Source organism: Amycolatopsis sp. NPDC051903 (assembly GCF_044452505.1).
Lineage (GTDB): Bacteria > Actinomycetota > Actinomycetes > Mycobacteriales > Pseudonocardiaceae > Amycolatopsis.
In genome coordinates this window covers 120,898-175,162 of sequence record NZ_JBITBT010000016.1, presented here as the reverse complement: position 1 = coordinate 175,162, position 54,265 = coordinate 120,898, and the positions used below count along the sequence as shown (strand labels likewise).

63 protein-coding genes and 2 tRNA genes (2 of these 65 running past the window's edge) are annotated in these 54,265 nt (G+C 69.9%); 30 read left to right on the top strand and 35 right to left on the bottom strand.

Annotated elements, in window-relative coordinates; translation table 11 throughout:
• The 7 genes from gnd to ACIA77_RS29450 all read left to right on the top strand — a co-directional run.
• Positions 1–740: the 3' portion of a phosphogluconate dehydrogenase (NAD(+)-dependent, decarboxylating) gene (gene gnd, locus ACIA77_RS29480; RefSeq protein WP_395889246.1), read on the top strand. Its footprint begins 151 nt before the window's first position; 740 of the gene's 891 nt are visible here — the last part of the coding sequence; its start codon lies off the left edge, out of view; it ends in the stop codon at positions 738–740.
• A gap of 11 nt (positions 741–751) precedes the next feature.
• Positions 752–1,906: a DNA replication/repair protein RecF gene (recF, locus tag ACIA77_RS29475; RefSeq protein ID WP_395889245.1), complete on the top strand. Its 1,155-nt coding sequence runs from the start codon at positions 752–754 to the stop codon at positions 1,904–1,906.
• A gap of 208 nt (positions 1,907–2,114) precedes the next feature.
• Positions 2,115–2,648 carry a DciA family protein gene (locus ACIA77_RS29470; RefSeq protein ID WP_395889244.1) on the top strand — a complete coding sequence of 178 codons (534 nt, stop codon included), beginning with the start codon at positions 2,115–2,117 and terminating at the stop codon, positions 2,646–2,648.
• A 197-nt stretch (positions 2,649–2,845) separates the two neighbouring features.
• Positions 2,846–4,813 (top strand): DNA topoisomerase (ATP-hydrolyzing) subunit B, encoded by a 1,968-nt coding sequence (gyrB, locus tag ACIA77_RS29465; RefSeq protein ID WP_395889243.1) that lies wholly within the window; start codon positions 2,846–2,848, stop codon positions 4,811–4,813.
• Positions 4,814–4,860: 47 nt separating this feature from the next.
• Complete coding sequence (gyrA, locus tag ACIA77_RS29460) at positions 4,861–7,443, top strand: DNA gyrase subunit A (protein ID WP_395889242.1); 2,583 nt, start codon at positions 4,861–4,863, stop codon at positions 7,441–7,443.
• Between the two features lie 35 nt (positions 7,444–7,478).
• Positions 7,479–8,147: a DUF3566 domain-containing protein gene (locus ACIA77_RS29455; RefSeq protein ID WP_395889241.1), complete on the top strand. Its 669-nt coding sequence runs from the start codon at positions 7,479–7,481 to the stop codon at positions 8,145–8,147.
• A gap of 50 nt (positions 8,148–8,197) precedes the next feature.
• A tRNA-Ile gene (locus tag ACIA77_RS29450) sits at positions 8,198–8,271 on the top strand.
• A 70-nt stretch (positions 8,272–8,341) separates the two neighbouring features.
• Here ACIA77_RS29450 and ACIA77_RS29445 read toward each other — a convergent pair.
• The 16 genes from ACIA77_RS29445 to ACIA77_RS29370 form a co-directional block, all read right to left on the bottom strand.
• Positions 8,342–9,502, bottom strand: coding sequence for a tyrosine-type recombinase/integrase (locus ACIA77_RS29445; RefSeq protein ID WP_395889240.1), 1,161 nt, complete (start codon positions 9,500–9,502; stop codon positions 8,342–8,344).
• Positions 9,486–9,719 (bottom strand): helix-turn-helix domain-containing protein, encoded by a 234-nt coding sequence (locus ACIA77_RS29440; RefSeq protein WP_395889239.1) that lies wholly within the window; start codon positions 9,717–9,719, stop codon positions 9,486–9,488. Before ACIA77_RS29440 ends, ACIA77_RS29445 begins: the two co-directional genes overlap by 17 nt.
• Before the next feature lie 252 nt (positions 9,720–9,971).
• Positions 9,972–11,003: an AAA family ATPase gene (locus ACIA77_RS29435; protein ID WP_395889238.1), complete on the bottom strand. Its 1,032-nt coding sequence runs from the start codon at positions 11,001–11,003 to the stop codon at positions 9,972–9,974.
• A gap of 24 nt (positions 11,004–11,027) precedes the next feature.
• Positions 11,028–11,966, bottom strand: coding sequence for a bifunctional DNA primase/polymerase (locus tag ACIA77_RS29430; protein ID WP_395889237.1), 939 nt, complete (start codon positions 11,964–11,966; stop codon positions 11,028–11,030).
• Positions 11,963–12,328: a hypothetical protein gene (locus ACIA77_RS29425; protein WP_395889236.1), complete on the bottom strand. Its 366-nt coding sequence runs from the start codon at positions 12,326–12,328 to the stop codon at positions 11,963–11,965. Before ACIA77_RS29425 ends, ACIA77_RS29430 begins: the two co-directional genes overlap by 4 nt.
• Positions 12,325–12,489, bottom strand: a complete 165-nt coding sequence (locus ACIA77_RS29420; protein ID WP_395889235.1) for a hypothetical protein — start codon at positions 12,487–12,489, stop codon at positions 12,325–12,327. The genes ACIA77_RS29425 and ACIA77_RS29420 overlap by 4 nt, the downstream gene beginning before the upstream one ends.
• A complete protein-coding gene (locus ACIA77_RS29415; protein ID WP_395889234.1) occupies positions 12,486–12,962 on the bottom strand; it encodes an NUDIX domain-containing protein in 477 nt (158 codons plus the stop codon). Before ACIA77_RS29415 ends, ACIA77_RS29420 begins: the two co-directional genes overlap by 4 nt.
• 282 nt (positions 12,963–13,244) lie before the next feature.
• Positions 13,245–15,440, bottom strand: a complete 2,196-nt coding sequence (locus tag ACIA77_RS29410) for a cell division protein FtsK (RefSeq protein WP_395889233.1) — start codon at positions 15,438–15,440, stop codon at positions 13,245–13,247.
• 17 nt (positions 15,441–15,457) lie between these two features.
• Positions 15,458–16,564, bottom strand: coding sequence for a hypothetical protein (locus ACIA77_RS29405; RefSeq protein ID WP_395889232.1), 1,107 nt, complete (start codon positions 16,562–16,564; stop codon positions 15,458–15,460).
• Positions 16,564–16,866, bottom strand: coding sequence for a hypothetical protein (locus tag ACIA77_RS29400; protein ID WP_395889231.1), 303 nt, complete (start codon positions 16,864–16,866; stop codon positions 16,564–16,566). Before ACIA77_RS29400 ends, ACIA77_RS29405 begins: the two co-directional genes overlap by 1 nt.
• Positions 16,859–17,101: a hypothetical protein gene (locus tag ACIA77_RS29395; protein ID WP_395889230.1), complete on the bottom strand. Its 243-nt coding sequence runs from the start codon at positions 17,099–17,101 to the stop codon at positions 16,859–16,861. The genes ACIA77_RS29400 and ACIA77_RS29395 overlap by 8 nt, the downstream gene beginning before the upstream one ends.
• The gene (locus ACIA77_RS29390) at positions 17,098–17,352 is read right to left on the bottom strand and encodes a hypothetical protein (protein WP_395889229.1); all 255 of its coding nucleotides are present in this window, start codon (positions 17,350–17,352) and stop codon (positions 17,098–17,100) included. Before ACIA77_RS29390 ends, ACIA77_RS29395 begins: the two co-directional genes overlap by 4 nt.
• Positions 17,353–17,443: 91 nt before the next feature.
• Positions 17,444–17,872, bottom strand: coding sequence for an RRQRL motif-containing zinc-binding protein (locus ACIA77_RS29385; RefSeq protein ID WP_395889228.1), 429 nt, complete (start codon positions 17,870–17,872; stop codon positions 17,444–17,446).
• Positions 17,869–18,273 carry a hypothetical protein gene (locus ACIA77_RS29380; RefSeq protein WP_395889227.1) on the bottom strand — a complete coding sequence of 135 codons (405 nt, stop codon included), beginning with the start codon at positions 18,271–18,273 and terminating at the stop codon, positions 17,869–17,871. Before ACIA77_RS29380 ends, ACIA77_RS29385 begins: the two co-directional genes overlap by 4 nt.
• Positions 18,270–18,758, bottom strand: a complete 489-nt coding sequence (locus ACIA77_RS29375) for an ATPase (RefSeq protein ID WP_395889226.1) — start codon at positions 18,756–18,758, stop codon at positions 18,270–18,272. The genes ACIA77_RS29380 and ACIA77_RS29375 overlap by 4 nt, the downstream gene beginning before the upstream one ends.
• A complete protein-coding gene (locus ACIA77_RS29370; RefSeq protein WP_395889225.1) occupies positions 18,758–19,081 on the bottom strand; it encodes a hypothetical protein in 324 nt (107 codons plus the stop codon). Before ACIA77_RS29370 ends, ACIA77_RS29375 begins: the two co-directional genes overlap by 1 nt.
• A 115-nt stretch (positions 19,082–19,196) precedes the next feature.
• Here ACIA77_RS29370 and ACIA77_RS29365 point away from each other — a divergent pair, with 115 nt between their 5' ends.
• Positions 19,197–19,595 carry a winged helix-turn-helix domain-containing protein gene (locus ACIA77_RS29365; RefSeq protein WP_395889224.1) on the top strand — a complete coding sequence of 133 codons (399 nt, stop codon included), beginning with the start codon at positions 19,197–19,199 and terminating at the stop codon, positions 19,593–19,595.
• On the opposite strand, the gene ACIA77_RS29360 is transcribed toward ACIA77_RS29365, so the two are convergent.
• Positions 19,512–19,715, bottom strand: coding sequence for a hypothetical protein (locus tag ACIA77_RS29360; protein ID WP_395889223.1), 204 nt, complete (start codon positions 19,713–19,715; stop codon positions 19,512–19,514). The two genes, ACIA77_RS29365 and ACIA77_RS29360, sit on opposite strands and share 84 nt — an antisense overlap.
• Positions 19,716–19,914: 199 nt before the next feature.
• Between ACIA77_RS29360 and ACIA77_RS29355 the strand changes: the two genes are divergently transcribed.
• From ACIA77_RS29355 to ACIA77_RS29335, 5 genes are all read left to right on the top strand, one after another.
• On the top strand, positions 19,915–20,697 hold the full coding sequence (locus ACIA77_RS29355; protein WP_395889222.1) for an aminotransferase class IV family protein: 783 nt from the start codon (positions 19,915–19,917) through the stop codon (positions 20,695–20,697).
• 30 nt (positions 20,698–20,727) lie between these two features.
• Positions 20,728–21,696, top strand: coding sequence for an SUMF1/EgtB/PvdO family nonheme iron enzyme (locus ACIA77_RS29350; RefSeq protein WP_395889221.1), 969 nt, complete (start codon positions 20,728–20,730; stop codon positions 21,694–21,696).
• A 345-nt stretch (positions 21,697–22,041) separates the two neighbouring features.
• Entirely contained in the window at positions 22,042–22,578 is a 537-nt protein-coding gene (locus ACIA77_RS29345; RefSeq protein WP_395889220.1) for a GNAT family N-acetyltransferase, read from the top strand.
• A 1,234-nt stretch (positions 22,579–23,812) separates the two neighbouring features.
• Entirely contained in the window at positions 23,813–23,986 is a 174-nt protein-coding gene (locus ACIA77_RS29340; protein WP_395889219.1) for a DLW-39 family protein, read from the top strand.
• 33 nt (positions 23,987–24,019) lie between these two features.
• Positions 24,020–24,092 (top strand) — tRNA-Ala (locus ACIA77_RS29335).
• Positions 24,093–24,187: 95 nt separating this feature from the next.
• On the opposite strand, the gene ACIA77_RS29330 is transcribed toward ACIA77_RS29335, so the two are convergent.
• Positions 24,188–24,421, bottom strand: a complete 234-nt coding sequence (locus ACIA77_RS29330) for a DUF2180 family protein (protein WP_395889218.1) — start codon at positions 24,419–24,421, stop codon at positions 24,188–24,190.
• Between the two features lie 189 nt (positions 24,422–24,610).
• Positions 24,611–25,600: a methyltransferase gene (locus ACIA77_RS29325; RefSeq protein WP_395889217.1), complete on the bottom strand. Its 990-nt coding sequence runs from the start codon at positions 25,598–25,600 to the stop codon at positions 24,611–24,613.
• Positions 25,601–25,647: 47 nt separating this feature from the next.
• Between ACIA77_RS29325 and ACIA77_RS29320 the strand changes: the two genes are divergently transcribed.
• Positions 25,648–26,319, top strand: a complete 672-nt coding sequence (locus ACIA77_RS29320; RefSeq protein ID WP_395889216.1) for a RibD family protein — start codon at positions 25,648–25,650, stop codon at positions 26,317–26,319.
• On the opposite strand, the gene ACIA77_RS29315 is transcribed toward ACIA77_RS29320, so the two are convergent.
• Positions 26,298–27,695: an FAD-dependent oxidoreductase gene (locus ACIA77_RS29315; RefSeq protein ID WP_395889215.1), complete on the bottom strand. Its 1,398-nt coding sequence runs from the start codon at positions 27,693–27,695 to the stop codon at positions 26,298–26,300. The genes ACIA77_RS29320 and ACIA77_RS29315 overlap by 22 nt on opposite strands.
• Before the next feature lie 73 nt (positions 27,696–27,768).
• On the opposite strand from ACIA77_RS29315, the gene ACIA77_RS29310 reads away from it, so the two are divergent.
• Positions 27,769–28,404: a TetR family transcriptional regulator gene (locus tag ACIA77_RS29310; RefSeq protein WP_395889214.1), complete on the top strand. Its 636-nt coding sequence runs from the start codon at positions 27,769–27,771 to the stop codon at positions 28,402–28,404.
• 677 nt (positions 28,405–29,081) lie between these two features.
• Here the strand turns inward: ACIA77_RS29310 and ACIA77_RS29305 are convergent.
• Complete coding sequence (locus ACIA77_RS29305; RefSeq protein WP_395889213.1) at positions 29,082–29,897, bottom strand: aminoglycoside phosphotransferase family protein; 816 nt, start codon at positions 29,895–29,897, stop codon at positions 29,082–29,084.
• 66 nt (positions 29,898–29,963) lie between these two features.
• On the opposite strand from ACIA77_RS29305, the gene ACIA77_RS29300 reads away from it, so the two are divergent.
• Both ACIA77_RS29300 and ACIA77_RS29295 read left to right on the top strand, forming a co-directional pair.
• Entirely contained in the window at positions 29,964–30,842 is an 879-nt protein-coding gene (locus tag ACIA77_RS29300) for a hypothetical protein (protein ID WP_395889212.1), read from the top strand.
• Positions 30,843–30,852: 10 nt separating this feature from the next.
• Positions 30,853–31,572, top strand: a complete 720-nt coding sequence (locus ACIA77_RS29295; RefSeq protein WP_395889211.1) for a PHP domain-containing protein — start codon at positions 30,853–30,855, stop codon at positions 31,570–31,572.
• Positions 31,573–31,980: 408 nt separating this feature from the next.
• Here the strand turns inward: ACIA77_RS29295 and ACIA77_RS29290 are convergent, their stop codons facing one another.
• The 3 genes from ACIA77_RS29290 to ACIA77_RS29280 form a co-directional block, all read right to left on the bottom strand.
• Complete coding sequence (locus ACIA77_RS29290; protein ID WP_395889210.1) at positions 31,981–32,619, bottom strand: pyridoxal 5'-phosphate synthase; 639 nt, start codon at positions 32,617–32,619, stop codon at positions 31,981–31,983.
• Between the two features lies 1 nt (position 32,620).
• Positions 32,621–33,337: a hypothetical protein gene (locus ACIA77_RS29285; RefSeq protein WP_395889209.1), complete on the bottom strand. Its 717-nt coding sequence runs from the start codon at positions 33,335–33,337 to the stop codon at positions 32,621–32,623.
• A gap of 64 nt (positions 33,338–33,401) precedes the next feature.
• Positions 33,402–33,803, bottom strand: a complete 402-nt coding sequence (locus ACIA77_RS29280; RefSeq protein ID WP_395889208.1) for a DoxX family protein — start codon at positions 33,801–33,803, stop codon at positions 33,402–33,404.
• Positions 33,804–33,960: 157 nt separating this feature from the next.
• On the opposite strand from ACIA77_RS29280, the gene ACIA77_RS29275 reads away from it, so the two are divergent.
• Positions 33,961–34,497 carry a DUF2020 domain-containing protein gene (locus ACIA77_RS29275; protein WP_395889207.1) on the top strand — a complete coding sequence of 179 codons (537 nt, stop codon included), beginning with the start codon at positions 33,961–33,963 and terminating at the stop codon, positions 34,495–34,497.
• 138 nt (positions 34,498–34,635) lie between these two features.
• Positions 34,636–35,088 carry a DUF6918 family protein gene (locus ACIA77_RS29270; RefSeq protein WP_395889206.1) on the top strand — a complete coding sequence of 151 codons (453 nt, stop codon included), beginning with the start codon at positions 34,636–34,638 and terminating at the stop codon, positions 35,086–35,088.
• Positions 35,089–35,149: 61 nt separating this feature from the next.
• Here ACIA77_RS29270 and ACIA77_RS29265 read toward each other — a convergent pair whose 3' ends face one another.
• On the bottom strand, positions 35,150–35,773 hold the full coding sequence (locus ACIA77_RS29265; RefSeq protein ID WP_395889205.1) for a hypothetical protein: 624 nt from the start codon (positions 35,771–35,773) through the stop codon (positions 35,150–35,152).
• A 206-nt stretch (positions 35,774–35,979) separates the two neighbouring features.
• Between ACIA77_RS29265 and ACIA77_RS29260 the strand changes: the two genes are divergently transcribed.
• The gene (locus ACIA77_RS29260) at positions 35,980–36,504 is read left to right on the top strand and encodes a peptidylprolyl isomerase (protein WP_395889204.1); all 525 of its coding nucleotides are present in this window, start codon (positions 35,980–35,982) and stop codon (positions 36,502–36,504) included.
• Between the two features lie 37 nt (positions 36,505–36,541).
• Positions 36,542–37,510, top strand: a complete 969-nt coding sequence (locus tag ACIA77_RS29255) for a rhomboid family intramembrane serine protease (RefSeq protein WP_395889203.1) — start codon at positions 36,542–36,544, stop codon at positions 37,508–37,510.
• On the opposite strand, the gene ACIA77_RS29250 is transcribed toward ACIA77_RS29255, so the two are convergent.
• The 3 genes from ACIA77_RS29250 to ACIA77_RS29240 all read right to left on the bottom strand — a co-directional run bounded on the left by ACIA77_RS29250 (position 37,507) and on the right by ACIA77_RS29240 (position 38,878).
• On the bottom strand, positions 37,507–37,884 hold the full coding sequence (locus ACIA77_RS29250) for a PH domain-containing protein (RefSeq protein WP_395889202.1): 378 nt from the start codon (positions 37,882–37,884) through the stop codon (positions 37,507–37,509). The two genes, ACIA77_RS29255 and ACIA77_RS29250, sit on opposite strands and share 4 nt — an antisense overlap.
• Positions 37,885–37,996: 112 nt before the next feature.
• Complete coding sequence (gene crgA / locus ACIA77_RS29245) at positions 37,997–38,257, bottom strand: cell division protein CrgA (RefSeq protein WP_204092310.1); 261 nt, start codon at positions 38,255–38,257, stop codon at positions 37,997–37,999.
• A gap of 399 nt (positions 38,258–38,656) precedes the next feature.
• The gene (locus tag ACIA77_RS29240) at positions 38,657–38,878 is read right to left on the bottom strand and encodes a hypothetical protein (RefSeq protein ID WP_395889201.1); all 222 of its coding nucleotides are present in this window, start codon (positions 38,876–38,878) and stop codon (positions 38,657–38,659) included.
• Positions 38,879–38,899: 21 nt separating this feature from the next.
• Here ACIA77_RS29240 and ACIA77_RS29235 point away from each other — a divergent pair, with 21 nt between their 5' ends.
• The 3 genes from ACIA77_RS29235 to ACIA77_RS29225 all read left to right on the top strand — a co-directional run bounded on the left by ACIA77_RS29235 (position 38,900) and on the right by ACIA77_RS29225 (position 40,952).
• Entirely contained in the window at positions 38,900–39,811 is a 912-nt protein-coding gene (locus ACIA77_RS29235) for a class E sortase (RefSeq protein WP_395889200.1), read from the top strand.
• Entirely contained in the window at positions 39,811–39,969 is a 159-nt protein-coding gene (locus ACIA77_RS29230; protein ID WP_395889199.1) for a hypothetical protein, read from the top strand. Before ACIA77_RS29235 ends, ACIA77_RS29230 begins: the two co-directional genes overlap by 1 nt.
• A gap of 62 nt (positions 39,970–40,031) precedes the next feature.
• Positions 40,032–40,952: an LLM class flavin-dependent oxidoreductase gene (locus ACIA77_RS29225; protein ID WP_395889198.1), complete on the top strand. Its 921-nt coding sequence runs from the start codon at positions 40,032–40,034 to the stop codon at positions 40,950–40,952.
• A gap of 6 nt (positions 40,953–40,958) precedes the next feature.
• On the opposite strand, the gene ACIA77_RS29220 is transcribed toward ACIA77_RS29225, so the two are convergent.
• From ACIA77_RS29220 to ACIA77_RS29210, 3 genes are all read right to left on the bottom strand, one after another.
• Complete coding sequence (locus ACIA77_RS29220; protein ID WP_395889197.1) at positions 40,959–41,351, bottom strand: SCO5389 family protein; 393 nt, start codon at positions 41,349–41,351, stop codon at positions 40,959–40,961.
• A 93-nt stretch (positions 41,352–41,444) separates the two neighbouring features.
• A complete protein-coding gene (locus tag ACIA77_RS29215) occupies positions 41,445–42,179 on the bottom strand; it encodes an ABC transporter permease (protein WP_395889267.1) in 735 nt (244 codons plus the stop codon).
• A 5-nt stretch (positions 42,180–42,184) separates the two neighbouring features.
• Positions 42,185–42,895 carry an ABC transporter ATP-binding protein gene (locus tag ACIA77_RS29210; RefSeq protein WP_395889196.1) on the bottom strand — a complete coding sequence of 237 codons (711 nt, stop codon included), beginning with the start codon at positions 42,893–42,895 and terminating at the stop codon, positions 42,185–42,187.
• Positions 42,896–43,070: 175 nt separating this feature from the next.
• Here ACIA77_RS29210 and ACIA77_RS29205 point away from each other — a divergent pair, with 175 nt between their 5' ends.
• Together ACIA77_RS29205 and ACIA77_RS29200 are read left to right on the top strand one after the other, a co-directional pair.
• Complete coding sequence (locus ACIA77_RS29205) at positions 43,071–44,897, top strand: histidine kinase (protein WP_395889195.1); 1,827 nt, start codon at positions 43,071–43,073, stop codon at positions 44,895–44,897.
• The gene (locus ACIA77_RS29200; RefSeq protein WP_395889266.1) at positions 44,894–45,496 is read left to right on the top strand and encodes a LuxR C-terminal-related transcriptional regulator; all 603 of its coding nucleotides are present in this window, start codon (positions 44,894–44,896) and stop codon (positions 45,494–45,496) included. The genes ACIA77_RS29205 and ACIA77_RS29200 overlap by 4 nt, the downstream gene beginning before the upstream one ends.
• Positions 45,497–45,516: 20 nt before the next feature.
• On the opposite strand, the gene ACIA77_RS29195 is transcribed toward ACIA77_RS29200, so the two are convergent.
• The gene (locus ACIA77_RS29195; RefSeq protein WP_395889265.1) at positions 45,517–46,836 is read right to left on the bottom strand and encodes an FAD-dependent oxidoreductase; all 1,320 of its coding nucleotides are present in this window, start codon (positions 46,834–46,836) and stop codon (positions 45,517–45,519) included.
• 215 nt (positions 46,837–47,051) lie between these two features.
• Here ACIA77_RS29195 and ACIA77_RS29190 point away from each other — a divergent pair, with 215 nt between their 5' ends.
• The 4 genes from ACIA77_RS29190 to ACIA77_RS29175 all read left to right on the top strand — a co-directional run bounded on the left by ACIA77_RS29190 (position 47,052) and on the right by ACIA77_RS29175 (position 49,876).
• Positions 47,052–47,696 (top strand): aminodeoxychorismate/anthranilate synthase component II, encoded by a 645-nt coding sequence (locus ACIA77_RS29190; protein ID WP_395889194.1) that lies wholly within the window; start codon positions 47,052–47,054, stop codon positions 47,694–47,696.
• Entirely contained in the window at positions 47,693–48,517 is an 825-nt protein-coding gene (locus tag ACIA77_RS29185) for an ATP-binding cassette domain-containing protein (RefSeq protein WP_395889193.1), read from the top strand. Before ACIA77_RS29190 ends, ACIA77_RS29185 begins: the two co-directional genes overlap by 4 nt.
• The gene (locus ACIA77_RS29180; RefSeq protein ID WP_395889192.1) at positions 48,505–49,149 is read left to right on the top strand and encodes a hypothetical protein; all 645 of its coding nucleotides are present in this window, start codon (positions 48,505–48,507) and stop codon (positions 49,147–49,149) included. The genes ACIA77_RS29185 and ACIA77_RS29180 overlap by 13 nt, the downstream gene beginning before the upstream one ends.
• Positions 49,150–49,537: 388 nt before the next feature.
• Positions 49,538–49,876, top strand: coding sequence for a hypothetical protein (locus ACIA77_RS29175; RefSeq protein ID WP_395889191.1), 339 nt, complete (start codon positions 49,538–49,540; stop codon positions 49,874–49,876).
• A gap of 61 nt (positions 49,877–49,937) precedes the next feature.
• Here the strand turns inward: ACIA77_RS29175 and pknB are convergent, their stop codons facing one another.
• The 3 genes in view from pknB to ACIA77_RS29160 are tightly spaced (at most 3 nt apart) and all read right to left on the bottom strand, a layout consistent with a single transcriptional unit that may run on beyond the window.
• Positions 49,938–51,950, bottom strand: a complete 2,013-nt coding sequence (gene pknB, locus ACIA77_RS29170) for a Stk1 family PASTA domain-containing Ser/Thr kinase (RefSeq protein ID WP_395889190.1) — start codon at positions 51,948–51,950, stop codon at positions 49,938–49,940.
• Entirely contained in the window at positions 51,947–53,245 is a 1,299-nt protein-coding gene (locus ACIA77_RS29165; RefSeq protein WP_395889189.1) for a serine/threonine-protein kinase, read from the bottom strand. The genes pknB and ACIA77_RS29165 overlap by 4 nt, the downstream gene beginning before the upstream one ends.
• Positions 53,246–53,248: 3 nt before the next feature.
• Positions 53,249–54,265, bottom strand: partial view of a peptidoglycan D,D-transpeptidase FtsI family protein gene (locus ACIA77_RS29160; protein WP_395889188.1) — the 3' portion only. It continues 447 nt past the right edge of the window; only the last 1,017 of its 1,464 coding nucleotides appear in the window; its start codon lies beyond the right edge, outside the window — the gene reads right to left on this strand; the stop codon is at positions 53,249–53,251.

Sequence of the window (54,265 nt, the reverse complement as noted above, 5' to 3'; positions counted from 1 at the left end):
CGCCCCGCATCGTGTGGATCATGGTCCCCGCGGGTGACCCGACGCGGAAGACCGTGGTGGAACTGAGCCAGTCGCTGACCGAGGGCGACCTGGTGATCGACGGCGGCAACTCGAAGTTCACCGACGACAAGCTGAACGCCGATCTCCTCGCGGCCAAGGGCATCGGCTACCTGGACTGCGGTGTGTCCGGCGGGGTCTGGGGCAAGGACAACGGTTACGGCCTCATGGTCGGCGGCGTGGAGTCCGACGTCGCCCGCGCGATGCCGATCTTCGACGCCCTGCGGCCGGAGGGCCCGCGCGAGGAAGGCTTCTCGCACGCCGGCGAGGTCGGTGCCGGCCACTACGCGAAGATGATCCACAACGGCATCGAGTACGGGATCATGCAGGCCTACGCCGAGGGCTTCGAGCTGCTCGAGGCCGCGCACGTCGTGAAGAACGTGCCCGAGGTGATCAAGGGCTGGCAGCGCGGCACCGTCGTCCGCTCGTGGCTGCTCGACCTGCTGGTGCGCGCGCTCGAGGAGGACCCGGAGCTCGACGACCTCGAGGGTTACGTCGAGGACTCCGGTGAGGGCCGCTGGACGCTGGAGGAAGCCGTGAACAACGCGGTGCCGGCGCCCGTGCTGTCGGCGGCGCTGTTCGCGCGGTTCTCCTCGCGGCAGAAGGACTCGGCCGCGATGCGCGCCGTCGCCGCGCTGCGCAACCAGTTCGGGGGCCACGCCGTGAAGAAGGCCGGGAGCTAGCCTCCCCGCTCGTGTACCTGCGACATCTCCAGGTCACCGACTTCCGGTCCTGGCCACAAGCCGACCTGGCCCTCGAACCGGGCCCGGCCGTGCTCGTCGGACAGAACGGCCGGGGGAAGACGAACCTGCTCGAAGCGATCGGCTACGTCGCGACCCTGGGTTCCCACCGGGTCGCGACGGACGCCCCGCTGATCCGGCACGGCTGTGAGCGCGCGCTCGTGCGCGTCGCGGTGGTCAACGACGACCGCGAGCTGACGGTTGAGCTCGAGATCACGGCCGGCCGGGCCAACCGCGCCCGTGTGAACCGGGGCGCGGTCGGCAAGCCGCGTGACGTGCTCGGGATCCTGCGCACGGTGCTGTTCTCCCCGGAGGACCTGGCGCTCGTGCGCGGTGACCCGAGCGAGCGACGCCGGTTCATGGACGAGCTGCTCGTGCTGCGCGCCCCGCGGTACGCCGGCGTCCGCGCCGACTACGAGAAGGTGCTGAAGCAGCGCAACGCGCTCCTCAAGACCGCCGGCAAACGCCGCACCGGCCGGGAGGATCCGTACGCGCTGTCCACGCTCGACGTCTGGGACGACCACCTGTCCGTGGCCGGGGCCCAGCTGCTCGCGGCGCGGCTGAACCTCATCGCGGACCTCGGCCCGCACACGGCGGAGGCGTACCTGGGCGTCGCCCCGGACTCGCGCCCGGCGAAGATCGCGTACCGGTCGTCGCTCGGCGAGGCGCTGCCGCCGGGGTACGGCGAGGCCGGCGGGGAGCGGGCGGATCCGGAGGTGCTGCGCGAGCTGCTGCTCAAGGCGCTGGCCGACGTCCGGCGCAACGAGCTCGAACGCGGCATCAGCCTGGTCGGGCCGCACCGGGACGAGCTGGAGCTGATCCTGGGCGAGACGCCGGCCAAGGGCTACGCGAGCCACGGCGAGTCGTGGTCGTTCGCGCTGGCGCTGCGGCTCGGGAGTTACGAGCTCCTGCGCGGCGAAGCGGGCGAACCGGTCTTGCTGCTGGATGATGTGTTCGCCGAGCTCGACCGCAAGCGCCGGGCCCGGCTCGCGGAGGTCGCCGCGGGCGCCGAACAGGTGCTCATCACGGCGGCGGTGGACGAGGACGTGCCGTCCGAGCTGGCCGGAACCCGGTTCGTGGTGGCGAACGGCGAGGTCACGCGTGCCTGAACCCCGTTCACCAAGATCAACCCGACCACTGCGGGTGACCGCGGTCACAGAAGTTACCCACCGATCTGGGGACAAACCTGTGGACAGTGTGGATAAACCAGGGAAGGCGTTATCGCCGCGGGTGACGAAACGGCCTGATGAGGGCCTTGACATCCCTCTTACAGGCAATCACCCAGGTGGTGCGCCCGATGTCGGCACCGAGAGTGACGTGTCCGCTGGGCCGAACGGGCAGCCCTCCGGACGGGACCTCGCGCACGCCGCGCTCGAAGCCGCCAAGGCGAAGGCCAAGGAACGCGGCGCGCCGCCCAACCTGCGCCGCGGCCGGATCACGGGCGGCGGGGGCCAGAACCCGCGCCGGCGCCGGTGGTCGGGCGCGGGTGCCGACGCCCGGGACCCGCAGCCGCTGGGCCGGCTCGTCTCGCGGCTGGTCGCCGACAGCGGCTGGCAGGACACGATGACGAACGCGCGCGTGTTCGGGCAGTGGGCCCGGCTCGTGGGTGAGGACGTAGCCGAACACGCCCAGCCGGTGAGCCTCAAGGACGGTGAGCTCACCGTCCGGGCGAGCTCGACGGCGTGGGCCACGCAGCTGCGGCTGCTGCAGGGGAAGCTGCTCGCGAAGATCGCCGCGGGGGTCGGCCACGGCGTCGTGAAGCGCATGCGGATCCAGGGTCCGACGGCGCCGAGCTGGCGGAAAGGTCCGCTCCACGTGCGGGGTCGCGGACCCCGTGACACGTACGGCTGACTCGGGTTGCGCGTGGGCGGGTGAGTTCCCCGAGAACCGCTTGACAGCGTGCGAGCCACGAGATGACTCGCCTTCGAGCTTTTTCGCGCCTCTGTGACGCAGTGAGGGGTGTCCTTGCCGCATGTGAGCGCGCGCGGGCAAGTACACTGGAGGAGTAGCGAGCGTCCGCTCGGGCGAGACGAGGAGAAACAACGCCGGTGACCGAGAACAAGAGCGAGTACAACGCGTCGTCCATCACCGTGCTCGAAGGCCTCGAAGCGGTCCGCAAGCGCCCCGGCATGTACATCGGTTCCACCGGTGAGCGCGGTCTCCACCACCTGGTCCAAGAAGTGGTGGACAACTCCGTGGACGAGGCGATGGCCGGGTTCGCCACCAAGGTCGAGGTTACTCTCCTCGCCGACGGTGGTGTGCGGGTCGTGGACGACGGCCGCGGCATCCCCGTGGACATCCACCCCAAGGAGCAGAAGCCGACCCTCGAGGTCGTGCTCACCGTGCTGCACGCGGGCGGCAAGTTCGACAGCGACTCCTACGCGGTGTCCGGCGGCCTGCACGGCGTCGGCGTCTCCGTGGTGAACGCGCTGTCGACGAAGCTGCTCGCCGAGGTCAAGTACGGCGGCCGCAGCTGGCGCCAGGAGTACACGAACCAGATCCCCGGCCCGCTGGAGGACCTCGGCCCCGCCGAGGAGACCGGCACCACGATCACCTTCTGGGCCGATCCGAACATCTTCGAGTCCACCACGTACAACTTCGAGACGATCTCGCGCCGGCTCCAGGAGATGGCGTTCCTCAACAAGGGACTCACCCTGTCGCTGCGCGACGAGCGCGTGGCCGACGAGGAGACCGAGGAGGACGCGGAGGGCAAGCAGGCCCGCGTCAAGGAGAAGGTCTACTGCTACCCCGGCGGGCTCGAGGACTTCGTCCGCCACATCAACGGCAGCAAGGACCCGATCCACGAGAGCGTGATCTCCTTCGACGCGAAGGGGACCGGCCTCGAGGTCGAGGTCGCGATGCAGTGGAACAACGGGTTCACGCCCTCGGTCTACACCTTCGCCAACACGATCAACACGCACGAGGGCGGCACCCACGAGGAGGGCTTCCGCGCGGCGCTCACCCGCGTGGTCAACGCGTACGCGCGCGAGAAGAAGCTGCTCAAGGAGAAGGACGCCAACCTCACGGGTGACGACGTGCGCGAGGGCCTCGCCGCCATCGTCTCGATCAAGCTGTCCGAACCGCAGTTCGAGGGCCAGACGAAAACGAAGCTGGGCAACAGCGAGGCGAAGACGTTCGTGCAGCAGCAGTCGAACGAGTGGCTGGCCGACTGGTTCGAGCGCAACCCCACCGAGGCGAAGACGATCATCAACAAGTCGATCTCCTCGGCGCAGGCGCGCATGGCCGCGCGCAAGGCGCGGGACCTGGTCCGCCGCAAGGGCGCGCTGGAGATCGGCGGCCTGCCGGGCAAGCTCAAGGACTGCCGCTCCAACGACCCGGGTGAGTGCGAGCTCTACATCGTGGAGGGCGACTCGGCCGGCGGCTCGGCCAAGGAAGGCCGCGACTCGATGTACCAGGCGATCTTGCCCATCCGGGGCAAGATCATCAACGTCGAGAAGGCCCGCATCGACCGCGTCCTCAAGAACACCGAGGTCCAGTCGCTGATCACGGCTCTGGGCACCGGCATCCACGACGACTTCGACATCTCGAAGCTGCGCTACCACAAGATCGTGCTGATGGCCGACGCCGACGTCGACGGCCAGCACATCACCACGCTGCTGCTCACCCTGCTGTTCCGCTTCATGACGCCGCTGATCGAGCACGGGCACGTGTTCCTGTCGCGCCCGCCGCTGTACAAGATCAAGTGGCCGCGGCAGGACCCGGAGTACGCGTACTCCGACAAGGAGCGCGACGCCGTGATCCAGGCCGGTGTCGAGGCCGGGCGCCGGCTGCCGAAGGACGACGCGATCCAGCGCTACAAGGGTCTCGGCGAGATGAACGCCGAGGAGCTGTGGGAGACCACGATGGACCCGGCCAACCGGCTGCTCGGCCAGGTGACCCTCGACGACGCCGCGCAGGCCGACGAGCTGTTCTCCGTCCTCATGGGCGAGGACGTGGAGGCCCGGCGCTCGTTCATCACGCGCAACGCGAAGGACGTGCGCTTCCTGGACGTGTAGCCGTCCGCCCCGCCCGCCAGCCCTGACCTTTCCCCCGAGAAGGACCCATGACGGAAACCTTGCCGCCGGAACACGACCGCATCGAGCCGGTCGACATCCAGCAGGAGATGCAGCGTTCCTACATCGACTACGCCATGAGCGTGATCGTGTCGCGGGCGCTGCCGGACGTGCGCGACGGCCTCAAGCCGGTGCACCGCCGGGTGCTCTACTCGATGTTCGACTCCGGCTTCCGGCCCGACCGCGGGTACAACAAGTGCTCGCGCGTCGTCGGCGACGTGATGGGCAACTACCACCCGCACGGCGACTCGGCGATCTACGACGCGCTGGTGCGCCTGGCCCAGCCGTGGTCGATGCGCTACCCGCTGATCGACGGGCAGGGCAACTTCGGTTCGCCGGGCAACGACCCCGCCGCCGCCATGCGGTACACGGAGTCGCGCCTCGCGCCGCTGGCGATGCAGATGCTGGCGGACATCGAAGAGGACACCGTCGACTTCTCCGACAACTACGACGGCCGCACGCAGGAGCCCGACGTGCTGCCGTCGCGGTTCCCGAACCTGCTGGTCAACGGCGGTTCCGGCATCGCGGTCGGCATGGCGACCAACATCCCGCCGCACAACCTGCGCGAGGTCGCCGAGGGCGTCGTGTGGGCGCTCGAGAACTACGAGGCGACCGACGACGAGCTGCTGGCCGCCCTGCTCACGCGCGTCAAGGGTCCGGACTTCCCGACCAAGGCGATGATCCTGGGCACCGCCGGGATCGAGGACGCGTACCGCACCGGCCGCGGCTCGGTGCGCATGCGGGCGGTCGTCGAGGTGGAGGAAGACGCGAAGGGGCGCACCACGCTCGTCGTGTCCGAGCTGCCGTACCAGGTGAACCCGGACAACCTCGTCGAGAACATCGCGCACCTGGTGCGCGACGGCAAGCTCACGGGGATCGCCGACATCGCCGACGAGTCCAACAGCCGCTCCGGCATGCGGATCGTGGTCACGCTCAAGCGCGACGCCGTGGCGAAGGTGGTGCTGAACAACCTCTACAAGCACACCCAGCTCCAGCAGAACTTCGGCGTGAACATGCTGGCACTGGTCGACGGCGTGCCGCGCACGCTGCGCCTCGACCAGATGATCCGGCACTACGTGAAGCACCAGGTCGAGGTCATCGTCCGGCGCACCAAGTTCCGGCTGCAGAAGGCCGAGGAACGCGCGCACATCTTGCGTGGTCTGGTCAAGGCGCTGGACATGCTCGACGAGGTCATCGCCCTGATCCGCCGTTCGCCCTCGGCCGACGAGGCCCGGCCGGCGCTGATGGAACTGCTCGACGTCGACGAGATCCAGGCCACCGCGATCCTCGACATGCAGCTGCGCCGGCTGGCCGCCCTCGAGCGCCAGCGCATCATCGACACGCTGGCCGAGATCGAGCTGGAGATCGCGGACCTCAAGGACATCCTCGAGAAGCCGGAGCGCCAGCGCGCGATCATCCGCGACGAGCTCATGGAGATCGTCGACAAGTACGGCGACGACCGGCGCACGAAGATCATCCCGTTCGACGGCGAGGTGTCGGTCGAGGACCTGATCGCGCAGGAAGACGTCGTCGTCACCATCACGCGCACCGGCTACGCGAAGCGGACCAAGACCGACCTGTACCGCTCGCAGAAGCGTGGCGGCAAGGGCGTGCAGGGCGCCACGTTGAAGCAGGACGACATCGTCCAGCACTTCTTCGTGTGCTCCACGCACGACTGGATCCTGTTCTTCACGAACAAGGGCCGCGTCTACCGCACGAAGGCCTACGACCTGCCCGAGGCCAACCGCAACGCGCGCGGCCAGCACGTGGCCAACCTGATGGCGTTCCAGCCCGACGAGCAGATCGCCCAGGTCATCGAGATCCCGAACTACGAGGTGGCGCCGTACCTGGTGCTGGCCACGCAGAAGGGGCTCGTGAAGAAGACCAAGCTCACCGACTTCGACTCCAACCGCGCGGGCGGCCTCATCGCCGTCAACCTGCGGGAAGGCGACGAGCTGATGGGCGCTGTGCTGGCAGCGGCGGAGGACGACCTGCTGCTCGTGTCCGCGGGCGGCCAGTCGATCCGCTTCCACGCGACCGACGAGGCGCTGCGTCCCATGGGCCGCGCGACGTCGGGTGTGCTCGGCATGCGGTTCAACGACGGCGACGAACTGCTGGGCATCAGCGTCGTCAAACCGGAGAAGTTCCTGCTGGTCGCCACCGACGGCGCGTACGCCAAGCGCACGCCGATCGAGGACTACCCGGTGCAGGGCCGCGGCGGCAAGGGTGTGCTGACCATCCAGCACGACACGAAACGTGGGAGGCTGGTGGGTGCGCTCATCGTCGACGAGGACGACGAGCTGTTCGCCATCACCTCGAGCGGCGGCGTGATCCGCACGCCGGCGCGCGATGTGCGGAAGGCCGGCCGCCAGACCAAGGGCGTCCGGCTGATGAACCTGGCGGACGGCACAACTCTTCTCGCGGTCGCACGCAACGCGGACGAGGGGTCGGACGTCGCCAATGGTGGCGAGGATTCCGAAGACGCGGCGGAAGCGGTCGAAGCGCCCCCGGGCGAAGCGACCACCGCGCCCGAGGAGACCACAGCAGAAGACGGCACGGCGCCCGAACAGTGAGCGGCGCCCCACGCACGGGTAAGGACTGACTCTTCGTGACACCATCCGAGAAGGCAGACGGCACGTCGTCGAGCCCACCCTGGCAGCGCACCGCCAAGGACGGCGGCGGCGATTCCGAGGCCACGGTCTCGACCCGGGTTGCGACCGACGATGTGGTCTACTCGGATCATGAGCAGGACGCGCGCGTGAGCGAGAGCGACTACCCCGTGGTGAGCGGCACGGCGGCGCCCCGGCTCTTCGGAGCCGAGGGCGCCCCGCCGCCCGCCTCGGCGGAGGAAGTGCCTCCGGCCAGTCGCCCCCGTCCCACGCCGAGCGCCCTGCGCCGCCCCGGCCGCGGCCCGCGCCGCGCCAGCCTGCAGGTCAAGCGCTTCGACCCGTGGTCGGTGCTGAAGCTGTCGCTGGTCCTGGGCGTCGCGATGTTCTTCGTGTGGCTCGTCGCCGTCGGCGTGCTCTACACCGTGCTCGACGGCATGGGCGTGTGGGACAAGCTGAACGGCACGTACTCGTCCCTGGTCGGCGGCGAGGGCGCCAACGCGTCCACCGAACCGCTGATCAGCGCCGGCCGCGTGTTCGGCATCGCGGCGATCCTCGGCGCGATCAACATCGTGCTGGTGTCCGCGCTGGCCACGGTGAGCGCGTTCATCTACAACGTGTCCGCTGACCTGGCCGGAGGCCTCGAAGTCACCCTGTCGGAAAGGGAGTAACCCGGTTGCAGGGCCCCTTCGGGGGTCCTGTAGAGTTCTCCTCGTTCGACGGGCCCATAGCTCAGGCGGTTAGAGCGCTTCGCTGATAACGAAGAGGTCCCAGGTTCAAGTCCTGGTGGGCCCACGCATGTCAAAGCCCGGTTCGCAGAGGTCGCGAACCGGGCTTTTTTGTGCGTGGGTGACTAACTGGGTGACTAAGCCGCTCCGTTCTCCTCTCCGCCCCCGAAAATCTCGTCCATGGCCTCTGCCCCGTGTTCGACCACCGGGCGGAGCTGGTGCCGGTACACCAGCTCAGTGACCGCCGTACCGTTGTGGCCCATCAGGCGCGAGATCTGTTCGATCGGCATACCGCGGTCCGAGAGCAGCGAGACGAAGCTGTGCCGCAGCTCTCGGGGGGTCCAGTCCTTCGGGTCCAGCCCGGCCCGCTGCACTACCTTGCGGAACGCTCGCCGAACATTCGCGGCGTCGAGTTGCGTACCCACGTCGGAGGCGAAGACGAGGTCGGTCTCCCGCCACCGGTCGCCGGCGACGCGCCGAGCAAAGTCCTGCTTCGCACGCTGGATCCGCAAGGCCTCGACGCACCGCTGTGGGAGCGCGAGCGAGCGCCGTGACTTCCGGGTCTTGGTGTCACCGTGCTCGCGCACCGACCGCCACACCATGACGTAGGGCAGCGCCTCGCCGACAGCCTCCAAGACGACGTGAGACCAGGTGAGCGCCCGCAACTCCTCAGTGCGGGCGCCCACGAGCAGCGACAGCACCACGTACGCCCTCAGCTGGGTGTGTTCCGCCGCGGCGAGAACAGTCTCCGCCTGCTCGAAGGTGAGCGACTTCGACGGCCGGCCGGCGCGGCCCTCAGGCAGCTCGCAGAGCAGCACGACGTTGCGCTTGACCTTCTCTCGCGCCTGTGCCCGATTGATCGCCCGCAAGAGGATTGAGCGCACCTCGCGCAGCGTCCGGGTGGACAGGACCTTCGCGCGTTCGGCAAGCCACTTGTCGACGTCGTCGGCGCTCAAGTCGCGCAGCTTCCGGGCTCCGAGGCGGCCGATCACGTGCTTGTTCGCGAGCGTCGAGAGTTTGTCCCGCGTCGCCTGGCTTCGCCGTGGCAAGCCGTACTCGAGCCACTCCGTCACAGCGTCGGCTACGGTGACGTTCCGGGCCTCGGCCGGCGCGCCGTCCTCGATCTCGCGCAGCATCTCCCGGAGCTTGTTCTTCGCTTCGGTCTTCGTGAGGCCGCGCGCCTTGCGCACGATGCGCTTTCCGTCCGGTCGATAGCCGACCGTCGCCTCAGCGGTCCACCGTTGCCGGGCTTCGTCCCAGTAGAGCCCGCCGTCGCCGCGACTACGCCGCGTGGCCATAGCCGGTCACCTCCGCTTCCTGGATGAGCTGGTCCACGTACTGCTGGATGGCTTTTGCCGGGATGAGCCGCGCCCGGCCCTGCTTCACGGACAGCAGGCGGCCAGCGCGCATGAGTTCGTAGATCACTGAGCGGCTCATTGAGAGCAGGCGCTTCGCCTCGTCGACGGTGTAGAGGTGTCGCGCGGGCACTGCGGGCGGCAGGATCGGTGCGTCCATGAGAGTCCCTTGGTGTCGTGAAGCGGGGCGGGTGCGGTAGCCACGAACACGGGCGGTCTCCTCTCGTCGGGAGTGACAGGCACGGTGGGGTGTCACTCGGGTTGTCACAGGTGTTTGTGCTGGTAAGGGACGGTTGAGTGACAGGTGCGACAGGTGTGACAGGGGCGGGGTGGTCACGGGTGTCACCGTGGACGGCCGGGGTGTGACAGGTCTCGGGGGTGTCACACCTGCTGTCACACCTGTTTGTGCTGGTCAGGTGCCGTTGAGGGACAGGGGTGACAGGTGTGACACCTCGGGGGTGTCTCCGTTGTCGCCGGTGCCGGGGGCGCTGTAGGTGCCGTCCGGGGTCTTGTGCAGCTGTCCCGCGTCGGCCATGCGCGCGCAGGTCTTGCGGATGGTGTTCGGGTTGGTGTCGAGCGCTTCGGCGATCCGGGCGGGCTTGAGCGGGCCGTGCTCGCGCAGCAGGCGCAGGATGTCTGCGCGGGTGTCGGCGACCAGGTGGTCACTGGCGGGGCCGTCGAGTTTGGTCCAGGCGCCGGCGTGGCTGTCGAAGGTCATGGCGTAGTCGGTCTCTTCGACGTCGCGGCCGGTCACGTGAAGGACGCCGTCTGCCTGGCCCCGGGCGCGCTCAAGGACCAGGGTGGCGTCCATGGCACCGGTAAGCCCGGCGGTGCCGGACACCATGTTCTGCCAATCGTCGGCGTCCTGTTTGCGGACGTGGTGGATGAGCAGGAACGGCACGCCGTAGTGGTCGGCGATCTCCTTGAACCGGGCGCCGGCGGCGTAGTCGGAAGCGTAGGCGGACGCGCCGGGCAGGACCGGGCCGCGCATCTTCTGCAGGGTGTCGATGATGACCAGCCGCGCGGTGGGGTTCTCCTCCAGCCATTCCGCGAGGACCTCTTCCCCGCCGGCGCTCATGGTGGGGCACGAGGTTTCCAGGGTCAGCAGGTTCGAGGGCCGGCCGCCGGCGGCGATCTGCTGCTTCCGGCGGCGCTGCAACCGGCGCCCGGTGTCCTCCAGTGCGCAGTAGAGCACCGGGCCGCGCTCGACCTCGATCGAGCCGAGCGCGGGTTCGCCGTTCGCGATGGCCGCGGCGAGCCCGAGGGACATCCACGACTTGCCCAGCTTCGGCGCGCCGGCCAGCATGTTGACCCCTTCGGCGAGCAGGCCTGGAACGGCCCACTTGACCGGCGGGAACTCCTCTCGCATCAGCTCCGCATCCGTCCACCGGGTGCGGCGGGCGGGCGGTGTCGGCACGGCGGCCAAAGGCCGGGGCGTGGTCATGGTGGTCTCCCTCAGGTTCGGCGGTCAGGCAGCGACGGTGCGGGGCCGGTTGCGGCCGGCCCGGAGACCGGAGGTGATCGTGGCTTCGGCTTCGCGTCGGGTGAAGCGCCCGATGCCGATGTGGCGCTGTGCGGCCGTCATCAAGGCGGCACGTACCTCGTCCTCGGTGAGGGCCTCGCCGGCGACGAGTTGCCCGAGGGCGACCGCGGCGCCGTAGAGGGTGGCGTTGCGGCCGGTGCTGGCGTCGGCGACCTTCCCGGCTTCGGCCTTGATCGCGGCGGTCAGGTACCGGCCGCGGCGGTCTCCTGCGGGCCGGACAGGCAGCGCCGGCGGGGCGGGCAGCGGCTTCGGGGTGAGCCTCTGCACGAGCCACGCGGGCAGCGGCGCGGCCTCGCCGTCGAAGAGGAACCCGTAGCGGCCGGTGCCGATCGGCGTCCCCGGGGCGACGACGTAGCCACCCCAGGCGCGGGTGTCGACTTTCCAGCCGAGACCGTTCCCGCGCTCGCCGGCGGTGCTGCGCAACGTCACGTCGTCAGGCGCCTGGTAGTACAGGTGCAGACCACCCGACGGCGTGCGAACGGTGAGCGTGTCGCCGGGCACCTCCTCACCCGCTTCCGTGGCGAGCATCGCGAGCACGTCCTCCCCGCACGTCACACTTTCCGCGGCCCACCGCGGCGGGATCTCCTCACCGGGCTTGGCGGTGTCCAGGTCGATCACGCACAGCCCGGACGGGCCGGTCGCGATCCCGATCCCGTAGGGGGCGTGCAACCAGGCGGCGCGGATCTTGTCCGGGTCGGTGGTGGCGCGCTGCTCCCACGTGCGGTGCCCGTCGGCGCAGCGGCCGGTGTGCGGGCAGTCGTGCTCGCCATGTCCGGCAGGGCGCTTGGTGTCGGGGCGCAGGGGGAAGACGTGCCACCCGCGGGCCGCGGCGTCGAGCGCAGCGGCCAGAAGTTCGGTGTTCATCCGATTTCCCTTTCGTAGCGCGAGGTGTGGTCGACACGAGCGGTGTCGGGCGAGTGCGTGCCGCACAGCCCGCACATGCGGGTTTCGAGCCCGTGGAGCGAGCAGAGCCAGCACTGCTCGTACGTGTGGCCGTACGTGCGGCAGAACCGCGCGCGGTTGCAGCAGTCGCAGATCACGCCTTGCGAGGTGACGTACCACTCGCACGCGGTCAGGGCCGTGGTTGCCTCGTCGAGGCTCGTGAACAGCTCCGGAACGTCTTCCTCCTCGCTGAACACGGCACCGCAGACGTAGCAGGGCGCCGGCTCCACGCACGCCACGTGAGAAAACCCGGTCGGCAGGTCAGTGGTGTCCACAGTGGTCACCGGCCCTTCTTGGTTTGGTGGATGGCTTCGCAGACGGGGCACTTGTTCGGGAACCACGGCGACTTGGTGCCGCTGCGTGGAACGGTGATGCCGCACAGGGTGGTGAAGGTGCCGTTCCACCACGAGGTGCTGCCACGGTGCGCGAGAGGCTTGCTGCTCATCGGGTTTCCTCCGGTCCGGTCTTGGTGGGCAGGTCGACGTGGCGGGCGGCGTCGGTGACGATGCGGGGGTGGTCGAACGCGATCCGGTCGCGGTTGCGCAGCACCCACGCGAGCGGGAGCCACTGCGCGTGCCGTGCGTCGTCGCCGGCGGTGGGGCGCACGAGGGTGTGCAGCACGGTCCAGAACGCGCCGGTCACGTAGCGGCCCCGGGGGTCGCGGCCAGGCTGGTCGTACACACCGACCTCGCCGAAGCGCTCGACCACCAGCCCGGTCTCTTCGTGGAACTCGCGCAAAGCGGCGTCGCGGAAGGTTTCGCCGGGGTCGACGTGCCCGCCCGGGAGTGCCCAGTAGCCCTCGAACGGGTTCCAGCGGCGTTGGATGAGCAGCACGTGCCAGATTCCGGAGCGGTGGGCGAACGCGACGACGTCCGCGGTGAGGCGGGCCAGCTCGACGGTGTCGTGAGTGTCAGCCATCAATTCGGTTCCCTTCGGTGCGGTGACAATGTGTGACGGTTTTTGGCATGGGGGTGCCGGCGCGAGGACCCGGTGCGGGTGTCGCGTGGCGGGTGAGGTCGGGAGTGAGGTGCTGGATTTCGGGTTAGATTCCTAACCCGGCGGGTGAGTTCTCCCAGGTCGGTGGCGAGCTGCGGAAAGTTAGGCGAGTGAGGTGGGTTAGGTCCGCCGCGGGACCGGTGGTTTGTGGGTCTGCGGGCAAACTTCGCGGCCTGCGCGCGGACCTAACCCGACTCGGTAGGGCTACTCGCCTTCGTCGAGGTCGCTGGTCGCTTGGGCGGCCAGAGCCTCACGGATCGTGACCGGGTCGATGGGGTAGCGGTTGCCGGTGCTGGGCACCTTGACCCCTCGCTGGGCGAGCAGAGCGCGTAGCTTGGTGCCGTCGAGCGCGGCGTACTCGACCCCGTCCAGCGCGGTGAGCAGCGGCGCGACCTTGGCCGCGTTCATCGGTTCGGTCACGTCCGTGAGCACCTCGTCGAGGTCTTCGAGCAGGTCACGGGGCGCCGGGGCCTCGATCATGCTGGTCGGGCGGTCGGCGCCGGGGACGTGACCGCCCTTCAAGGCGGCCATCGACCGTTCGATCAGCGGGGTGACCTGGTCGTTGTCCTTGGCGACGTTGAGGAAGTAGACCTGCACGATGTCCGAGCGTTCCCCGGTGAAGCCCTTGACCACCGCGGTTCCCTTGTCGGTGCCGGGAATCAGCTCGGTGGCGCGGTGCCCAGCGGAGTAGGCGCCCTGTCCGAGCAGCGCGTCGTTGGCGACGTGGTCGCCCACCGCGAACGCGATGCCGTTGGAGCAGTTACGCGTCACGTCCCTGGGCATGGAGTCCTTCGTCGGGGCCTGCGTGGACACGATCACGTGGATCGCACGCTTACGCCCGAGTCGCACAATGTCCACCAGCAGCTGCGCGATGTCCTTGCCGTACTTCGGGTGCTGGATCGCGACGTGCGCCTCTTCCAGCAGGCAGAAGATCGGGTGCAGCCCCACGCGCTTGGACGCGTATTCCCTGGTCACGGCGGGGATTTCGTACTTCACGAGCAGTTCGCCGCGGCGCTGGACTTCCGCGTGCAGTTCGCGCAGGTCGGCGAGGATCTGGGCGATCTTCTCGTCTTCGGCGCCCATCACGTAGCGGGAGCAGCGCGGCTCGAACACCTCGAAGTCGAAGTTCGCGTCCGGGACCCAGATCCGCAGCTCCGCGGTGGGGTCGAGGGCGGCGCCGGCCATGATGACCCGGGCGGCGGACGACTTGCCCTGACCGGGCATGCCACCGCAGATCGTGTTGCGCTCCAACAGCGGCGCGAGGATCGGTTCGCCGCGCAGGGTCCGTCCGAACGGGACACCCTTGAACACGTCCACGAGCCCGTCGTCCAGCAGCGGGTAGGCGCCGGCGCCTTCGGCGAGGGCGCCCTTGTCGGCGACCCACAGGTCGAGGATGCCCTCTTCGCTGCCGGTGGTGGGCCAGACCTCTTTGGACAGTCGGTGCAGCCCGGTCGCGAGGTCGCCGCGGCGGCGGGCGATCTTCTCCGCCGTGACACCGGCGGGCAGGCGCACCACGGCGTGGGTGCCGCGCCCGTCGCGCCGCGCGGGGGTGAGGTACTGCATCGGCAGGCCTTCCTTGAGGTAGTTGGTGATCTGCGGGATCCGCAGCGCGGCCAGGGCCTGCGCGATGGTGGTCTCGTCGATCGTGAGGTCGGCGTCGCCGCCGCGGTTGGTGGCCAGCCAGCCCGGGACCTTCCCGCGCTGCTTGCCCTCCCGGTAGGCCCCGAGGACCACCCCGGCGGCGATCACCCACGGCGCCGCGGCGACCAGCGGGGTCCAGGTCCAGGCGATCGCGGTGAAGATCCAGCGCAAGGCGTCGAACACGCCCCCGATGACGCCGGTGAACGCGCCGGCCCCTGAGACCTGCACGAGGATGCCGATGAGCAGCACCATGACGACCGCGGCGGCCAGGGAGATCGCGCCGACCTTCATGAGCCGCTTCATCAGCTCCGGCAGTTCCATGATCCGGCGGTGGCGTGCTTCCTTGACGGTTTCCATGCGTTCGAGCCACTCCTTGACCTGTTCGCGGTCGCCGACGGCTTCGGCGGCCTTGATCTGGCGGCGGTAGACGCCCATGGTCGAGGCGTCCCACGCCCGGCCACGCCACGAGTCGAGCCCGGCGACCACGGTCATCCCGTGTCCGACCATCTGCTTGGTGCGCTCGTGGTTGGCGACCTTCTTCGCGGTCTGCGCGGCCACGACGACATCGCGGCGGTACGCGGCCCAGCGAGCCTGCGCGAGCGCCTTTTCCCGGCCCGACATGCGCGCCCGGAACTCGTCGTCGGTGAGCACCTCATCGGGCTCGATCGCCTCGCCCTGCTCGCTCGCCACGGGCAGGCGGTGCACGGTGGCCAGCTCACCGGCGACCGGGATCGTGGTGGGGGTTTCGGTGGTGTCCATGCTGGTGTCCTCTCGGGTCACTGGTGGTCGGCCTGGTACTCGTCGCGCAGCTGGCGCGCGGCCTTGGGTGCGCAGCGGATCGCCTTGCGGATCGACTCCGCTGAGGTCGGGTCGATCGAGACCTTCGGGTCGGCGATCGCCGCGGCCAGCGCCTCACGCAGTTGCGCGATCGTGCGGGTCTTCGGCGTGGGGTGGGTGCGCTTGCGCGGGGTCGATTTCCGCTGCTCGGAGGGGTGATCGAGGGTCTGCACCGGGGCGTCGGCGATCGGGTTGTCCTCGACCGAATCGACGGGTGCGGTCGGCTGGTCCTGGGTGGCGAGCCACGTGCCGATCTCGTCGGCGAGTACCTCGCCGACCGGGGTCAGCGTGGGGCGTCGCAGCGGGCGGCGGGTGAGCGTGTAGTGACCGGCGTCGAACACCAGTCGGGCGTCCCCGAACTCGTCGATCTCGGCGACCGCGCGCCGCACCGCCGCGGCCCGCACCCGGGCGACCTTCTTCGTGGCGTGGCGCTCGATCCGCGCGTCGTCCCGCTCGGCCCGCGAGCGGCGCGGTGAAGCCACCGCGATCTGGTGGGCGACCACCCCGGCGACCGACACGATCCCCATGACCACGGCGGCGTCCCAGCCGCGGTGCAGGCCGTGCAGGACGTTGAGCGCGAACCCGACGCCGGCGAACACCCACACCCCGGTCTTGAGCGCCCAGGTCGGGCGGTCCGGGTGGTGGCGCTGGGCGACCTCGACCGCGAGTGCGAACGCCCACATGCCCAGCTCCGACAGCGCCGGCAACGCGTTGCCGGTCCAGTCGCCGTAGGTGGCCTGCCCGTAGCCGGCCATCGCGGGGATGGCCATCACCGCGGACACCACCGCGAGCAGGTAGATCGGCAGCTTCACCCGGTTCGCCCCGAGCCACCCGCGGATCCGGGCGACCGCGGCGGCACGGGCGGCCCTGCGGTCCGCACTGCGCTTGTCCGCGAGCTCCGCAGCGGCTGCCTGGTCGGCCCGGCGCTGCTCGGCTTGTGCGGCGGCGGCGGTCAGGGTGCGGTCGAGCTTGGCGGCGGCGTCGGCGCGGCGCTGCTGCGCGTCGGCGGCGCGGTCGGCGCGCCGGTTTTCAGCCCAGGTGCTCATCACGCACGCTCCCTGTTCTCGTCACGGCCCCCGGCCACCTGCGCCGGAGCGGTTTCGTCGGTGTTCTGGCCGGTGGCGCCGGCGATCTGCCGCGGCGCCGTCGCGGTGGTCAGTTCGCCGCGGGTGCGGCGGCGGGTGGTCAGCTCGTGCACACCCCACGCGGCAGCGACCGCGGCGGAGGCGAACACGAGCCAGCCGGCGAGCAAGCAGCCCAGCACCAGCGGGACCGCGATCGCGGCCAGTTCCGCGGCGTGCCACACGAGCCACTGCGTGGTGTCGGCGCGGGTCGGGCGCTTAGGCATAACGGGCCTCCTTCGGGCTCTCGTGCGGGAAGAACTGGTAGACCGGGCCGCGTTGCGGGCGGGTGGCCTGCGCGGCGGCGTAGTCGTTCAGCCGGCGCATCAACCACTCCAAGATCCGGGCGAGCAGCACGAGCGGGATCCGGATCAGGTGCAGGGCCAGGAACAGCAGGACCGTGAGCGCGTGGCGGATCAGGGCGAGGGTCCCGAAGCGCTGCAACACGTCGAACGTGGTCACGAGTGGCCACCCCGCTTCGGCGCGTTGGCGATCTCGGCCCAGCCGGCGCCATCGGCGGCCGACGCGCCGTTGTTCATCCGCACCCCGAGCGCCGTCGCCGCGGCCAGCGCAAGCGTCGCGTGGGCCTGCGCCCGGGCGGCGAGCTCCGTGCGCTTCTCGATCGACAACCGGCCGGTCTCGTCGTCGGCGATCCAGCCGAGCAGGTTCTGCGCGGCCCGGAAGTGATCCGGCCCGGTCGGCGGTGTGCTCATCGGTTTCCCTCCTTGCGGGCGGCTTCGGCCAGGGCGCGGTTGATCTCTTCCTGTTGGGTCTGGACCTGGTCGTGAAAGGCTCCGGAGTCGCTCACGCGGCCACCCCCATCCGGTCGGCCTGCTCGCTGTCGAAGCAGGTCCAGCACTGCCGGGTGCTGGTCGGCACGCAGTAGTCCTGGATGACTCCGCAGTCGACGCAGGTGCGGCGGGCCTCCATCGCGTGGTCCATCTGCCCCGGCGCCGCGGCGCGCTTCGGAGCGGCCAGCTCGACGGAGAACAGCTCCGCCACGGTTTCCCGGGCGTAGGGGCGGTGGTGGCGGAACACGAGCAGCCCCTTGGGGTCCTGCCCGTTCGGCCGCATGTCGATCTCGCGCAGCTGCGACTTGGTGAGCAGGGTCGAGGGGGCCTCGCCCCACCCGAACACGGGCAGTCCGTCGCGGTACCCGCGGCAGAGGCACACGTGGTGCGTGGTGCCGTCGAAGACCCGCGTGATCTGCTGGCGGCGGTTGCGGGGGTTCACTGGTCCAGCTCCGAAACCGTCGCGCCGATCATGTCGGCGATCCCGACGTGCCGCAGCTGCGTGGCGACGTCGAGGTAGGTGCGGGCGCGGGCGCTCTTGGCGGCGGCCGGCACGGCGTCGTTGGCGAGCAGGAACGCCGCGTTCGAGGTCAGCGTGTCGGCCAGCTCGTGCAGCCGCCCGCACACCTCGCGGGAGATCAGGCGGTTGAGCTCGTGCGGCGTGTACGTGTAGGTCACGGCCTCGCGCGGCTGCTCGACGGCGGTGCGCGGGGCTTCGTGCGTGGCTACCATCTGGTGTTCCTCCGTGCGGTCTTGCGGCTGGATGGTGGAACCCGGCGCGGCGAGCGCGTTCTTGGCGGAGTGAGCCGCCGCGTCGGGCTGGAAGATCAAGCGGGTGGTCATCGCTGCACCACCGGCCGACGGATGTCGAGATGGCGCACGTCAGAGCCGATGCCCTGCTGGTGCAGGAGCACGGCGAGGGCTTCCGCGATCACGACCGATCGGTGCCGGCCCCCGGCGCACCCGACCGCGACATTGACCACGAGCGGGTTGGGCTGGCGTGCACTCATGCCCGGCACGAGCGTGGCGATCGCAGCGGCCTGTGCCCGGATGAACTCGATGGCGCCGGGCTGGTCGAGGACGTTCGCGCGGATCACGTCATCGCGCCCGGTCAGCTCGCGGAATTCCGGGCGCATGTGCGGGTCCCGGAACAGCTCGCGCACGTCGATCACCAGCTGTGTCGGAACGATGGCCACGTCCCTCGGCACTCCGTGGAGGTATCCGAAGCTGCGGATCACGACCTTGACCAGGGTGATCGGCTCGAACGGATCGACCACCAGGCCGTAGCGGCCCGCGGGTGTGGCCTCCGGCCACTCGCCTTCGAACATCAGGCAGCCTCCCCCTCGATCGAGACGGACGCCGCCGGGGCGCTGTTGCCCAGGCCCGGCAGCCCGGCGATCAGGAAGTTCGAGCGCAGCACCCGGCGGCCGGTGCGGCGGCGGGCGCGGCTGGCGCGGCGCTGGTCGGTGAAGTCGCAGCGGAACGCGGCCTCGGCGGCGAACTCGTCCGCGGCCAGGTCCAGGTCCACCTGCTCGATCAGGGCGTCGATCGCGGCTTCGGTCAGGCCATCGGGGTAGTAGCCCTCGCCATCGACCGGGGCGGTGAACAGCGGGACGAAGTCGATGCGAGTGCGACGGTTACGGGTGCTCATTGAGTGGGGTCCCTTCATCGTTGGTACAAATTAAGCTAGTTCAACATGGTTCATCGGACCATAGACCGATCGAGTGAACTAGGTCAACATGGGTTATCGCGGCTAGACTTGGCGCATGAGCACGGATGCCGCGCGAGTCGCGAAGTACGAGGTAGCCGCTGATGCCGTCATTCGTTGGATCCGCACTGGCCGGGTAAAGCCGGGGGACAAACTCCCGACTCACAAGGAGCTTGCGCAGCAGCTAGGGGTGTCGGTTGGGACGATGCAGAAGGCTCTCGGTGAGCTTGAAGATCGTGGTTGGGTTACTTCGCGCCCTACCGTTGGGGTCTTCGTCAACGGCGTTCCAGACGGCTACCGCGAGCCGGTGACGGTTGAGCTTCTTGCGCAGGAGGTAGCGGACTTGCGGACGCGTGTCGCGCACCTTGAGGGACTACTGGTTGAAGACGGCGCGGATGAAATCGACGAGGCCGTCGATCGCGGTGCTCGCGAACGCGAACGCCCCGTGGACAGCTGATCCGGAGTCGCCCGGGTGCTTCACCACGAGGACGAGCACGGCGATCACGAGGGCAGTGCCGATCAGCTTCGACAGGATGCCGCCGCCGGTCTTGAACTGGGGGATGCTGTTCTTCGCCATGGGAATTCTCCTTGTATGGGGCGGGTTTTCGGGTGGTCCGCCTTGCTGTGATCAAGCTTGCTCGACGGGCGCGACCCTGAGAACTGACACAACCCACACCAACGCTGAACCGGCGCTGAACCGCGAGCCCTGAACTTTCACTGAACTACGCGCACGTGCATATTCCGAAACGGCACAAGAGGATGGCAGGCTCTCAACCATGGAACTCAATGGCAGCAAAGCGACCCTCGACCAGCTCAAATCCCTCGCGCTCACCAACTACGGACACTTCACCTCGATGCTGGTCGAGGACGGCTGCGTTCGGGGGCTCTCCCTCCACCTGCAGCGGCTTTCGCGCGACTGCCACCTGTTGTTCGATGTCAATCTGGACACCGATCGCCTGCGTGAGTTTGTCGTGCACGCGCTCGCCGGCGAGGACTCGAAGCGCATCGTCGCTCGCGTCACGGTCTACGACCCACACCTTGACCTGGGCACGATCGGTTCGGAGGCTGAGCCGTCAGTGCTGGTGACGACTCGGCCGGCCGCTGACGGCGTCGCGCCCCCGCTCCGGCTTCAGGCTGCGTCGTATCGACGTGAAAAGCCGAGCGTCAAACACATTGGCCTCTTTGGGGCGCTTGACCTGCGTCGATCCGCTCAGCGTGAGGGCTTCGACGACGTCCTGTTCCTCAACGCTGATGGGACAATCTCAGAGATCGCCACATCGAACATCGGCTTCGTTCGCGACGGAGAAGTTGTGTGGCCACGCTCGGAACAGCTGGCTGGAGTGACGATGTCCCTGCTTCATCGCGCGTCCGACGAAGCGGTGACGACCGAACCTCTCACGCTGTCAGATCTCGGGAGCATGGAGGGCGCATTTGCGACGAATGCGGCGACGGGGATCCGTGCGGTCGCCGCGGTCGACGACATCGCATGGCCGACGGAGCACAAGCTACTGACAAGTTTGCGTGACCTGTACCTGGACATCCCCGCGGAACGGCTTTAACGCCCCCCTGTTCCACGGTATGGTTCGCCCTTGTATGAGTTTTCCGCAGGGGAGGCGGCAGTGTCGAGTACTGTCCAGCGCTGGACTGGCGCCGAGGTGCGCGTGCTTCGCGAGGCAATGCGAATGAGTCTTCGTGAATTCGCCGCACACCTGGGCGTTAGCGAGCGCATGGTCTCGAAGTGGGAGGAGAAGGGGGCTGGGATTACCCCGCGCCCTATCAATCAGGCAAGTCTGGACACCGTTTTTCAGCGGTGCGATCCTGATACGAAGGCCCGATTCTCGTTTGCGACTGCCGACTCCCTGGTTCCAGAACCGCAGTTGGAGACCCATGCCACGCCGATTGGCGATGCGACCGTGCAACACCCTCGCGACGGGTCGTTAATGGCCCGTGTCGAGGGCAGCATCTTCTTGGCTGGCCCGAGCAACTCGCCAACCTGGGTGCCGAGTTTCTATATTGATGTCTACCCGGTAAGCAACGCTGAATATAGCCGATTTGTTTCGGCCACCGGCTACAATCCGCCGTCACACTGGAAGGATGGCACGTTTCCTGACGAGATTGCCGACCATCCGGTGGTGTTTGTAACGTGGGAAGACGCGGCCGAATACGCGAAGTGGGCAGGCAAGCACCTGCCCAACTCAAGCGAATGGGAAAAGGCGAGCCGTGGCACCCGAGGAACGGTTTATCCATGGGGTGACCAGCCTACTCCCGCGAAGTGCAACGTACGCGAGAACGGAATTGGCTCCACCACGGTTGTGGGTACATATCAGAGCGGAGTTAGCCCCTATGGCGTCTATGATATGTGCGGGAACGTCTGGGAATGGTGCTCGACTGAAACAAAGCTTGGGCGGTTCGAGCTAAAGGGTGGTGCATGGACCAGCCCGTTCAATAGGGTCACGCCGTCGCTTTTCAACGACGCGGCCCGCAGCATGTGCGACGACGACACCGGCTTTCGTTGTGCGACTTCGGCCGATGTCATGGAGACACTGCTTCGAGGATGACTTGCGATTCCCAGTCTGACGGCTGGTTCTCGCGATTCGCGCGGCTGAGCAAGCCACGTCGGCGTCCCGTGCCGGCGTGCTTCTTCTTGTACCCGGGCGACGCGGACGGCGCGCAGCGGCCTGCTCGGCTCCGCGGGGGTGTCGAATTCTGCGTCCTGAGATCGCCGCTGGCGCGCTAACGGGCACGGGGCGGTGTGATGGGACCACAAGATCGGTCTCAGCCGCACTCAGGCGGTGTTTCCAGGTCTACCGTAAGGCCATACGATCGAACATGTGGTCGATTGGGCTGAGGTGGTGGAGCGGGAGGACCTGCCGTTTCGGTCTGCCCGTGATCATGCGCGGTGCTTGAACGGGCACCTGCGGGAGATCGCCGGGTCGAACATGGGTCACCATCACGCGTTGCGGCTGGCGAAGTGCACGTGCGTGCTGTGCAGCCGGTTCCGGATGCCGCGGGCGACGTGGTTGGTCGTCGCGCACGAGCCGCGCGAGCTGACCGGTGGTGCGGCGGAGATGCACGCGAGGTTCCCGGTGCAGGTAACGCCGCGGCGGCCGGCGGAGCGCGCCGGGGTGGGACGGATCGAGCTGGTCATCCGGGGCGAGGTGTTCGGCTACGTCGCGGTGCAGCTGTGCGGGATCGACCGCCGCGGCGTGCTCGTCCAGGTCGCCGTCGCGCCGGCGCACCGGCGGCGGGGGATCGGCGGCCTCATGGTCGACACAGCGCTCGCCCGCGGCGTCGGTTACACCTGGTCCACCGTGGCGTTCGACCTCGACGACGTCGAGTTGAAGGGCTTCCGCGCGAGCCTCGACCTGCCCGAACCGGTGCAGGTTGGAGAGCCGTTCTACTGCTCGCACATGCTCACCGCGCTGGGCGAATGGGTGTGATCGCAACCGGGGCTAGACCGACAGGCCAACCTACTCGTGAGTCAAGCAACCGATAAGTCTCTTCCGGTCGCCGACTCGGCTGGACTTCGTGGCGACACATCCAGCAGCGCGCGGCCGCAGCATGGTCGGCTACCAACCGTGCACGTGAAGGGGTGTGACACCCGAGACCGGTCGCGACTGTCACACCTGTCACTCTGTCACTCTACAGCCTTTGACCTGCGCATATAGGTGTGACAGGGGTGTGACACCCTGGTGTGACAGTCTTTCCCCACACTAACGGTATGTCACAGGTGTCACAGAAGAGGCTGGAACAGAGGGGGTAGATGAGACTTCCACTCCCCCCCCTCTGTTCCAGCCGCTTTGGAGAGAGCGAGTGGGTGACGAAGTGGGTGACAATCGGGGCGGAACACTGTGGACAACTGTGGACGTCCGAAGACGCTCAAGTGCCAGGTGAGAGGCCGCGAGTACAAGGTCAACGGCGCGCGGATTTGCCCTGATAACGAAGAGGTCCCAGGTTCAAGTCCTGGTGGGCCCACCCGGTTCGCCCGGTCATGTTCGCGGAAAGCGCGAACTGTGACCGGGTGTTTTTTGTTTCTGGGGGGCGGCCCCTCAGACCCCCACGGTGCGATCGGTGACCATTCCAGCACGGGTGAGTTCCCGTGGTGAGGTGGTTGCGTTGGTGAGGTCCGCTCGGTGAGGTGGATGGCTGGGTGGGGTCTCGCGGTGAGGTATCTGCGTGCGGTGGGTTCCCCTGGCGGGGTCGATGCGGTGGTGGGTTTTGCTGGTGAGATCGACATCCGGGGTGGGTTTGCCGGTGCGGTGGATTGCCGGCGTGGTTGGAAGTGGTGGGCGGCGTCGCCACGCTGACTCGGGGGTGCTGCACCAACCGGCATGAGGGGGAATAGGTGTGGTGGGGGTTGGGTTGTAGGTAGTGGTCGGTGCGCCCAGCGTGTCCCCCGGGCTCACACACTTGCCTTCGCGGAATACCGTTCGGCTGGAGCCGCGTCGTGCCTTTCGCCGAGAGGCGACCCTGGGCGTGCCGATCGCAAATGCTTCAGCCCTGCCGGTCTTCTCTTCCCGGCAGGGCTGATTTGTTCCAGCGCCGGCGTTCGCGGATATCCGTGAGGCCGCCCGGCCGCGGGTGGTTCCACGTGGAACCAGGGGCCGGGAGCGGTGCGTGGCCGGTGCAGTAGCATCGTGGAGTACGGAAGCAAGCTGGAAAAGGGGGCTTCAGGTGAAGAAGCTGTTGGCACTCGCAGTCGTCGCGGGCGGCGTTCTGTTCGTCGTCAAGCGCAACAAGGCTGCCAAGGCCGAGGCCGATCTCTGGCGCCAGGCCACCGCCCCCTCGGGCCCGGTCTCCGCGAACGGCAGCACGCCGACCAAGGCCGCGGACGCTTCCCGCAACTGACTCACCGCGGGTGGCCTCGCGCCACCCGCGTCCGGGGCTGTAGCTCAATTGGTAGAGCACCGCCTTTGCAAGGCGGGGGTCAGGGGTTCGATTCCCCTCAGCTCCACTCATGTCTTCAGCGTTCTCTCGCTTCACAGCACCCTCAGGCACACCAGGAGCCGCCGGCGTCCGACGGCTCCTGCGGGGCTGGTGCGGCGAAGCTCACTCGCGGAGAGCGCCGGCCTTGTAGCCGACGCGGGTCGGAGTGGACCGGGGTTCGCCGCAGTGCGCGCAGGCGATCATGCGCCGGGCCCGGCGAGGTGCCACGACACCCGGCGTCGGAGCCGGGAACGCCTGGATGGCCACGTGCACGAGGCAGGTAGCGGCGCCGCAGTGCACGCAGACCCCGACGGCCGGTTCGCTCATGCCTTGTGTCGCGCAGTCGATGCAGATCATGGTTCTCCTTGAAAAACGCAGCGGGGGATACGCCACCATAAGCAGGATTTCGTGAGATGACGGTGTTCTTGTTCGGCATCACATTGACGGATGCGCCGCGGGACCGGTATCCGTCGCGATCCGCGGTGCGAGCCACCCTGCTGCGACAGACCCGCGCTTGATCAGCAAGGACGTCCGAGCCGAGGGCGGTCAGCCTGCTGCGCGGCGGAATTCGAGGAGGCTGCGCTCGGCCGTCAGGTCGACGGCGCGGTCCAGCGCCAGGCCGTGGGGCGCGGCGAGCGCTTGGAGCTCGGCGAGGCGGCGGTCGCGGCCGCTGAACATCGTCAGCATGGACAAGTTGATCTCGGTGTTCGTGCCGCGATCGGCGACGTGCTCGACGACCAGCACGCGGCCGGTGGGTCCGGCGGCTTCGGCGCAGCGGGCCAGGATGCGGGCCGCGTGCTCGTCGGCCCAGTTGTGGAGGATGTCGACGAGCAGGTAGGCGTCGGCGCCGGGTGGGAGCGGGTCGAAGAAGCTGCCGGCCGTGACCTGCGTGCGTTCGGCGAGGTCGTGCGCGCGGAAGGTGGTGCGGGCCGCGGCCGAGTCGAGGTCGATGAGGTGGCCGCTTACCCGCGGGTGGGCGGCCAAGATCGCGGCCAGCACTTCGCCGTTGCCGCCGCCGACGTCGACGAGCGAGGCGAAACGCGACCAGTCGAAGCCGGCGACGAGATGGGGTAGTTGCGCGCGGATCCGGAGCGACATCTGCCGGTCGAAGGACTCGCGCAGGTGCGGGTGTTCGGCGAGGTCGGCCCAGAAGTCGGTGCCGTAGCGACGCGGGTACGCCGCCTCGCCCGTAGCGATGCTGTGCGCGAGCTCGACGAACGCCAGCTCGGCGCGGCCACCGGCGGTGTCCAGGTGCAGCAGTGTTGTGATCAGGGTGTCGTCGCAGAGGTTGGTGCCGTACGTGGTGGTGCGGAAGCCGTCGTCCACGCGTTCGACGACGCCCAGCGTCGCGAGGTGCTCGAGCAGCAGACCGAGGGCGACGGCGTTCACGTGGAGTTCCTCGGCCAGCACGTCGGCGGACGCGGCGTGGCGTAGTCGGTTCGGTAGACCCAGCGTCACGGCGACCCGCAGCGCCATCGGCGTCGCCAGCCCGGCCAGGCGCAGGAGCGAGCTCGTATCGTCGTCGGTGCTTCTCACGAAGATCTACTCTGCCCGCCCGGTCAACCGAAATCCCAGGAGCGCCGATGCGTCCGTACGTCCTGCTCAGCGTCGCGACCAGTGTCGACGGGGCGATCGACGACACGAGCACGGAGCGGCTGCTGCTCTCCAACGCCGAGGACTTCGACCGCGTCGACCAGGTGCGCGCGGAGTCCGACGCGATCCTCATCGGCGCCGGCACGATCCGCGCCGACAACCCGCGGCTCCTCGTCAACAGCGAAGACCGCCGGGCCCAACGCGTCCGCGAAGGAAAGCCCGCGTATCCCGTGAAGGTGACTGTGACGGCCTCCGGTGACGTCGATCCGGACTGGAAGTTCTGGCACCACGGCGGCGAAAAGCTCGTGTACACCACGGAAGCCGGCGCGCGTCTCGCTTCGCGACGCTTGGGAGATTTGGCCGGCGTCGTCCCGCTCGGGACCACTGTGGACTTCGGTGCGCTGCTCGACGACCTCGGCCGCCGCGGCGTTCGCCGGCTGATGGTCGAGGGCGGCGGGCAGATCCACACGGCGTTCCTGTCGCAGGGCCTGGCCGACGAGATCCAGCTCGCCGTCGCGCCGCTCGTCGTCGGGGACGCCGCCGCGCCGAAGTTCCTGCTGCCCGCGCACTACCCCGGCGGGTCGACGCGGCGGATGAAGCTGCTCGAAGCGCGGGCGATCGGTGACGTCGTCCTGATCCGCTACGCGCCCAAGGACGACTGAAGATCCAGCGGGGTTTCACCGCGCCAGGTGACGGCCCCGTCCGGCCGGATCAGCGCGGCCGGGAAGTCCGCGTCGGCCTTGGCCCGCACCAGATCCACGTGGGCCGCCCAGCCGGGTGGGAGTTCGACGTCGCCGGTGAGGTCCAGGAGCACCGCGCGACCGGCGCGGAGGAGTTCGGCCACGCGAGTGGGTCCGGTGGCGGTGACGAGGTCGAGGTCGGGCAACCGCGTCGGATCGTCCAAACCGGACATCATGCCCGCGAGGTAGCGGTTGGCGTCGGGCAGGCGCATGAGGTCGGTGAAGGTGTCGCGCAGGGCGAGCACGTCCGGCTCGGGGTGCGGCGCGGCCAGAACCCGTTGCGCCGCAGTGTGGTGCAGCACGCGCGCGGCCTTCGGGTGGCGTTCGGTCTGGTACGTGTCGAGCAGCCCGTCCGGAGCCCAGCCCGCGAGCGTCGCCGCGAGCTTCCAGCCGAGGTTGAGGGCGTCCTGCACGCCGAGGTTGAGGCCCTGCCCGCCGAACGGCGGGTGGATGTGGGCGGCGTCGCCGGCGAAGAAGACGCGGCCGTGGCGGTAGCTCTCGAGCTGGCGGGTCGCGTCGCTGAAGCGGGACATGGTGAGGATTTCAGCGAGCGTGGTCGGTTCGCCGTAGAGGTCGGTGAGCGCCTGTCGCAGCGCGTCCGCGGACATCGGCGTCTCGTGCTCGCCGAGCTTGCCGAACGTGAAGCGGTACCGGTCGCCGCCGACCGGCACGACCATGCCCCAGTGGTGCTCGGTGGTCCGGGTCAGCGTGCTCAGGTGCCCGGCCCGCTTGGGCACGAGGTCGGAGACGGCGGAGAGCCGCACGTCGGCGAGCACCGCGCGGAACGTGCCGGGGCGGCCGGGGAACGGCAGGTCCAGGAGCTTGCGCACGGTGCTGTGCGCGCCGTCGCACGCGACGACGTACTGGGCCCGCAGCTCGGTACCGGTCGTGGTCACGGTGACGCCGGTGTCGTCCGGCGCGATCGACGTGACTTCGTGGCCACGCAGCACGCTGGCGCCGCGGGCGGTGGCGGCGGCTTCCAGGATTTCCTCGACCTTCCACTGTGGAATGCCGATCGGGTGCGGATACCTGGTGTGCCAAGGGGTGTTGTCGAGCGGTACCGGGAGCCCCGCGAAGTGCCCACCGACGGCCGCGCGGTCGATCCGGTGCTCCAGGACCGCGTCGAGCAGCCCCCGCGCGTCGAACAGCTCGGCGGTGCGCGGCTGGATGGCGCCGCCCTTCGTCTGCTCGATGCGCTCGGTCAGCTTCTCCACCACGACGACCTCGGCGCCGCCGAGGGCCAGCTCGTGCGCCAGCGTCAGGCCCGCCGGGCCCGCTCCCACCACAATCACGTCCATGTGTTTCCCCTCAGTGCATAAGTAGACTGAGTGCAATATAGCTCCGGGTGCAGCAAAGCGGTAGTCTTGGTTGGTGGACGACCAGCCCGGCCTGCGAGAACGCAAGAAGCAGCGCACCCACGAGGCCATCTCCAACGCGGCCATCGACCTCTTCCTCGAGCACGGCTTCGACCAGGTCTCGATCTCCCAGGTCGCCGAAGCCGCCGAAGTCTCGCGCCGCACGCTCTTCGCCTACTTCCCGGCGAAGGAGGATCTGGTCCTGCACCGCGTCGCCGACCACGAGACGGAGAGCGCGCGGGTCGTGCGCGCCCACCCGACCGCCCCGCTCGCCGCCCTCCGCGCCCACTTCCTCGACGGCCTCGCCCGCCACGACCCGATCACCGGACTCTGCGACATCCCGGAGGTCCTGGCGCTGTACCGCCTGATCACGAGCACCCCCAGCCTGGTCGCCGGCATGCTGCGCTTCCGCGCCAACGCCGAACACGCGCTCGCCGCCGAACTGGCCGGCCTCCCCGGCGTCCCGCCCCGCACCGCGCGCCTCGCCGCCGCCCAAATCGCCGCCGTCCAATGGCGGCTCTCCATGGACAACCACGACCGCGTCGCCACGGGCGTCCCCGCCACCACCGCCTACCCCGGCGCCGTCGCCGCCGCCGAACACGGCTTCGACCTGCTTTCCCACGGCTTGGCCCCCGCCCTGCGCCAGCCCTGACCGGCGCCGGTTGGGACGCTGGCGGCCGCCGCGCCTGACACCGATCGTGGTCTCGGACCTGGGCTTGGATCTGTTTCCACACGGCTCAGCGAGCGCGCTGCGAGGCCTGCCTGGCGCCTACCGCCCCGCCGCGTGGGCGCCCATCCTGGCGCCATTGAGGTGGACGACCTTGCCTTCGACGTGCTGTGTCAGGGCAAACCTGCGCCGGCAGAAATGCGATCAGCCGACAAGCAGCCTGCTCGGTCCCGCCCGCGGGCGCACCAGCCGCCGACGGCACACCTCCGACGGCACACCCCCGCCCTCCTCGGGGGGCGTCCCCGACTCCAGTTTACCGAGGTCAGGGTGCCAAAATTGGGGACGGCGGAATCTGTGGACAACTGTCGGGGCGGAAGGGCGGATGTGGACAAGTCGGGTGCCTTGGTGGCGGGGATCGGGGTGAGGTGCTAGCCGTCGATGTGCGCGGTGGGTCCTTGGAAGTTCGACATCAGAGTGCGGTTGGGTGGCAGGCACACGGGGAAATCGCGAGGGTTGGGCGCGCCGTAGTGCGTCAGGCCTTCGCCGGTTGCAGAACCGACACGACCAGACACGCCCGTAGCTGCCCGAGCCGAAGACCGCCCGGCGCCGTCGAGGCGGCCAAGCTGGGCGCCGAACCCGCTGCCATCCGGCCCAGCGCCACCTCAGGCTCGAATCCGCGCCAAAGCCGCGCGCCCCGCCGGAGCCCACGTCGGTTTACCGCCTGGAGGGCCGGCTTCGCCGATGGCGATGAGGCGGGAGGCGGTCAGCAGGGCCCAGCCGCGGGCGCGGCGGTAGGTGGCGTCGTCCGTGGGGTGCGCGGCGAAGAACGGCGCCGGGTCGGGGAGGAGGATCCAGGCGGCGGCGAGGTCGGTCGCGGGGTCGCCGGCGCAGAGTTCGCCGAAGTCGAGGACGCCGGTGAGGGTGCCGTCGCGCACGACGACGTTCGCGGGGTGCAGATCCCCGTGGAGCCAGACCGGGGGGTGTGGCCAGGCGGGGGCGGCGATGGCGTCGGCCCAGATGTCGCGGTGGGCCGGGGTGGCGAACGCGGGCGTGAAGAGCGCGAGGGAGCAGCCGCGGTCGGGGTTGGTGGGGGCGTCGGCGGGTGCTTCGCGGTGCAGCGCGGTGAGAAAGGCGGCGAGGGGACCCGCGGCGTCGGGGCGGGCGATCGGGACGCGGTCCGCGGGCTCGCCGGGCACCCAGGTGACGGTCCAGTGCTTGGGGAACCGTTCCGTCGGCCGGCCGAGGCGAACGGGCGTCGGAACCGGCAGGGGAAGGCGCGGAGCGAGCGCCGGCAGCCAGCGGTGTTCCTTGACGAGCAGGTCGGACGCGCGTTCGGTCGCGAAGGGGAGGCGCACGGCGAGGTCGTCGCCGAGGCGCCAAAGCTGGTTGTCCCAGCCGGTGGCGGCGCGCTGCAGCGGCCGGTCGGCGAGGTCGGGGTGCTGCTCGCGCAGGAGCGCGCGGATCAGGTCTTCGGTCACGAGCGGTCCCCCCGGATGTCCGAACTGTTCAAGACGCGCCCCCCGGCGGCGTGCCACCGTGATCGTATGACTGTGAACCTCGGCGCTGCCGCGTCCTTCCTCGCCACGCACGGGCGGTTGCTCGACCGCCGCCGCTTCGAGCTGCTCTTCGGCGACGGTGATGCGGACGCCGTGCTGGCGGCCGTCGCGGCGTACCGGAACGCGGACGGCGGCTTCGGCTGGGGGCTCGAACCCGACCTGCGCGCGCCCGAGAGCCAGCCCGGCGGGGCGCTGCACGCGTTCGAGGTGTTCGAGGACCTCGCGCCGGTGACGACGCCGCTGGCGGTCGAGCTGTGCGACTGGCTGGAGTCCGTTTCGCTGGCGGGCGGCGGGCTGCCGTTCGCGTTCCCCGTAGCGGACCGCACGGGCAGTGCTCCATTTTGGACGGACGCCGACCCGGCGAAGTTCTCCCTCCAGAGCACGGCCTTCGTCGCTTCGACGGCGTTGCGCGTCGCGCGGCACGACAAGGCGGTGGCGGAACACCCGTGGGTCAACGCGGCGACGGACACGTGCCTCGAAGCCATCCGCCGCGTGGAGACGCAGCCGCACGCGATCGAGCTGTCGTTCGCGATCCGGTTCCTCGACGCCGCGCACGCGACGCGGCCGGAGGCGGGTGAGCTGCTCGACCACCTCGGCCGGTTCCTGCCACCCGACGGAATCGTGTCCGTCGCCGGCGGCGGCGCCGACGAGGTTCTGCGACCGCTCAACTTCTCACCGCTCCCGGGCCCCGCGCGCGAGCTGTTCGACCCGGCCGTGATCACGGCCGAGCTGACCCGCCTCGAATCCCAGCAGCACGACGACGGCGGCTGGAGCGTCGACTTCGCGAGCTTCTCGCCCCAGGCTTCGCTCGAATGGCGCGGCTACGCCACCGTCGGCGCGGTTTCGTTGCTGCGGGCCAACTCGTAGTGTCGGGGATGTGCTGCCGCAGGACAGTCACGTCCACACCGAGTGGTCGTGGGACACGGTCACGGGATCGATGGTCCGCTCGTGCGAGCGCGCGCTGGAGCTCGGCCTGCCGTCGCTGGCGTTCACCGAGCACGCCGACCTGACCCCGTGGCTGATCCCCGCGCCGATCCGCCCGCACCTCCCCGATCACTTCCGCGTGCGCCTGCGCGCGGACGGTGTGCTGGAGCCGCCTGACCTCGACGTCGAGGGGTACCTGGCCTGCGTGCAGGAGTGCCGGGAGCGGTTCCCGGACCTGCGCATCCTGTCGGGTGTGGAGCTGAGCGAACCGCACTGGCACCGTTCATCGGCGGACGCGTTGCTGGCCGCGCACCGCTTCGAACGGGTGCTGGGGTCGGTGCACTCGCTGCCCGAGGGTTCGGACCACTACGAACTGAGCGTGCTCGGGGACCGGCCGCCGGACGGCGTGCTGCGCTCGTACCTGGGCGAGGTGCTCGGCCTGGTGGAGTCGACGGCCGGCTTCGAAGTGCTGGCGCACATCGACTACGCCCTGCGCACCTGGCCCGCGGCGAAGGAATTCGTGGCTGCGGACTTCGAGGACGAGTTCCGGACGGTCCTGCGCGCTTGCGCGCAGCGGCCGTGTCCTGGAGGTCAACACGAAGGTCCCGCTGCCCCGCGAAGTGCTCCTCTGGTGGTCCGCCGAGGGCGGCCGCGCCCTCTCCTTCGGCAGTGACGCCCATTCGCCCGAACTGGTGGGCCACGGCTTCGCCGACGCCTGCGCCCTCGCGGCCTCGTGCGGCTTCCAGCCGGGCCGCACTCCGCACGACTTCTGGACCCGGCGGGGTTAGGCCCGGTCCGGTAAGGCATCGGAGCCCGAGATCATGGCGGGGAGGGGGAGGTGGCCTGGTAGTCGGCGTAGCGGGTAGCCAGGTCTCGGAACTGTTTGGGCCGGTTGAAGCAGCGTTCGACCGCGTCGCGCTGCTTGTCGGTCTCGGCGTCGCAGGCGATCCGGTCGCCCGCTCGGGGCTGACGAAGCGGATCCGCCGTGCGCGCACAGCGTGGCGGAGCGCGAGTAGGCCTCGTCCAAGATCCGCTGCCCCGTGAACCGCAGCCAGCTCAATTACCGGACACGGCCTGGCGGTCAGGGCCAGAGGCGGTCGCGGGTCCAGGTGTCGTCGGCGCGGTGGTAGCGGAGGCGCACGTGGCGGCGGTCGTGGGAGGCTTGCCAGAATTCGACCGTCGTGGGGGTCAGGAGGTAGCGCGTCCAGGTTTCCGGGGCGGTGTCGGGGTTTTCGGCGACCCAGAGTTCGGCGGCGTCGGCGGCTTCGGTGAGTTTGGCGGGGTCCGGGAGGACTTCGGACTGGTGGCCGATGAACGCTTCGACGCGGGAGGCCGGTGGGCGGGCCAGGAAATCGGCCGCGGAGACTTCGGGCGTGGCCTGCCGGAAGGTGCCCCGCACGCGGACCTGGCGGCCGCGGCCGGGCCAGAAGAAGGTGAGGGCGGCGCGCGGATCGACGGCGAGCTGGTGGCCCTTGGGGCTTTCGGAGCTGGTGGCGACGGCCCAGCCGGCCGGATCGACGTCCTTGAGGATCACCACGCGGGCATCCGGGAAGCCGTCCTCGTCCACTGTGGACAGGGTGACGGCGTGGGGAGCCAGGACGCGTTCGCCCGCTTCGGTCAGCCACTCGACGAACAGCTCTTCCGGGGTGTCCGGGGCCGTGTCCGGGTCGAAGGACGGGAGGTCCTCCGGGAAGGATTGCCAGCCGCGCAGGGAAATCATGTCACTGACCGTACGGGGGATAGCCCGGCGGCGGGTAGTGCGGCGGCTGCGGACCGGGTGGGCCGGCGGCCGGAGGCGGCGGGGTCTGGGGTTGCCAGCCCGGTGGAATCTGCTGGCCGGGGAAGCCGCCTGGGCCGGGGGCGCCGGGCGCGGGTGCCTGGCCGTAGCCGCCTTGGGGAGCAGCACCGCCCGCTTGCATGGCTTGCCACTGCGCCTGCCACTGCAGCTGCTGGTAAGCCTCCGCCGGCTGGGGGAAGCAGAACTGCTGCTTCGCGTTCACCGAGCCCTGCACGGCCGCGCCCCAGAGCTTGCCGCCCGCCCAGGAGTAGGTCATGCCGGCGTACGGGTCGACGGCGACCATGCGCGTTTCGCCGGCGAACTGGTTGGCGGACTTGGCCGAGGCGGCCGCGGCGGCGTCGGGGTGGACGCGGCCCACGAGGCCGGCGATGACGACCGAAGCGGCGGTCCAGCCGATGGTGCCCTGCACGTTGGCGCGGGCGTGCTGCGTGGCCAGCCCGGTGAACTGGAACAACGTCTGCGCGTCGATCTCCGGGTAGGCGGCCGCGACGACGCAGAAGTTCATGGTGGACAACATGATCGACTCGGCGAACAGACCCACGGCGGCCGTCACGGGTCCGATCTGGACGGTGCTGAGCTGCCCGCCGCTTCGCTGCACGCGTTCGGCGACCACGTGCAGGTACTGCTCCGGGGTGAACAAGCCGAACCTCCCCCAAACCGAGAAACCACCCGGCGTCCATCGTCGCACGCCGGGCGGCGGGGACTCAGTTCGCGGGGAGTGGTGCGCGGCGGAGGACGCCGGCGAGCGACCAGGTGCCGCCGCCGGTGAAGGCGAGCAGCAGGAACGCCCAGGCGAAGATCGCGGCCTGCTCACCGCCGTTCTCGATGGGCAGCACGGCCGAGCCGGCGTGCACGGTGAAGTACGCGAAAGCCATGGAACCGGAGCAGATCACGGCGGCGGCGCGCGTGCCGATCCCCAGCGCGACGAGTGCGCCGCCGGCGAGCTGGATCAGCGCCGCCCACCAGCCGGGCCACTGGCCCGTCGGTGCGGCGTGGTGCCCCCACAGCCCGAAGCCCGTCGAAGCGCCGTGGCAGAAGAACAGGAACCCGAGCACGATGCGGAAGAGCGCGAGGACGTGGTCACGGCCTCTGTCGAAGAGTTTCACGGCTGTCATCTCCCTGGCAGTCGGAAAGAACGCGACCAGGGTAGGGAGGCTCGCACTCGACCTTTAACCACAACGAGTGATATCTCGCTTACCCGCTGAAACCTGAACCTTTCACGCTTCACTCTCGTGTGACTGGACATGATTGACTGTGCGCGCTATGCGACGAATCCTCGCTCTCGCGCCCGCCGTGGTGCTGCTCGCCGGCTGCGGCGCGCCGACGCCGATCACCGGGACGCCCCAGCCCCAGCCCTCGTCCGCGGCGACGTCCCAGGCTTCGGCCCCGGGTCTGCCACCTGACCCCCAGCCCGCGCGCGAAGCGAAGTGTCCGTACCTCTCGGCCGAGACGGTGCAGGACGCGAACGGCCAGCACGTGACGACCGTGCGCGTGTCCGCCGACGAACCGCACCCCGCGTGCTTCTTCTACCGCCCCGACGGCGGCCTCCAGATGAGCGTGCAGGTCTACGTCGGCACGAAGGACGTCGCGACGAAGCTGGTCAACCGGGCCGCGCCCGTCGACACGTCCAACCCCGCTTCGGACCCCGCGGGCTGGAAGGGCGGCTACCAGCCGGCCGGTGACGGAGTGGTGTACGCCGTCTCGAAGGGGGGCGACGCCGTCATCGTGAAGAGTAACCAGAAGCAGAGCATCAAGGCACGCACAGTGGCGAAGAAGGCTATCGCGACCCTCGAACTCTGAGTAGTGACCTCCGCACGGGTGAGTGAAGTTGATCTTGTATTACCCTGTGCGGCACGCGCAGGCCAGGAGCACTCGCGCGGGCGGGTGCCCGTCCGGCACCACCAGCACTTCGCCATCTCGACGACAAGGACAAGATTCGTGGCTGACACCCTCAAGGAAATCCTGCTCGACTCCAGCCGGCGCCCGTCGGTCGTGACCGACCTCGAGGGTCTGGTCGACGCCGAAGTGTCCGACAAGGGCGGGGTTTCCGGCGCCGTCGTGAAGACGGGCTTCGCCGCCGTCAAGAAGATCAAGCCGGGCATCATCCCCTCGGCCGTCGACACCTTGCTGGACGACTTCGCCGTTGCCCTCGAGCCGTTCTACGGCGACTACCGGGCCCAGGGCGGCAACGACTTCGGCGCCTACCTGACCAGCCGCTCCGACGCGGCCGCCGACGCGCTGCTCAGCGTCACCGACTCGCGCGCCGAGCGCAGCAGCCGCGACAGCATCAAGAAGGTCTACTCCAAGCTGCGCCCGAACGGCAAGAAGAACGTCGAGGAGGCGCTGCCCCGCCTCGGCCAGCTGATCGACAAGCACGCCGCGACGGTCTGAACCGCATAGGCGACAACGGAAGAGGGCCCCGGGGTGCAGTCCCGGGGCCCTCTTCTCGTGTTCAGTTCTTCTTCTCGGCGGCCGGCGTGCTCGGCGCCTTGCCGTTGCTCGCGGGCGACGGCGTGGTCTCCGACGCGGGCTTCGCCGGGGGAGCCGGCGGGGTGGCCTTCGGCGGCGCCGGGGCGACCGGCGGCTCCTGCTGACGCGACTTCAGCACCACGGCGGTGCCGACGGCCACGGCACCCAGGCCGAGCAGCCACGGCCAGCGGCGACGCTTGCGCGTGCCCTTGGCCGCCGCCTTCGCCTCGACGAGAGCGGCCTGGAAGTCCTTCTTCGCGGCCTTGAAGTCCTTCTTGCCGCGGCGCTTCGACTCGCCGGCCGACTTGGCGGCCTTGATGGCGGCCTTCTTCGCCTTGCGGCCGGGCTTCTTCATCTCGGCGATGCGGGCCAAGGCCTCCTTGCGGGCCGCGGCCGAGCTCTTCTTCAGCTCCTTGCGGGTCAGCTCGGTCTTCTTCGCGAGCTTCTTGCGGGCCCGGCGGCTCTGCTTCGCGAACTCTTCGGCACCGGCCTCGGCGGCTTTGGCGGCGACTTCGGCGCCCGCCTTGCCCGCGTCGGTAGCTCGCTTGCGCAGGCCGAGCGCGCCGGACTTCACCGACTCGCTCACCGAATCTGCGGCCCGGGTCATGGCCTTCACCTCACCAATCGTTTTGATATCGCTCTGTTGCCTGTAACCTATCGTGCCCTTTTTCCCGGCGTAACGCTGTGTCTTCCCCCATCGGGAACCGGTGAAACTTCAGAAAAGGGGCTTCTTCCTGCGGTCAGACCAGTCGCCTCGCCCGTGGCGCCGCCCCTGAACCCCCCAAATGTGCGAAGGGATGGCACGATGGCGGCGTGACTGAAAGCGCCCGCAAGGCCACCCTGCACACCAATCAGGGTGACATCCACGTGAACCTGCTCCCCGACCACGCGCCGAAGACGGTCGCGAACTTCGTCGGGCTCGCCACCGGCTCGAAGGAGTACACGCAGCCGAACGCGCAGGGGACGAACTCCGGCCCGTTCTACGACGGCTCGATCTTCCACCGCGTCATCGACGGCTTCATGATCCAGGGCGGCGACCCGACCGGCACCGGCCGCGGCGGCCCCGGCTACAAGTTCGGCGACGAGTTCCACCCGGAACTGCAGTTCAACAAGCCGTACCTGCTGGCCATGGCCAACGCCGGGCCGGGCACCAACGGCTCGCAGTTCTTCATCACCGTCGCGCCCACGACGCACCTGAACTTCCGCCACACGATCTTCGGCGAGGTCGCGGACCAGGACTCCCGCAACGTCGTCGACGCGATCGCGCGCGCGGCGACCGGCCCGGCGGACAAGCCGCTGGCCGACGTCGTCATCGAGAAGGTCACCATCGAGGCCTGAGGCCGCACCGGGGGGATTTCGGTAGGTTGGTGGCATCGTGAACCAACCGCCGAATCCCCCTGTTCAGCCGCAGGCCGCGCTCCCCGGTTGCTGGTGGCACCCCAACCGCCCGACCGGCCTCAGCTGTGCGCGCTGCGGGCGCCCGGCGTGCCCCGACTGCCTGCGTGAAGCGCCCGTCGGCTTCCAGTGCACCGACTGCGTGCACTCCGGGACGCAGCAGCAGCGCCAGCAGCACCGGCAGTACCAGAACTCAGGACTCGGCCAGCGCACGATCGCCGGCGCGCGGCTGTCCAAATCCTTCGTGGTCACGAGCACGCTGCTCGCGATCAACGTCGTCTTCTTCCTGGTCACCGTGCTCCAGACGAAGAGCATCTGGGACAACGGCAACGCACCCCTCGAACAGCTCGGCTGGCTGCAGCCCTACGCCACCCTCGGCGGTGGCGAGTGGTGGCGCATCTTCACCTCGGGGTTCGTGCACTTCGGGCTGATCCACATAGCGGCCAACATGTTCTCGCTGTGGATGATCGGCCGCGGGCTCGAGCAGATCTTCGGCAAGGTCCGGTTCCTCGCGGTGTACTTCGTGTCGATGCTCGGCGCGTCGACGGCCGTGCTGTTGTTCGACAACCCCGGACAGGCCTCCGGTGGTGCCTCGGGCGCGCTGTTCGGCCTGATGGGCTGCTACGCCGTCATCGTCGTGAAGCTCAAGCTGAACCCGGCGGGCCTGCTGGTCACGCTGGCGATCAACGCCTACATCACGTTTTCGATCCCCAGGATCTCGATCCTGGCCCACGTCGGCGGGCTCGTCACCGGCGCGCTGGTGGCTGTGGCGATCCTGTACGCGCCGGAGCGCGACAAGGCGCGCTGGCAGGCGATCGGGGTGGGCATCATCGTGGTCGCGCTGCTGGGTCTGGTGATCTACCGCGGCGCGCAGTTGCCGTCGGCGGACTGCCGCTTCACCGACCAGGTCATCAACGGCATCCGGCAGTACAACTGCTTCATCGCTTAGAGCCGGCTGCGCAGGACGGTCAGCACGTCCAGGACGTCGCGCGGGTCTTCGCCGAGGTCGGTGCGGCCGAAGATGTACAGCTCGTCGCCGTGTTCGAGTTCCAGGGTCACGCCGTCGCGGCCGAGGCGGCGGGTGGTGCGCAGGTGCGTGCGCGTGTGCGCCCAGGGCAGGTGGTGGGTGCCGCCGAGGGTGCGGGCGACGAGGCCGTGTTCGTCGACGGCCAGCCGCGGCCGCACGACGGTCCAGTGCACCGCGAACGCGCCGATCGCGACGGTGGCGAGGCCCATGAGGACCGCGCCCTTGCCGTCGCCGAAGAAACCGTCGAGCACCGCGCCCGCCAGCAGGAGCACCGTGACGAGCCAGGCCGCTACCACAAGCCCCTGACGGGGAGCCCATGAGGTCGGGTAGTTATCCACAGAGGTTATCCACACTGGGGATGAGTCACACCGGTGTAATTCGACGTCAAGCCGCCATTCGGCGTAACGATCAACGCCAGCGCATCGTCATCAGAAGACCGACGATCATCGCCGCGAAACCGATGCCGAAGTTCCAGTTTCCAAGATCGGACAGGAACGAAATCTTGTCCCCGGCGATGTAGTTCACGATGAGCCACAGCAGCCCGAGGAGCATGAGGCCGAACATGACGATCTTGTAGAACAGGTTCGACGGACCGGCGACCTTCACCGGCGTCCGGCGGTCGACGGGCGGGGTGTACGCGGTCTTCTTGCGGACCTTGGACTTCGGCATCGTGTTCCTCGCGTGCTGTGCGTGCTGTACCTGGTGGCGGTGCCTGTACGCGGGCGTCCCGCAGCTCGGGTTGCGCAACCAGCGCCACGTGAACACGTTAACGTAATCGACGGCTCCAGAGCACCGGGCGGGAGCGGTCGGATTTCCGGACTGTGATGATGGCGCCACCGGCAGTTCCGCCGGGGCGCGAGAGGAGCTTGCGTGACCACGCAGGATTGGCCGGGCGAAGACGACCGCCGCCGACCCGCCCCCGGCCCCGACGGCCAGCGGCGACGGCAGCCGCCGCCCGGCGCCGGCAGACCACGCAGACAGCCACCGGGGGACCCCTCGCGCAGAGCACCCGAGCCGCCCCGCGGCTCCGCGGGCGAACCCCCGCGCCCGCAGGCTGACCAGCGCAGATCACCCGAACAGCGGCAGCCGCGTCCCACTCAGCAGTACACCACGGAGCAGGTGCGGGCCGAGCCAGCCCGCACCCAGCAGTACCGGACCCCGCAGCGCGGCTCGGCGGCGGGCGCCAATGGGCCCGGCCGCCGTGGTGCGGGCAGCGCGGCCGCGCCGCGCGACGCCGAGTTCGGCGCCGAAGGCCTCGACGGTGAACCACGGCGTGGTGGCCAACCGCACGGTGGCGGTCCACGCCGTCCGGTGGGGCGGCCCACGGCGCCCGGCGGAGCGGACCAGCCGACGGAGGTGTTCGCGGCGGTCGGGGCCACGGCCACGGCCGTGGCGGAGAAGCCCGCGCCGCCACCGCTCGGGAAGGGCGGCGTGGCGATCCGGACGGCCGGCGAGGTGCTGATCACGCTCGGCCTGATCGTGCTGCTGTTCATGGTCTACGAGGTCTGGGTGACGGACCTGTTCTCGGCCGAGAAGCAGTCGGTGGCGAGCGACCAGCTCGAGGGCGACTGGGCGAAGGACCGCACGCTGCACCCGGAGCTGGTGGACGGCAAGGCGTTCGCGCGCATCCACATCCCGTCGTTCGGGGCGGACTTCAACTTCACGATCCAGGAGGGCACCGGCGAGGACTCGCTGGCCATCGGCCCCGGCCACTACAAGGGCACAGCGCTGCCGGGCGAGCCCGGCAACTTCGGCGTCGCCGGGCACCGCGTGGGCAAGGGCGCGCCGTTCAACGACCTGGACAACCTGAGCTCCTGCGACCAGATCGTGATCGAGACCCAGACCGACTTCTACATCTACAAGGTCCTGCCCTACGACGACGAGATCTCCGGCTGGAGCAGCGGCAAGGGCGCGCAGCCGGAGTGCAAGGGCGTGTCGACGCTGCGCAACCCGAGCATCACGGGCGGCGGCCCCTACGACCAGACGTTCGGCCGCAAGGTCGTGCTCCCGAGCCAGGGTGACGCCGTGAACCCGGTGCCGTACAAGCCGGCGGACGTCCTGCCGAAGGCGCAGATGGCGTCGCTGCTCACGCTCACCACGTGCCACCCGCAGTTCTCCGCGAAGCAGCGGCTGATCATCACGTCGGTGCTCACGCAGCAGGTGCCGAAGTCGCAGGTCGCGGACTACGGGAAGCTGCTGACCGAGATCGGGGGCGCGTCCTGATGTACGGCTGGATCTGGCGGCACCTGCCCGGGCCGTTCGCGGCGAAGCTGGCCATCGCGGTCGTGCTGGTGCTCGGCATCATCGCGCTGCTCATGTTCGTGGTGTTCCCGTGGCTCGACCCCCTGCTGCCCTTCAACGAAGTGTCGGTGGACAACTGAGGCACACCCGCTTCGGCGTCTTCCTCGTCTCCGGGCGGTTCCCGGGGCAGGAGGACTCCGAAGTGCTGCAGCGGACCGTCCGCGCGGCCGAGGCCGCCGAGGCGGCGGGGTTCGACGACGTCTGGCTCGCCGAGCACCACTTCATGCCCTACGGCGTGTGCCCGTCGGCGATCACGCTCGCCGGCCACGTCCTCGGCCGCACGCAACGGATCGAGCTGGGCACGGCCGTGAGCGTGCTGTCGACGACGCACCCGGTGGCGCTGGCCGAGCAGTGGTCGCTGCTCGACGCCGTGTCCGGCGGCCGGCTGCGGCTCGGCGTCGGGCGCGGCGGGCCGTGGCAGGACCTCGAGGTGTTCGGGACCGGGCTCGGGCGGTACGAAACCGGGTTCGAGGAATCGCTCGACCTGCTGCTCGACGCGACCACCGGGAAAGCCGGCGCGAACGGCGAGCACTTCGCGTTCCGCGAGGTGCCGCTGGTCCCGGCCCCGCGGCGGAAGCCGAACGTGGTGATCGCCTGCGGCGGCCCGAAGTCCGGAGCCGTCCGCCTGGCGGCCGACCGCGACCTGCCGCTGCTGCTGGGCTTGCACGCCGCGGACGACGAGAAAGCCGCGACAGTCGAGGCGTACGGCGGGCGAGCGGACCACGTCTCCACGGTGCTCTGCCAGGTCGGCGACAGCCGCGCCGGCGCCGTCGCCACCGTGCGGAAGTCCTTGCCCGGCTGGCTTTCCGCCGGGCTCGCGGCCCACGTGCCGGTGGACGACCGGCCCGGCCCGGCGCGCGATCCGCACGAGTACACCGAGCACCTGTGCGAGATCCACCCCGTCGGCGATCCCGCGCACTGCGTGGCGACGCTGGAAACGAGCCTCCGGCGCACCGGGGTCGCCCACGTGATCATGTTCGTGGAAGCGTCCGGTACGCCGGAGGGCACGGTCGAGAACATCAGGCGGATCGGCGCCGAAGTGCTGCCCGCGCTGAGGAACTAGCGGGACCTAGCAGTCGCGCAGCTCCGGGCTCTGGTTCAGCAGCTGCCCGCGCGGCGAGACGAACGCGCGGTACCGGTCACCGTCCACTTCGGACGAACGGAACACCGCGACCCGGTGGCAGTTCTGGAACGCGAGCTTCACACCGAAGTGGCGTTCGAGGCCGCCGCGGATCGCGTCGGAGGCCAGCGCCCGCAGCAGCTGCCCGCGGGCGGCCTCGCTCGGCGGCGGCGTCTCGTTGTCGGCGAAGCCGTCCGGCGCGCCGTCGGCCTCGGCGATCACGCCCGTGATCACTTCCCACGCGTAGGGCAGCGATTCCCGTACGCAGGCGACGAATTCGGCGTCGGAGACCTCCCCGCGCTCGGCCTTCTCCAGCAGCGCGGGCGATACGTCCAGGGACAAGACAACCTCCAGGGTTGAGTGGGTCTCCTCCTGGCTACTCGCCTCGGCGCGCACGCCACAAGAGAAAACGGTATTCATCACCACTTCGGTGGATCACTCCCACCGGAACAGCCGCACGGCCAGCGCCGTCCCGCCTACGGCGAACGCGGCCAAGGCGACGAACTGCAGCGGCTGAACGCCGGCGCCCACCCACGCGTCCTGCAACGGCTGGGTGCCCGGCGGCACGTACGCGCCGATCCGCTGGATCACCTGCGGCAGCAGCGGCCGCGGCAGGTACACCCCGCCGAGGAACATGATCGGGAAGAACGCGATCATCGCCAGCGCCGAAGCGCCCTTCGCCGTGCGCGCGACCGACGCCGCGACCAGGCCCAGCGCGAACACCGAGACCAGGCCGAGCAGCAACGTCAGCGCGTAAGTGAGCGGGTGGCGCGGCAGTGGCACGTCGAACGCGACCCGGGCGGTCACGAGCATCAGCAGCACTCCGGCGAGCGCCACCACCGCGTGGATCACGAGCTGCGCGAGCAGCAGGTGCGCCGGCGGCACCGGGGTCGTCGCGAGGCGGCGCAGCACGCCCTGCTCGCGGTAGGTGGCCACGGCCGCCGGGATCGCCTGCAGGCCGAGCATCGCGAGCGAAATCACGACGAGCGAAGGGACCCACAGGTCGATGAAGCGGTAACCGCCGGTCGCGTCGCTCGGTCGCGACATGCCGGGGATCGAGCCGATGCCGAGCAGCAGCGTGGTCGGCAGCGCGATGCCGAACAGCGCCCACAGCGGCGTGCGAAGGAAGAGCTTCGCCTCGGTGGCGACGAGCTTGGTGAAGGTGTGCACGGTGCTCACTCCCGTCCGGTGAGGGTGACGAACGCGTCGTCCAAAGTGGATTTCCCCGTGGTGGCGCGGAGTTCGGCGGGGGTGCCGGTGGCGATGATCCGGCCGGCGTCGAACACGGCCACGCGGTCGCAGAGGCGTTCGGCCTCGTCCATGAAGTGGGTGACGAGCACGACCGTCACGCCGGCGTCGCGCACGTCCCGGACCACGTGCCAGGTGTCGCGGCGCGAATGCGGGTCGAGGCCGGTGGTGAGCTCGTCGAGGATCGCGACCTGCGGGTCGCCGACCAGCGCGAGCGCGATCGACAGCCGTTGCCGCAGGCCGCCGGAGAGCTTGCCGAACGCGGCCGTCCGGTGGTCTTCGAGGCCGAGCCGCCGCAGGAGTCCGCCCAGGTCGGCGTGCTCCGGGTAGAAGGCGGCGAACAGCTCCAGCGCCTCCTGCACCCGCAGCTTCTCGGGCAGCCGCGCGTCCTGGAGTTGCACGCCGACGAGCCGGCGCAGCCGCACGGAGTCCTTCGCCGGGTCCAGGCCCAGCACGGAGATCGTGCCGGAATCGGGCCGGCGCAACCCCTGCAGGCACTCGACGGTGGTGGTCTTGCCGGCGCCGTTGGTGCCGAGGACGCCGAAGATCTCGCCGCGCTCGACGGCGAACGAAACGCCGTCGACCGCGACCCGCTTGCCGTAGGTCTTGCGGAGCTCGGTGACTTCGATGAGTGGCATGCGAAAAACGCTAGGCACGCGCGGCGTCCGGCAGAATGATGGTGAAACCCCAGCTCAGGTGGGGTTTTGCTGACGCGGGGGTGGGGCTGGGCCCACCCCGGTCCGGGTGCTGCGGCCCGTGCGCCGGGGCGGCCGGATCGGTCACACTCGCCGGGAGGGGAAAGGGGGTGGCCACGTGCCTCGACGGCGTGCGTTCGCCCTCGCCGGTCTCGCGGTGCTGAGCTGGTTCGACGCGCTCGTGGAGCTGCTCGCCTTCCTGCTGCTCTGCGTCGGGCTCGTCTTCTTCCTCAGCCCCGCCCTCGACCGGGCCCGCGGGCGCTCGGCCCGCACCCGCGAGCTCGTCGGCCGGTGGTGCGGGGTCGAGGTCGCCAGCCCGTACCGGCCGGCGCCAGTGGAGCCCGAACGCGAGCGCGACGGCTGGTACCGCGACGGCAACCAGCTCTACAAGCGCGCGTGGTGGATCCGCTGGAACCGACGTTTCACGTGGATCACGGAGGACCCGGCCACCGGCCGCGAGCTCGGCTGGCAACTGGTCAACCCGCCGTTCGCGCTGCTCACAGCCTTGCTCTCGCTCGCCGTGGGCGCCCGTGCGCTGCGCTGGTACGGCCGCTGGACGCGCTTCTGGCTCGGCCCGCGCCCGCCGGCCGGGCCCCCGCGCAAGCGGTGGCTGCACCGGCACCTCGAATCGTTCGGCCACCAGATCGGGCTGCTCGCGCTGTCGCTCGTGCACCTGGGGTTCTCGGTGTGGCAGTTCGTGGTGATCATCGGCGCCGCCCCGGTCGCGGCGCCGCTCGTGGTGTCGTGCCGCACGATCCCCGACACGCTGCGCCGCGAGGCCGGCAATTGGACGGGCGTGCGCATCGCGCGGCCGTACCTGCCGCCGCCCGGGCTGCCGGTGCCGCGGCCGGACGGGCTCTATCAGGTCGGCAAGCAGCTGTACGACGAACCGTGGTGGCCGGTGCAGCGCGCCCGCACACGGTGGATCCTGCGTGACCGCGCGACCTGGCGCGACCTCGCCGGCGGCGCGCTGATCCCGCCGGTCGCGCTGCTGCTGACCCTGCCCACGGTCGCGTTGCTCGGCTGGGGCCTGACCGGGCTCGTGGTGCTTTGGGTCCTGAGGCCGTTCGGGTCGGCACCGGTCCAGTGGTTCCCGCTGCCCGAGGTGACGACGCACCTCGGCGCGCTCGCTCAGACGCCGGTGGCGCTCGCGCTGATCGTCGCCGGTCTCGCGCCGACGACGTTACTGGCCCGCCAGCAGGCCCGCTTCGCGCGGCTGTGGCTCGGGCCGACGGACGCGATGCGGCTCGCGCAGCGGGTGACGCGACTGGACCAATCGCGCACCGACGTCACGGTCGCCCAGGCCGCCGAGCTGCGCCGCATCGAACGCGACCTGCACGACGGCATCCAGTCGCGGCTCGTGGCCATGGGCCTGAAACTCGGGGCGATCGAGGCGCTCATCGACAGCGACCCCGAAGCGGCGAAACGGCTCGCGGCCGAGCTGCGCACCGCGTCGTCGGACGCGCTGACGGAGCTGCGGTTGCTCGTGCGCGGCATCCACCCGCCGGTGCTGTCCGAGCGCGGGCTGGTCGACGCCGTGCGCGCGGTCGCGCTCGACAGCCCGCTCAAGGTCGACGTGACGGCCGACGTGCCCGGGCGCGTCGAACAACCGGTGGAGGCGTGCGTGTACTTCGCCGTGTGCGAGCTGCTGGGCAACGCGGCGAAACACGGTGGGGCGCGCCGGGTTTCGCTCTCCCTGTCACACGCCGACGGCGAGCTGCGCGTGGTCGTGACCGACGACGGCAGCGGCGGCGCCGAAGCCGCGCGGGGCTCGGGACTTCGCGGAATCGAGCGGAGACTGGGCGGTTTCGACGGTAGGTTGACGCTCACCAGCCCGCCGGGCGGACCGACCGAGGCGATCGTGGAGGTGCCGTGCCAGCTCAGTCCCGAAGCCGCCCCACCACCGTCGTCGCCGAGGACCAGTACCTCCTCCGGGACGGCCTGACGCACCTGCTCACCGCCCACGGCTTCGACGTCGTCGCGGCCGTCGGCTCCGGTCCTGAGCTGGCCGCGGCGCTGCGGGAGCACCGGCCCGACGTGTCCGTTGTGGACGTTCGCATGCCACCGAGCAACACCGACGAAGGCCTGCAGGTGGTGCTCGCCGCGCGGCGCGAAGTACCGGGCCTGCCGATTCTCGTGCTGTCACAACACGTCGAGCAGCTCTACGCGCGGGAACTCCTCGCCGACGGCACCGGCGCCGTCGGCTACCTGCTCAAGGACCGCGTGTTCAACGCCGAGCAGTTCGTCGACGCCGTGCGCCGCGTCGCCGCCGGCGGCACGGCGATGGACCCCGAGGTGATCGCGAAACTGGTGGCGGGCAATGCCGCCGACCCGTTCGCGGCCCTCACCCCGCGCGAACGCGAGGTGCTGGAACTCATGGCCGAAGGCTGTTCCAACGCCGCCATCGCGGCGCGCCTGCACTTCAGCGAGGGCGCCGTCGGCAAGCACACGGCCGGCATCTTCGGGAAGCTCGGCATCGCCGCGTCCGACGACACCAACCGCCGCGTGCTGGCCGTGCTCGCCTACCTCGGTGCCGGCTCGTGAATCGGCACTCGTGAATCGGCTCAGCTACGGGAAACGCGCACCATCTCGTCGCGCTCCACGACCTTGATGCGCTCGCGGCCGTGGGGTTCGCCCAGCGCCTTCTCGTGCGCGTCGAGCTTGCCCCAGCCCTCCCACGTGGTGAACGGGATGCCGCGGCCGGCGAGGAACTCGAGGATCGCGTCGGGGGAGCCGTGCTGGGGCTGGGTCAGCGTGCCGGCGTCGGCCAGCAGGCTCGCGACGGTCTCGGCGGCGTCGCCCTTCGTGTGGCCGATGAGCCCGATCGGACCGCGCTTGATCCAGCCGGTGACGTAAACCCCGGGCACGTGGTTCTCGTCGAGGTCCAGCACGCGGCCGGCCTGGTTCGGCACGACGCCCGCGACGTGGTCGAACGGCACCTCCGGCAGGTGCGACGACTGGTAGCCCACCGCGCGGTACACGGCCTGCACGTCCCAGTCGTGGAATTCGCCGGTGCCGCGCACGCCACCTTCGCCGTCGTACTCGGTGCGCTCGGTGCGCAGGCCGACGACGCGGCCGTCTTCGCCGAGCACCTCGGCCGGTGCGTGGAAGAAGTGCAGGTGCAGCCGCTTCGGCCGGGAGCCCTCGTCGCGGATCGCCCACTCCTGCAGGGTCTTCACGACCATGTCGATCTGCTTCGACGAGCGCAGCGCCGCGACGCTCGCCTCGTCGAACTCCATGTCCTCGGGGTAGACGATCACCTCGACGTTGGGCGAGTGGTCGAGCTCGCGCAGCTCCAGCGGCGTGAACTTCGCCTGCGCCGGGCCGCGGCGGCCGAACACGTGGACGTCGGTGACCGGGCTGGCCTTGAGGCCTTCGTGGACGTTCGCCGGGATGTCGGTGGCCAGCAGCTCGTCGGCCGTCTTGGCGAGCACGCGCGCGACGTCGAGCGCCACGTTGCCGACGCCCAGCACGGCGACCGAAGTGGCGGTGAGGGGCCAGGTGCGCGGCACGTCGGGGTGGCCGTCGTACCAGGAGACGAAGTCGGCGGCGCCGTGGCTGCCGTCGAGGTCGATGCCGGGGATGTCGAGGGGGCGGTCGGCCATCGCGCCGGTCGAGAAGATCACGGCGTCGTAGAACTCGCGCAGCTCGTCGAGCTTGATGTCGGTGCCGTAGTCGACGTTGCCGAGCAGGCGGATGTTCGGGCGGTCCAGCACCTTGTGCAGCGCGGTGACGATGCCCTTGATGCGCGGGTGGTCGGGGGCCACCCCGTAGCGGATCAGCCCGAACGGGGCCGGCATCCGCTCGAACAGATCGATCTGCACGTCGGCGTCTGACTTGTCCAGGAGGTCGGCGGCGTAGATGCCGGCGGGACCGGCGCCCACGACCGCTACGCGAAGAGATCGGCTCACAGGAATCCACGGTAAGTTAGGCCTACCTAACTTTCACTGTGATCTGGCGTACGGTCCAGCAGGTGGGAGCCGCAACTGTGCCGGTCGTTACCAATCCGACCACAGTCACGGCCGCATGGCGCGCGTAGCCACGGCTACGTCTCGCTCGGGGGTCGGCCTACTTTTGGCCGGATCAGTAAGGTGGCCGCATGCGCGTACTCGTCGTCGACAACTACGACAGCTTCGTCTACAACCTCGTGCAGTACCTTGCGCAGCTCGGCGCCGACTGCACGGTGTGGCGCAACGACGTCGTCGACCTCGACCGCGTCCCCGAGTTCGACGCCGTGCTCGTGTCGCCCGGCCCGGGCACGCCCGAGCGCGCCGGCCAGAGCATCGAGGTCATCGCGAAGTGCGCCGAGACGCGCACCCCGATGCTCGGCGTCTGCCTCGGCCACCAGGCGCTCGGTGTGCACTTCGGCGCCACCGTCGATCGCGCGCCGGAGCTGCTGCACGGCAAGACCAGCCAGGTCCACCACGACGGGAAGGGCGTGCTCGCGGGCCTGCCCGACGGGTTCACGGCCACGCGCTACCACTCGCTCACCGTGCTGCCCGAGACGATCGCCGATGACGTCTTCGAGGTCACCGGCCGGACCGGCACCGGCGTGGTGATGGGCATGCGCCACCGCGAGCTACCGCTGGAGGGCGTGCAGTTCCACCCCGAGTCCGTGCTCACCCAAGGCGGGCACCGGATGCTCGCGACCTGGCTGGCCTCGGCGGGGTACCCCGTCGACCCGGCGCTGGTCGACCGGCTGGAGAGCGCCACGAAGGCGCTGCAGAAGGCCGCCGCTGCGTGACCCCGCCGATCCGGCTCGAGGGGGTCGGTAAGCGGTACGGCGGCGGCGAGCTCGTGCTCGACGGCGTCGACCTGACCGTGCCCGCCGGGCGCGTGCTCGGGATCCTCGGCGCGAACGGCTCCGGGAAGTCCACGCTACTGCGGATCATGGCGGGAGTTTCCCGCGCGAGCTTCGGCACCGTCCACGGGACGCCGGCCATCGGCTACCTGCCCGACCGGTTCCCCGGCGGCCAACGGCTGAGCGCGCGGGCGTACCTGCAGCACTTGGCGCGCATCCGCGGCGGAGTCGACTTGTCGGCCATCGATCCGCTGCTGGAACGGCTCGCACTCGTCGGCGGGCCCGACGCGCAGCTGCGCACGCTGTCCAAGGGCAACGCGCAGAAGGTCGGCCTCGCCCAGGCCGTGCTGCCGCGGCCCGACCTGCTGATCCTCGACGAACCGTGGTCCGGCCTCGACGCCGGCACCCACGCGGTGCTCGGCGAGCTGGTGGCCGAGACCCGGGCGCGGGGCGCGAGCGTGGTGTTCACCGACCACCGGCCTGCGGTCGTGCGCGAACACGCCGACGCCGTCCTCCGCATCGAAGGCGGCCGGCTCACGGCCGTCGCGGCCCCGGCGGAAACCCCGGTCGAAACCGAGCCGGCCACGCGCATCGTGCTCGCCGGTTCGGGCGCCGACTGGGCCGGTGAACCCGGGGTCCGGCAAGCGGTCGCCGACGGTTCGCACGTGGTGCTCACGGTCGACGCGACGAGGGCCGACGCGGTGCTGCTGCGCGCGCTTTCCGGGGGCTGGTCCGTGCGGGAGGTGGCGCCGTGCTCGCCGTGAGCCGCTACTACCTCGCGCTGCTGGGGCATTCGCAGCGCTACCTGCCGGCGCTGCTCGCCTACCTCGCGCTGTGCGTGATCCTCTACTCCGACCCGACTTCGCCGGTGTTGCCGCTGTACGGCGTGAGCGGCGGCGCGCTCGTGGTCGTCGGCTGCTGGCTCACGATCGCGGTGCTCGACATCGAAGACCCGGTGCAGCGACTCGTCACGCTCAGCCACGCGCGCAGCCGCGGCCGCACCATCGGTGGCGCGATCGTGGCGGTCTTCGGCATCACGGTGGTGCTCACCGTGCTCACGCTGGCCTGGTCGGCGGTCCGGACCGGCCACTTGGACGGGGGCGGGATCGGTGTCGGGCTGCCGGCGCACCTGGCGTGCGCGTTGCTCGGCATCGCGATCGGCCTGCCGTGCTCGCGGCTGCTCGTCGGCCGCATCGGCTGGACGGTGCTCGCCGCCGTGCTGGTGCTCGGTGTGGTGCTGCTGGCCAAGTGGGTGCCGCTGGTCCACCCGCTGCTGCGGGCGCTGACGAGCGACGAACCGCACGGCGGCCCGCTCGTGCTCGCCGTGGTCACGTCGGTGCTCGCGCTGATCGTCAGCGCCGTCGGCACCGGGTGGCTCGCGGCCCGGCGGGCCTGAGCTCGGAGCGATTCGAGTTCACGCGGAGTAAAACTGCAAATTGCACACAGCAATTTACAGTCAGGATCTTCCGACGATCACGCCGGCACGCTAACGTTTGGCCTTCGCCTGCGCAGGCGTGCCGGCCAGCAGCAGTCCATTGCTGCGGAGGGAGCCCGCGGCGTCGGGAAACGATCCGGCGCCGCGGGTGGTTCACCGGTCCACCGGCATTCGTCGGCGGCATGACGCGCCCGTGCCGACGGCGGATGCCGGTGCCCTGAGCGCACTGCTCCGCGCCGTGGCTCCGAGTGATGTGCAAATTGCAGACAGCAATCCACGGTGCTGCTCTTCCTCCGCGCCGGCGGGTCGGTTACCCTCTCGCCGTCTGTTCACCCGTGAGGGGAGAGTCGTGACGGCTGGGATCGCCGCGATCACCGTGGCCGGGTCGGGTGCCGAGCTGCACCAACTCGCCTCGTGGCTGCGCACGGAGGACGAACTCAGAGACCGCGTTCGGGTGACGGAGAGATCCGTGGCGGGCGACGCCGTGGTCGTGATGGTCAGCAGCCGCTCGGCTGGCACGCTGTGCCGCTCCCTCTTCGGCTGGTTGCGCAAGCGCCGCGGCGACGAAGCGGTGTGGCTCAAGGTGAAGCGGTCCGGCGCCGTCGAGGAGCTCGACGTCGACTGCGGTACGGGCAGCGACGTCGACGAAGTCCTCGAAAGCGTCCGCGGCTTCCTCGACCAGGACTGAGAAACCCCGGAAACGACGCAGGGCCCGCACGGCGAACCGTGCGGGCCCTGGTGTCAGCGGCTCAGTTCTTCGCCGGCGGGAGGCCGCCGAAGCCCGGCGGGCTGTTGCTGCCGCCGCCCGGGATGATCGGAGTGGTCGACGAACCGCCGCCGCTGCTGTCCTCGAGGATCGTCAGCGTGACCGGATCAGTCGGCGAAAGCGTCTCGCCGGCGGCGGGGTCGGTGCGGATGACGGTGCCCGGCTGACCGGCACCGAACTTCTGGGACTTGACGGTGATGTTCCCGGACCAGCCCTTGCTCTGCAGCGTCTGGGTCGCCTGGTCCTCGGTTTGCCCCGTGAGATCCGGCATGGAGATGTCCTGCGGGCCGTTCGAGACCTGCAGCGTGATCGTCGAACCCGGGGGGACTTGCCCGCCGTTCGGTTGCTGGTTGACGACCTGATCCTTCGGCTGCTGGGAAGCGACGTTGCTGCGTTTGACCTGGAAGCCGAGGCCCGTCAGCGTCTTCTTCGCATCGTCGAAGTTCTGCCCCGTGGTGTCGGGCACCTGCTTCAGCGCCAGATCACCACCGACGGTGATGTTCACGGAGGTGCCCTCGGTGGCCGAGGAGTTCGGGGTCGGGTCCTGCGAAAGGATCTTGCCGACGTCTTCCTGCTTGTCCGCCGGCTGAGTATTGGTGTTGCCCAGCTTCAGATTGGCCTGCTGCAGGATCTGGCCGGCTTGGTCCGGGGTCTTGCCGGTCAGGTCGGGCACCGGGACCGAGTTGGGCTTGACGCCCACGGTCAGCTGGATCTGCGTGTCGGTCGAGACGTTCGCGCCGGTGTTCGGGTTGATCGCGATGACCTTGTCGATCTGGTCCTCGGTGCACTGCTGGCCACCGGGGTTCTTGCTGGGGTCCGCGATGCCGCACACGATGTTGGTGTTCGGTGCGAACGACGAGAAGCCCGCCGCCTGCAGCTCCGACTTCGCGGTGATCACCGGGTGGTTCACCACGTTCGGGATCGCCGCCGTCTTCTGGCCGGCGCGGAACGCGCCGTTGAGCCACATGATCAGCAGGATCACGCCGGCCACGAGAAGTGCGGCGACGAGCGCCAGGATCAGGCGGCGCCGGCGCTTGGCGCGCGGGTCTTCGTCCGGCTCGTCGGCGTACTCCTCGTAGCGCTGCGGCTGCCGGCGATCGGCGTTCATGACCTGGGTGCGCTCGTCCTCCGACATGACCATCGGGGCGGACGGGCGCTGGCCCGAGAGCGTGCGCACGAGGTCGGAGCGCATCTCGGCGGCCGACTGGTACCGGTTGGCCGGGCCCTTCGCCAAAGCCTTGAGCACCACGGCGTCGAGCTCCGGCGTCACCGCCGGGTTGACCGACGACGGCGGGTTCGGGTCTTCCCGCACGTGCTGGTACGCCACCGCCACCGGCGAGTCGCCCGTGAACGGCGGCTCCCCGGTGATGAGCTCGTACAGCACGCAGCCGGCCGCGTAGACGTCCGAACGCGCGTCGACCGACTCGCCGCGCGCCTGCTCCGGGGAGAGGTACTGCGCGGTGCCGATGACGGCGGCCGTCTGCGTCATCGCCGACTGACCGTCGTGCATCGCGCGGGCGATGCCGAAGTCCATGACCTTGACGGCGCCGTTCTTCGTGATCATCACGTTGGCGGGCTTCACGTCGCGGTGCACGATGCCGTGGCGGTGCGAGAAGTCCAGCGCGGCGCAGACGTCGGCCATGACCTCCATGGCCCGCTTCTGCGACATCGGGCCCTCGGTCTTCACGATGTCCCGCAGCGTCCGGCCCTCGACGTACTCCATGACGATGTAGGGCAGGTTGCCGAACTCGGTGTTGGCCTCACCGGTGTCGTAGACCGCGACGATGGCCGGATGGTTCAGCGCGGCCGCGTTCTGCGCCTCACGACGGAAGCGTTCCTGGAACTGGGGGTCGCGGGCCAGGTCCGCGCGCAGGACCTTGATCGCCACTTCCCGGCCCAGACGCACGTCGTGCCCGTGATGGACCTCGGACATACCTCCGTAGCCGAGCGTCTCGCCCAGCTCGTACCGATTGGAGAGCAGTCTGGGTGTGCTCATCTCTGTGTGCCGTTCCATTCCGTCCAAGGTGTGGTCATGATGCCTTGCAGGCCCTGCTTCTCGCTCGTTGCGGGCCCGTCGGGTCCGCCTGCGGTCGGTCCCGTGGGCCGGCCGGTCGGCTCGACCGGACCCGGTCTGCCTGTGTCCACGCTTCTCGGCACCTGTCCGTTGCCGGACCCCACCGCTCTGGCGATGACGAACGCCGCCACGACGATGACCGCGACCACGATCACCGCGAGCAGCACCCACCAGCCCCACTGACTCCTCCGCCGCGGCACGGGCGGGTGCACTGCGCCCGGCGTGAGCGGCGGGAAGGCGGGGTTGGAACCAGGACCGATGGGCACGTGGGGGCTGCCGGCCTGCGGCAGCCCGGGGGGTGGCGACGGCGGGACCTGGCCGGCCGCGTAGGCGGCGTTGACCAGGCCCAGCGGCGTCGGCAGGGGGTGGCCGGCGCGGACGGCGGCGACGGCCCCGGCGAACTCGCCGCCGCTCGCGTAGCGCTGCCGCGGGTCCTTGACCAGGGTCGCCTCGATCACCGCGCGCGCACCCGGCGGCACGTCCGGAGGCAGCGGCGGCGGGAGGTCGCGGATGTGCATCATGGCGACGCTCACCGAGTTCTCCGACAGGAACGGCCGGTGCCCGGCGAGGCATTCGTAACCGCACACGGCCAGCGAGTACACGTCGCTGGCCGGCTCGGCGTCGTGGCCCAGCGCCTGTTCGGGCGCGATGTAGTGGGCGGTGCCCATGACCATGCCCGAGCGCGTGACCGGTGCCGCGTGGGCGGCCTTGGCCACGCCGAAATCGGTGATCTTCACCTGCCCGGCCGGGGTGACGAGGATGTTGCCGGGCTTCACGTCGCGGTGCACCAAGCCTTGCTCGTGCGCGGCCTGCAGCGCGTTGCCGGCCTGCTCGAGGATGTCGAGCGTGTAGTCCGCCGACAGGCGCCCGTGCTTGGCGAGGATGCCCGCGAGCGGGTCACCCTCCACGAACTCCATCACCAGGTACGCAATGGGCAGTGCGTCCTCGGCGTTGCCGTCGTCGGAGCCGGCGAACGTCTCGCCGTAGTCGTGGACGGCCGCGATCCCGGCGTGGTTGAGCGACGCCGTCATCCGCGCCTCGGTGCGGAACCGGTGCAGGAACTCCGCGTCGCCGGAGAGTTCGGCCTTCAGCACCTTCACCGCGACGACCCGGTCGAGCCGGGTGTCACTGGCCTGCCAGACCTCGCCCATCCCGCCGACGGCGATCCGGTTCGTCAGCTTGTAGCGCTCGGCCAGCAGCTGACCCGAGGACAGCATCGGCTATCCACCCCCGAGGTGAGCGGCGATCGCGGCGCGGCCGATCTCCGCGGCGACGGAGCCACCGGTCGCGGCGAGGCCGCGGTTGCCGCCGTTCTCGACGATGACGGACACCGCGATCTGCGGGTTGTCCGACGGCGCGAAGGCGGTGTACCACGCGTGCGGCGGGGTGTTCTTCGAGTCGGTGCCGTGCTCGGCGGTCCCGGTCTTCGACGCGATCTTGAGCGCGGGGTCCTTGCCCTTGCCCGCCGTGAAGCTCTCCGACGCGATCATCATGTCGGTCATGATCTGGTCGTTCTCGGGCGAGAGCGCCGGCGTGCCGGTGAGCTGCTCCGGGTCGACGTCCTCGATCGTCGAGAGGTCCGGCGCCAGGATCGACTGCACGAGCTGCGGCTTCATCGCCATGCCGCCGTTGGCGACGGTCGCGGCGAGCAGGCAGTCCTGCAGCGGCGTGAGCCGGACGTCGCGCTGGCCGATGCCGCTCTGGTACAGCGCGGCCTGCGAGTCGAGCGCGCCGACCGTCGAGGGCGCGACCTTCATCGGCACCGTGAGATCGCTCTGGCCGATGCCGAAGTTGGCGGCGGTTTCCTTGATCTTGTCGGCCCCGAGCTGCCCGGCGAACGTCGCGAACGGCACGTTGCACGAGTGGGCCAGCGCGTCCTTGAACGTGTTGCCGGGGCAGGTCTCGCCGGCGTAGTTCTCGAGCGTGGTGTTGGTGCCCGGCAGCTTCACGTTCGGCGCGGTGTTCACGACCGTGTCGGGTCCGATGCCGGCCTGCAGCGCGGTGGACCCGGTGACGATCTTGAACGTCGACCCGGGCGGGTAGGTCTCCGAGATCGCCCGGTTCAGCATCGGGTTCTTCGGGTCCTTCGAGTAGTTCGTCCAGGCGGTGTTCTGGTCCTTGCCGTGCGTCGCCAGGGCGTTCGGGTCGTAAGACGGCGTGGACACCATCGCGAGGATGCGGCCCGTCTTCGGCTCCATCGCCACCACGGCGCCGGTGTAGCCGTGCTGGGTCATCAG

What these genes read in the sequence shown, in the direction of transcription:
- ACIA77_RS29440 (WP_395889239.1), bottom strand. Translation starts at nt 9,719, where the DNA reads ATGGACGCACCGATCCTGCCGCCCGCAGTGCCCGCGCGACACCTCTAC.
- ACIA77_RS29390 (WP_395889229.1), bottom strand. Translation starts at nt 17,352, where the DNA reads ATGAGCACACCGCCGACCGGGCCGGATCACTTCCGGGCCGCGCAGAAC.
- ACIA77_RS29320 (WP_395889216.1), top strand. Translation starts at nt 25,648, where the DNA reads ATGCGTCCGTACGTCCTGCTCAGCGTCGCGACCAGTGTCGACGGGGCG.
- ACIA77_RS29420 (WP_395889235.1), bottom strand. Translation starts at nt 12,489, where the DNA reads ATGAGCAGCAAGCCTCTCGCGCACCGTGGCAGCACCTCGTGGTGGAAC.
- ACIA77_RS29210 (WP_395889196.1), bottom strand. Translation starts at nt 42,895, where the DNA reads ATGCCACTCATCGAAGTCACCGAGCTCCGCAAGACCTACGGCAAGCGG.
- ACIA77_RS29275 (WP_395889207.1), top strand. Translation starts at nt 33,961, where the DNA reads ATGCGACGAATCCTCGCTCTCGCGCCCGCCGTGGTGCTGCTCGCCGGC.
- ACIA77_RS29355 (WP_395889222.1), top strand. Translation starts at nt 19,915, where the DNA reads ATGGAACTCAATGGCAGCAAAGCGACCCTCGACCAGCTCAAATCCCTC.
- ACIA77_RS29430 (WP_395889237.1), bottom strand. Translation starts at nt 11,966, where the DNA reads ATGAACACCGAACTTCTGGCCGCTGCGCTCGACGCCGCGGCCCGCGGG.
- ACIA77_RS29315 (WP_395889215.1), bottom strand. Translation starts at nt 27,695, where the DNA reads ATGGACGTGATTGTGGTGGGAGCGGGCCCGGCGGGCCTGACGCTGGCG.
- ACIA77_RS29360 (WP_395889223.1), bottom strand. Translation starts at nt 19,715, where the DNA reads ATGGCGAAGAACAGCATCCCCCAGTTCAAGACCGGCGGCGGCATCCTG.
- ACIA77_RS29370 (WP_395889225.1), bottom strand. Translation starts at nt 19,081, where the DNA reads ATGAGCACCCGTAACCGTCGCACTCGCATCGACTTCGTCCCGCTGTTC.
- ACIA77_RS29165 (WP_395889189.1), bottom strand. Translation starts at nt 53,245, where the DNA reads ATGCTGTCCTCGGGTCAGCTGCTGGCCGAGCGCTACAAGCTGACGAAC.
- pknB (WP_395889190.1), bottom strand. Translation starts at nt 51,950, where the DNA reads ATGAGCACACCCAGACTGCTCTCCAATCGGTACGAGCTGGGCGAGACG.
- ACIA77_RS29400 (WP_395889231.1), bottom strand. Translation starts at nt 16,866, where the DNA reads ATGCCTAAGCGCCCGACCCGCGCCGACACCACGCAGTGGCTCGTGTGG.
- ACIA77_RS29375 (WP_395889226.1), bottom strand. Translation starts at nt 18,758, where the DNA reads ATGTTCGAAGGCGAGTGGCCGGAGGCCACACCCGCGGGCCGCTACGGC.
- ACIA77_RS29190 (WP_395889194.1), top strand. Translation starts at nt 47,052, where the DNA reads ATGCGCGTACTCGTCGTCGACAACTACGACAGCTTCGTCTACAACCTC.
- ACIA77_RS29415 (WP_395889234.1), bottom strand. Translation starts at nt 12,962, where the DNA reads ATGGCTGACACTCACGACACCGTCGAGCTGGCCCGCCTCACCGCGGAC.
- ACIA77_RS29330 (WP_395889218.1), bottom strand. Translation starts at nt 24,421, where the DNA reads ATGATCTGCATCGACTGCGCGACACAAGGCATGAGCGAACCGGCCGTC.
- ACIA77_RS29435 (WP_395889238.1), bottom strand. Translation starts at nt 11,003, where the DNA reads ATGACCACGCCCCGGCCTTTGGCCGCCGTGCCGACACCGCCCGCCCGC.
- crgA (WP_204092310.1), bottom strand. Translation starts at nt 38,257, where the DNA reads ATGCCGAAGTCCAAGGTCCGCAAGAAGACCGCGTACACCCCGCCCGTC.
- ACIA77_RS29405 (WP_395889232.1), bottom strand. Translation starts at nt 16,564, where the DNA reads ATGAGCACCTGGGCTGAAAACCGGCGCGCCGACCGCGCCGCCGACGCG.
- ACIA77_RS29265 (WP_395889205.1), bottom strand. Translation starts at nt 35,773, where the DNA reads ATGACCCGGGCCGCAGATTCGGTGAGCGAGTCGGTGAAGTCCGGCGCG.
- ACIA77_RS29445 (WP_395889240.1), bottom strand. Translation starts at nt 9,502, where the DNA reads ATGGCCACGCGGCGTAGTCGCGGCGACGGCGGGCTCTACTGGGACGAA.
- ACIA77_RS29290 (WP_395889210.1), bottom strand. Translation starts at nt 32,619, where the DNA reads ATGATTTCCCTGCGCGGCTGGCAATCCTTCCCGGAGGACCTCCCGTCC.
- ACIA77_RS29300 (WP_395889212.1), top strand. Translation starts at nt 29,964, where the DNA reads ATGACTGTGAACCTCGGCGCTGCCGCGTCCTTCCTCGCCACGCACGGG.
- gyrA (WP_395889242.1), top strand. Translation starts at nt 4,861, where the DNA reads ATGACGGAAACCTTGCCGCCGGAACACGACCGCATCGAGCCGGTCGAC.
- ACIA77_RS29380 (WP_395889227.1), bottom strand. Translation starts at nt 18,273, where the DNA reads ATGACCACCCGCTTGATCTTCCAGCCCGACGCGGCGGCTCACTCCGCC.
- ACIA77_RS29410 (WP_395889233.1), bottom strand. Translation starts at nt 15,440, where the DNA reads ATGGACACCACCGAAACCCCCACCACGATCCCGGTCGCCGGTGAGCTG.
- ACIA77_RS29230 (WP_395889199.1), top strand. Translation starts at nt 39,811, where the DNA reads ATGTACGGCTGGATCTGGCGGCACCTGCCCGGGCCGTTCGCGGCGAAG.
- ACIA77_RS29365 (WP_395889224.1), top strand. Translation starts at nt 19,197, where the DNA reads ATGAGCACGGATGCCGCGCGAGTCGCGAAGTACGAGGTAGCCGCTGAT.